General features: G+C 55.0%; 46 protein-coding genes and 1 tRNA gene (2 of these 47 cut by a window edge). 21 read left to right on the top strand and 26 right to left on the bottom strand.

Translation table 11 applies throughout. From position 1 onward, the window contains the following. From WFM49_RS12250 to WFM49_RS12210, 9 genes are all read left to right on the top strand, one after another. Window positions 1-519, top strand: partial view of a glycosyltransferase family 4 protein gene (locus WFM49_RS12250; protein ID WP_336973484.1) — the end only. The gene continues 1443 nt to the left of window position 1, outside the view; 519 of the gene's 1962 nt are visible here — the last part of the coding sequence; its start codon lies beyond the left edge, outside the window; the stop codon is at window positions 517-519. 21 nt (window positions 520-540) lie between these two features. Then, window positions 541-3312, top strand: coding sequence for a heparinase II/III domain-containing protein (locus WFM49_RS12245; RefSeq protein ID WP_336973482.1), 2772 nt, complete (start codon window positions 541-543; stop codon window positions 3310-3312). Window positions 3313-3437: 125 nt separating this feature from the next. Beyond that, a complete protein-coding gene (locus tag WFM49_RS12240) occupies window positions 3438-4268 on the top strand; it encodes a polysaccharide deacetylase (RefSeq protein WP_254500244.1) in 831 nt (276 codons plus the stop codon). 14 nt (window positions 4269-4282) lie between these two features. Continuing rightward, window positions 4283-5233, top strand: a complete 951-nt coding sequence (locus tag WFM49_RS12235) for a polysaccharide deacetylase (protein WP_336973478.1) — start codon at window positions 4283-4285, stop codon at window positions 5231-5233. 17 nt (window positions 5234-5250) lie between these two features. After that, window positions 5251-6567, top strand: a complete 1317-nt coding sequence (locus WFM49_RS12230) for a glycosyltransferase (protein ID WP_336973476.1) — start codon at window positions 5251-5253, stop codon at window positions 6565-6567. Further along, entirely contained in the window at window positions 6564-7649 is a 1086-nt protein-coding gene (locus tag WFM49_RS12225) for a CgeB family protein (RefSeq protein ID WP_021447224.1), read from the top strand. Before WFM49_RS12230 ends, WFM49_RS12225 begins: the two co-directional genes overlap by 4 nt. 15 nt (window positions 7650-7664) lie before the next feature. Further along, window positions 7665-9143, top strand: a complete 1479-nt coding sequence (locus tag WFM49_RS12220; protein ID WP_336973474.1) for a glycosyltransferase — start codon at window positions 7665-7667, stop codon at window positions 9141-9143. Further along, window positions 9130-9903, top strand: a complete 774-nt coding sequence (locus WFM49_RS12215) for an SDR family NAD(P)-dependent oxidoreductase (RefSeq protein WP_088451897.1) — start codon at window positions 9130-9132, stop codon at window positions 9901-9903. The genes WFM49_RS12220 and WFM49_RS12215 overlap by 14 nt, the downstream gene beginning before the upstream one ends. 190 nt (window positions 9904-10093) lie before the next feature. After that, complete coding sequence (locus WFM49_RS12210; RefSeq protein WP_336973471.1) at window positions 10094-11431, top strand: LTA synthase family protein; 1338 nt, start codon at window positions 10094-10096, stop codon at window positions 11429-11431. A gap of 39 nt (window positions 11432-11470) precedes the next feature. On the opposite strand, the gene WFM49_RS12205 is transcribed toward WFM49_RS12210, so the two are convergent. The 14 genes from WFM49_RS12205 to WFM49_RS12140 form a co-directional block, all read right to left on the bottom strand. After that, on the bottom strand, window positions 11471-12907 hold the full coding sequence (locus WFM49_RS12205) for a hypothetical protein (protein ID WP_336973469.1): 1437 nt from the start codon (window positions 12905-12907) through the stop codon (window positions 11471-11473). 297 nt (window positions 12908-13204) lie between these two features. Further along, the gene (pgi, locus tag WFM49_RS12200; protein ID WP_336973467.1) at window positions 13205-14776 is read right to left on the bottom strand and encodes a glucose-6-phosphate isomerase; all 1572 of its coding nucleotides are present in this window, start codon (window positions 14774-14776) and stop codon (window positions 13205-13207) included. 89 nt (window positions 14777-14865) lie between these two features. Continuing rightward, a complete protein-coding gene (locus tag WFM49_RS12195; protein ID WP_336973465.1) occupies window positions 14866-15873 on the bottom strand; it encodes an FAD:protein FMN transferase in 1008 nt (335 codons plus the stop codon). 32 nt (window positions 15874-15905) lie between these two features. Further along, window positions 15906-16421 carry a nitrous oxide reductase accessory protein NosL gene (locus tag WFM49_RS12190; protein WP_009463487.1) on the bottom strand — a complete coding sequence of 172 codons (516 nt, stop codon included), beginning with the start codon at window positions 16419-16421 and terminating at the stop codon, window positions 15906-15908. Beyond that, a complete protein-coding gene (locus WFM49_RS12185) occupies window positions 16418-17248 on the bottom strand; it encodes an ABC transporter permease (protein WP_088451903.1) in 831 nt (276 codons plus the stop codon). The genes WFM49_RS12190 and WFM49_RS12185 overlap by 4 nt, the downstream gene beginning before the upstream one ends. A 3-nt stretch (window positions 17249-17251) precedes the next feature. Further along, window positions 17252-18163, bottom strand: a complete 912-nt coding sequence (locus WFM49_RS12180) for an ABC transporter ATP-binding protein (protein WP_336973460.1) — start codon at window positions 18161-18163, stop codon at window positions 17252-17254. Next, window positions 18147-19487: a nitrous oxide reductase family maturation protein NosD gene (locus WFM49_RS12175; protein ID WP_336973457.1), complete on the bottom strand. Its 1341-nt coding sequence runs from the start codon at window positions 19485-19487 to the stop codon at window positions 18147-18149. Before WFM49_RS12175 ends, WFM49_RS12180 begins: the two co-directional genes overlap by 17 nt. Before the next feature lie 7 nt (window positions 19488-19494). Continuing rightward, complete coding sequence (gene nosZ, locus WFM49_RS12170; RefSeq protein WP_021447219.1) at window positions 19495-21399, bottom strand: TAT-dependent nitrous-oxide reductase; 1905 nt, start codon at window positions 21397-21399, stop codon at window positions 19495-19497. A gap of 62 nt (window positions 21400-21461) precedes the next feature. After that, window positions 21462-23723: a 4Fe-4S binding protein gene (locus WFM49_RS12165; RefSeq protein ID WP_336973454.1), complete on the bottom strand. Its 2262-nt coding sequence runs from the start codon at window positions 23721-23723 to the stop codon at window positions 21462-21464. A 171-nt stretch (window positions 23724-23894) separates the two neighbouring features. Continuing rightward, the gene (mnmH, locus tag WFM49_RS12160; RefSeq protein ID WP_336973452.1) at window positions 23895-24989 is read right to left on the bottom strand and encodes a tRNA 2-selenouridine(34) synthase MnmH; all 1095 of its coding nucleotides are present in this window, start codon (window positions 24987-24989) and stop codon (window positions 23895-23897) included. Further along, entirely contained in the window at window positions 24989-26023 is a 1035-nt protein-coding gene (selD, locus tag WFM49_RS12155) for a selenide, water dikinase SelD (RefSeq protein WP_060185422.1), read from the bottom strand. The genes mnmH and selD overlap by 1 nt, the downstream gene beginning before the upstream one ends. A 69-nt stretch (window positions 26024-26092) precedes the next feature. After that, complete coding sequence (locus tag WFM49_RS12150; RefSeq protein WP_250756219.1) at window positions 26093-27181, bottom strand: hypothetical protein; 1089 nt, start codon at window positions 27179-27181, stop codon at window positions 26093-26095. Window positions 27182-27356: 175 nt separating this feature from the next. After that, the gene (locus WFM49_RS12145; protein WP_009463473.1) at window positions 27357-29339 is read right to left on the bottom strand and encodes a ligand-gated channel protein; all 1983 of its coding nucleotides are present in this window, start codon (window positions 29337-29339) and stop codon (window positions 27357-27359) included. Between the two features lie 234 nt (window positions 29340-29573). After that, on the bottom strand, window positions 29574-31832 hold the full coding sequence (locus WFM49_RS12140) for a FepA family TonB-dependent siderophore receptor (protein WP_021447218.1): 2259 nt from the start codon (window positions 31830-31832) through the stop codon (window positions 29574-29576). Window positions 31833-32191: 359 nt separating this feature from the next. On the opposite strand from WFM49_RS12140, the gene WFM49_RS12135 reads away from it, so the two are divergent. The 4 genes from WFM49_RS12135 (at window position 32192) to WFM49_RS12120 (ending at window position 35265) form a co-directional block, all read left to right on the top strand. Then, complete coding sequence (locus WFM49_RS12135; RefSeq protein WP_336973447.1) at window positions 32192-33163, top strand: Bug family tripartite tricarboxylate transporter substrate binding protein; 972 nt, start codon at window positions 32192-32194, stop codon at window positions 33161-33163. Window positions 33164-33173: 10 nt separating this feature from the next. Next, window positions 33174-33785, top strand: coding sequence for a glutathione S-transferase family protein (locus WFM49_RS12130; RefSeq protein ID WP_009463467.1), 612 nt, complete (start codon window positions 33174-33176; stop codon window positions 33783-33785). Between the two features lie 30 nt (window positions 33786-33815). Next, window positions 33816-34598, top strand: coding sequence for an aldolase (locus WFM49_RS12125; protein WP_009463465.1), 783 nt, complete (start codon window positions 33816-33818; stop codon window positions 34596-34598). A 67-nt stretch (window positions 34599-34665) separates the two neighbouring features. Then, the gene (locus WFM49_RS12120; RefSeq protein WP_009463463.1) at window positions 34666-35265 is read left to right on the top strand and encodes a helix-turn-helix domain-containing protein; all 600 of its coding nucleotides are present in this window, start codon (window positions 34666-34668) and stop codon (window positions 35263-35265) included. 53 nt (window positions 35266-35318) lie between these two features. On the opposite strand, the gene WFM49_RS12115 is transcribed toward WFM49_RS12120, so the two are convergent. From WFM49_RS12115 to fdnG, 7 genes are all read right to left on the bottom strand, one after another. After that, window positions 35319-35414, bottom strand: a tRNA-Sec gene (locus tag WFM49_RS12115). 87 nt (window positions 35415-35501) lie between these two features. Continuing rightward, the gene (gene selB, locus WFM49_RS12110) at window positions 35502-37421 is read right to left on the bottom strand and encodes a selenocysteine-specific translation elongation factor (RefSeq protein ID WP_336973443.1); all 1920 of its coding nucleotides are present in this window, start codon (window positions 37419-37421) and stop codon (window positions 35502-35504) included. Further along, window positions 37418-38836, bottom strand: coding sequence for an L-seryl-tRNA(Sec) selenium transferase (gene selA, locus WFM49_RS12105; RefSeq protein ID WP_336973723.1), 1419 nt, complete (start codon window positions 38834-38836; stop codon window positions 37418-37420). The genes selB and selA overlap by 4 nt, the downstream gene beginning before the upstream one ends. Window positions 38837-38923: 87 nt before the next feature. After that, window positions 38924-39850, bottom strand: a complete 927-nt coding sequence (fdhE, locus tag WFM49_RS12100) for a formate dehydrogenase accessory protein FdhE (protein ID WP_250756216.1) — start codon at window positions 39848-39850, stop codon at window positions 38924-38926. A 77-nt stretch (window positions 39851-39927) separates the two neighbouring features. After that, window positions 39928-40581 (bottom strand): formate dehydrogenase subunit gamma, encoded by a 654-nt coding sequence (locus WFM49_RS12095; protein ID WP_336973441.1) that lies wholly within the window; start codon window positions 40579-40581, stop codon window positions 39928-39930. After that, window positions 40574-41491, bottom strand: coding sequence for a formate dehydrogenase subunit beta (fdxH, locus tag WFM49_RS12090; protein WP_021447214.1), 918 nt, complete (start codon window positions 41489-41491; stop codon window positions 40574-40576). Before fdxH ends, WFM49_RS12095 begins: the two co-directional genes overlap by 8 nt. 3 nt (window positions 41492-41494) lie before the next feature. After that, window positions 41495-44569: a formate dehydrogenase-N subunit alpha gene (gene fdnG / locus WFM49_RS12085; protein WP_254500260.1), complete on the bottom strand. Its 3075-nt coding sequence runs from the start codon at window positions 44567-44569 to the stop codon at window positions 41495-41497. Between the two features lie 560 nt (window positions 44570-45129). Here fdnG and WFM49_RS12080 point away from each other — a divergent pair. Then, a complete protein-coding gene (locus WFM49_RS12080; protein ID WP_009463451.1) occupies window positions 45130-45549 on the top strand; it encodes a helix-turn-helix domain-containing protein in 420 nt (139 codons plus the stop codon). 140 nt (window positions 45550-45689) lie between these two features. On the opposite strand, the gene WFM49_RS12075 is transcribed toward WFM49_RS12080, so the two are convergent. Together WFM49_RS12075 and WFM49_RS12070 are read right to left on the bottom strand one after the other, a co-directional pair. Next, window positions 45690-46640 (bottom strand): carbon-nitrogen hydrolase family protein, encoded by a 951-nt coding sequence (locus WFM49_RS12075; protein WP_021447211.1) that lies wholly within the window; start codon window positions 46638-46640, stop codon window positions 45690-45692. Between the two features lie 20 nt (window positions 46641-46660). After that, the gene (locus tag WFM49_RS12070) at window positions 46661-47983 is read right to left on the bottom strand and encodes an MFS transporter (RefSeq protein ID WP_009463449.1); all 1323 of its coding nucleotides are present in this window, start codon (window positions 47981-47983) and stop codon (window positions 46661-46663) included. Window positions 47984-48119: 136 nt separating this feature from the next. Here WFM49_RS12070 and WFM49_RS12065 point away from each other — a divergent pair, with 136 nt between their 5' ends. The 7 genes from WFM49_RS12065 (at window position 48120) to WFM49_RS12035 (ending at window position 55488) form a co-directional block, all read left to right on the top strand. Further along, window positions 48120-49019 (top strand): LysR family transcriptional regulator, encoded by a 900-nt coding sequence (locus WFM49_RS12065; RefSeq protein ID WP_336973435.1) that lies wholly within the window; start codon window positions 48120-48122, stop codon window positions 49017-49019. Window positions 49020-49085: 66 nt separating this feature from the next. Beyond that, window positions 49086-49769: a response regulator gene (locus WFM49_RS12060; protein WP_254500261.1), complete on the top strand. Its 684-nt coding sequence runs from the start codon at window positions 49086-49088 to the stop codon at window positions 49767-49769. 24 nt (window positions 49770-49793) lie between these two features. Next, window positions 49794-51200, top strand: a complete 1407-nt coding sequence (locus WFM49_RS12055; RefSeq protein ID WP_336973431.1) for a sensor histidine kinase — start codon at window positions 49794-49796, stop codon at window positions 51198-51200. 123 nt (window positions 51201-51323) lie between these two features. Further along, window positions 51324-52316 (top strand): Bug family tripartite tricarboxylate transporter substrate binding protein, encoded by a 993-nt coding sequence (locus tag WFM49_RS12050; RefSeq protein ID WP_021447208.1) that lies wholly within the window; start codon window positions 51324-51326, stop codon window positions 52314-52316. A 94-nt stretch (window positions 52317-52410) separates the two neighbouring features. Continuing rightward, on the top strand, window positions 52411-52848 hold the full coding sequence (locus WFM49_RS12045) for a tripartite tricarboxylate transporter TctB family protein (RefSeq protein ID WP_031232925.1): 438 nt from the start codon (window positions 52411-52413) through the stop codon (window positions 52846-52848). Beyond that, the gene (locus tag WFM49_RS12040) at window positions 52845-54368 is read left to right on the top strand and encodes a tripartite tricarboxylate transporter permease (protein WP_009463441.1); all 1524 of its coding nucleotides are present in this window, start codon (window positions 52845-52847) and stop codon (window positions 54366-54368) included. Before WFM49_RS12045 ends, WFM49_RS12040 begins: the two co-directional genes overlap by 4 nt. Window positions 54369-54447: 79 nt before the next feature. Next, window positions 54448-55488, top strand: coding sequence for an AbrB family transcriptional regulator (locus WFM49_RS12035; protein WP_021447207.1), 1041 nt, complete (start codon window positions 54448-54450; stop codon window positions 55486-55488). Window positions 55489-55576: 88 nt separating this feature from the next. Here WFM49_RS12035 and WFM49_RS12030 read toward each other — a convergent pair whose 3' ends face one another. The 3 genes from WFM49_RS12030 to WFM49_RS12020 all read right to left on the bottom strand — a co-directional run. Then, window positions 55577-56104 carry a pyridoxamine 5'-phosphate oxidase family protein gene (locus tag WFM49_RS12030; RefSeq protein ID WP_026483698.1) on the bottom strand — a complete coding sequence of 176 codons (528 nt, stop codon included), beginning with the start codon at window positions 56102-56104 and terminating at the stop codon, window positions 55577-55579. A 36-nt stretch (window positions 56105-56140) separates the two neighbouring features. Further along, entirely contained in the window at window positions 56141-56689 is a 549-nt protein-coding gene (gene sodC, locus WFM49_RS12025) for a superoxide dismutase family protein (RefSeq protein WP_009463437.1), read from the bottom strand. A gap of 275 nt (window positions 56690-56964) precedes the next feature. Next, on the bottom strand, window positions 56965-57671 hold the 3' portion of the coding sequence (locus tag WFM49_RS12020) for a class I SAM-dependent methyltransferase (protein WP_336973425.1). It continues 58 nt past the right edge of the window; the window shows 707 of its 765 coding nt (coding positions 59-765); its start codon lies beyond the right edge, outside the window; the stop codon is at window positions 56965-56967.

Below are 57671 nucleotides of genomic sequence, written 5' to 3'. Positions count from 1 at the left end.
TTGCTGGTGAAAGAAAATATTGACTTTAGGCTATTGCTGGTAGGAAATGAAAATGCATCTGGATCCGAGCGTGGGCCGATAACAGCAGAGATATTGAGAGTTGCCGCTGAGGAAGGGTTGACAGAAAAATTAATTATGCCTGGACGTATTCCACATGAACAAGTTGAGGCATATTATTCATTAATCGATATTGCGCCATTTCCAAGAAAGCCGCAGCCAGTTACAGAAATGGTATCTCCGATGAAGCCTTTGGAGGCTTTGGCGATGCAAAAAGCGATTCTGGTGTCTTCTGTCCAGGCCTTAAGGGAAATGGTGATTGAGAACAAAACAGGCTTGGTTTTTGAGAAGGGAAATATGGAAGATTTAGCGGAAAAATTGAAAATTCTAATTAATAACGATGAGCTTAGAAAAAAACTGGGAGTGAATGGTAGGGCTTGGGTAGAAGATCAAAGAACTTGGGCTAAAACTGCTGAAATTGCTCAAAATATCTTAACTAAATACCATAGGTTTGATTCTTAGTGTTTTTCTAACATAAAAGATATGATTAAATTTTTTTTGGAAAATGGCTTGTTTTTTGTTCAGCCAAAATTAGATGATCGGTGCCAGGTTGCTTATAGGCTTTATAAAGATGGGGTCATAGTAGAAAAAATTGGCTATACAAATGACAAAAAAACCTCTGTTTTTAAAACTTTAGCTTCAATTGGAAGTTGGCGTGTATTGCTATATATTAAAACTACAGAAAGGGTTGAAAAAAAATGGTCCAATGAGATTTCTATAGAAAAATCAGAAATGATTTTCGTAGATAATTTTGATGGTGACTATTTAGATGATCGTCTTTATGAAATTAGAAGGTTTAAAAATGTAGAAGCTGAAATTAAGCGTTATAAGAGGGAGGGTTTTATCGCGATGGGCCGCGAAGATCTTAGGGCTCATAAACTCTCTTTTCCAATTAATTGGCTTGCTGACCCTTATAACGATAGAAATTGGATGTATCAGCTTCAGGCTTGGCGTGTGATTGACCCATTTTTATTGCGATTTGAGCCGCAAGATGTGTCTTATATTTCCCAAGTCATTAATGACTGGGATACTGCTGTTAGCGTTGCTGGTCAGGCTGATGATTGGTTTTGGTACGACATGGCTACCGGTATTAGAGCTTTGAAACTCACCTATTTTGTGTTGCGGTGTAAAGCTTTGCGTGTGTCCCACGGCATCAATAACCTTGATAGCCTTGTTGAGAAGCACATACTGAATTTATCAGACCCCAAGAATCTGAACTATGGAAATCATGGTTTGTTTCAGATTCATGGTCTTATGTCTTTAGTGTGTTTGGTTAAACAGGCGGATTGGCTGAATCTTCAACAGATAAGGGATTATGCAATATCTAGTATGGAGCAGTTGCTAAAGAACCAACTAGGTGAATATGGTGTGCATACAGAGAATTCCCCGGAATACCATTTTTTTGTTTTAAAAAAAATAGTATTTTTAACTAATGCCCCTTGGTGGAAGGGTATCGATAAGTCTAAGATTGATAAAATAATAGACAGAGGTAATCTTGCAAAGCATTGGTTGGTAACTCCAGCACTGGAATGTGTTCCGGTAGGAGATTCGGGGACGGCAAAAAAGCTTATAAATAATCGGTTTATTTACGATTGGGGGCATAATTCTAACGGGCGCTATATTTCTGCTCTATTGGATGGCTATATTGTTGTTAGGTCAAAGCCGACAGTTAAGTTAGATAAGAGCTCTTTTCTTTTCTTTCAAGGATCATTTCATAGTGGTGTGCATAAGCACTCGGATTGTTTATCTTTTATTTGGCAGGAGGGGGGTAAGTACTTGCTAATTGATAGTGGTAAATATGGCTATAAAAGTGATAGATTCAGGGCTTATTTCACTAGCGCGTATGCCCATAATGCTTTAGTTGTCGATAAGAAGAGTTCTAGTCGAAGTCCTAAAGATGTATATGGCTCTGGGTTTTCGGATAAGCCTATTTATTGCTCTGGGTATTGGATATCGAAAGGTACAGTCGATCATAAACGGGATTCATATATTCATACTAGGGTGATATTATTTAAGCCCTCAGTTGAGGTTTATGTGATTGACTGTATATGGAACTACTCAGATGTTAAGAAAGACAGGAAAATTGAGCTATCGTGGAATTTAGATCCGAGATTTAAATTGGAAGCTTCTGAGAAATCTGTTTTCGCCAGAAGTGCCGATGGCCTGGATACGGTTTCAATAAAAAGTGTGGATGAGGGTGGTGATTTAAATTTCCAATGCAATGTTGGATTTGATGATGGGAAGAATCTTTTAGGCTGGGTGTCGCCTTCGTATTTGAATGTTCAGCCTACAGTTAATTCTATTTTTGAATCGAATATGAGTTCAAAGAAGGTTGTTGTTACTAGAATTGTAGCTAATCCTGATGCTAATGACTCTTCGATCGATATGGTAGGGTTTCATGAGGGCAATTTCTATTGCTCTAATGAGGAAATTTCTTTAGAAATTGGCTTTGATGCGAAAAAATTAGCTTTTTTTGAACCTAAAATTGCTAGTCATTATGATGGTTTGAGGTATTTTGTTTTCGATGGATTAAGTCATTCGTTTAAAAATAATAATTCCCATAGCTTATTTGTTTCTTTTCATGGTGCTATTAAACCGCCAGCTTTGGATGATGCAGGAACAGCTTTGCCTGTTTTTAGATTAAATAACTTATCTTTTAATGGTGCTCCTAACATTCTTTGTTTTTCAGATATGCTTTTGGAGTTTTATAGAGACAGCTCTGTTTACCTTGGGTGGTTTTTGGATACAAAAAGGGTTAAGCAAAGAGATTTGATTGAATACGTTGTTTCTTATTATGTTAAAAAATATTCTATAAAAAATATTTTATTTTATGGCAGTAGTGGCGGGGGGCATGTAGCTTTAGATATGGCGGCTAGATTTAATCAAACGGCAATGGTGTCAAATTGTCAGTTTGATCCGAGAAAACACTCTCAGTTTTCTGACTTGGAAAAAGCTGTTTTTGCTAATGGTGATGAATTTGAGGACTTTAGTCTTTTTTCTATGTTTAGTGCTGTTCGAGGACCTAAAGAATGTTTGAGTTATTGTAATTTGGATGATTACACAATTAGCCACCATGTAATGATGGAAGATATTCTTGAGTCTAAGTTTCCAAATGTGTTGAGGAAAATTCATTTTAGTGGAAATGATGTGGCGCTAAAAAAGTCTATTCGGAATCATAGTGTTGGTTTTCCTGATGGTCTTGACGCAAAAGCAGCTATCAGAAAATATTATCAAGATGCTGAGCTCGTCGTTTGATTTCTAATAATCGTTTCCTAATCCTTTCGGTTGATACCGAGGCTCTCCCCAGGCGTGCTGAGGATAGCCATATCCAGCGTCTGGTGTGGGGAGAGTATTCATCGGGATCCGCTGGCATCCGCGAAATGTGTGCCATCAGTGACGAGTTTGGTGTCAAACACGTATTTTTTGTGGACCTGTGTGCCACGCTTGAGCATCAAACACAGATGTTGGATGCTGTCCGCTGGCTGGATCAACAAGGTCAGGATGTTCAGCTACATGCCCATCCTGAAACCTTGCCCAAGTCTTTCTGGGTGGACCACGGTTTGGACCATCGTCCAGCTTTAATGAATGAGTACAAAGACCAAGCCCGCGCCGAATTTGTCTTCCGACACTTCGGCAAGCTGATCTCTGACGTCACTGGCAAACCCATCCTCGCCCACCGCGCAGGCTCGTTTCGCTGGAATGCCCTCACAATCCGTGCTTTGCAGGCCGTTGGCATTCCTTTGTCCTTCAACCAGTCCATGCGGGCCGCCTTGTTAAAGCGTTGCCCAACAGGCCAGCCTGATTGCTTGCCTTACGCCTGGTCGAACGGAACGATTGAAGTACCGGTCACAGAGCGTTTTAAGCCCGGTGGACCGGGGGGTAAACCAGATCGCTGGTCCAGCCTGACTTATCCGGAATCTTCTTATTTTCAATATGGTTCGCGGCCTACGACATTCTGGAAGGACCCCTTGTGGTCCTTGCCCAAGGTCTCAGTGGTGTTGATGCACTCCTGGTCCTTGTTGGATCTGGATGAAAACGGTCATTTCCAGTACACGAACGACCGCTTGCTGGAGGGTTACCGACTGTTCTTGCAACGTGTTGTTAAGGATTACGACGTGATCACCACAGCGGATTTTTTAGATCTGCAGGCGCGGGGTAAAATCCGTCTTTCGCGAACAGTTAACTTAGAGCAGGTAGAAACACAGGTATGAGGGATCGCTACGCAATGATTACGGTCGACACAGAGGCGCTGCCAAAGCGGGCCTCTGACGACCATGTTAATCGTCTGATCTGGGGGCGATTTCCAAAGGGTACGGCCGGGGTGGCCGAAATGTGCAAGATCGGTGACGAGTTCGGTGTCAAGCATGTGTTTTTTACGGACTTGTGCGGGGCTTACTCCCGCCTTGACGAGCTGAAAGAAGTGGTGCGTTGGCTGGATGAGCAAGGTCAAGATGTACAACTGCATACCCACCCGGAGTACTTGCCCGACAGCTTCTGGAAAGAGCATGGTTTGTCGAACCGTCCGCAGTACATGAACCAGTACACCGAGCAGTCCCGTGCGGAGTTTGTGTTCAGGCACTTTGCAGGCGTGATGTCCGGGGTAACAGGCAAGCCGGTTCTGGCTCATCGGGCGGGTTCATTCCGCTGGAATGCGGATACGATTCGTGCTTTGAAGGCAGTGGGTATTCCTCTGTCCTTCAATAATTCTGTATGCGCTGTCCACAATAATCAGTGCGTTTACAGCAAACCCACAAATAATCCTTTTGTTTGGTCCAACGGCGTGATCGAAGTGCCTACGACCGAGAAGCGGATTTTAGGTAAGGTAGGCAAGCCTGAATGGTGGGCTCGCCTTACTTACCCAGAGTCCAGCTATTTCCGCTTCCGCCCCTGGTGGGGGCAGTTGTTGTTGAATACGCTTAGCGGCAACCCTTCATTTGCGGTTTTCTTGCTGCATTCCTGGTCCTTGTTGTTCTGGGACGAGAACGGTCTGGGCGAGTATCGTGACGATAGCCGTATGGAGGGGTATCGCAAATTGCTGGCCCGTCTGACTAAGGACTATGACGTGATTACGACGGCAGAGTTTCTGGATTTGAAGGCTCGCGGAAAAATTGTTGTGCCTGATACGGTGGACTTGTCGCTGGCAGAGCTGCAAGTAGAACCGGACAATAAAATTTAGAAAAAGGCCTGAGGAAAATGCTCTTTAAGTTATGGCATGGGCTGTTGCGCGAGCCTTGGATGGCTCTGAGCCGGCGTTTGACCTTATTTACGGTGCGTCGGCAGACTCGACGCGGTCAGCGCCGTGAAACACCTTACGAGCCCGTGCCAGGACGGTTGCTGTATGTGCCAGCCAGTGCCTTGCCGTATCACATCAGTGGTTACACCACTCGGACTCATGAAATTATCCGCGCCATGCAAGCGGCAGGCGGGGATATCTGCGTGCTGACCCGCCCCGGCTATCCATGGGATCGTAAAGACAGACTGGTGGATGCCCAGCAGGATGAGACCTTGGTGGATGGGGTGCGTTACGCACATGCTCGCAATCCTTCCAACAAGCGCCCCGTCATGCAGTTCGCCATAGAAGCTGCCGCCTCCATTGCTCAGGAAGCCATCAAGCAGCGCGTTGCTGTCATTCATGCTGCCTCCAACCACGTCAATGCCTTGCCAGCCTTGATCGCCGCGCGCCAGTTAGGCATTCCGTTCCAATATGAAATGCGTGGCTTGTGGGAGCTGAGCCGAGCCTCCCGCATGCCGGAGTTCCGTGACTCGCAGGGCTTCAAGCAGGGTCTGGAGCTGGAAGGTCTGGTTGCCAGTCAGGCAGACCGGCTGTTTGTGATTTCCGAGCAGTTGGGGCAGTACGCTCGCGAGCACTGGAATGTTGACCCGGCACGCATGGGCCTGATGCCCAATTGCGTCGACCCCTCGCGCTTTACCCCTGGCGCTGCCCAGGATGTGCTGCCCAACACGATTGTTTATGCTGGCTCCCTGATTGTTTATGAAGGGCTGGATGTCTTGATCGACGCCGTGGCGGATCTGGTTGGCCGTGGCAAGGATGTCACCCTGACCATTATTGGGGATGGGGAGGCGCGCGCTCAGTTGCAGGCTCAGGTGCAAAGCCTGGGTATGGAAAAGCATGTGCTGTTTGCTGGTCGGGTCTCGCCTGAGGAGGCTCGCGCCTTGCAGGCCAAGGCTGCGCTGGTATGTATTCCTCGTCGTCCCTTTGAGGTGTGTCGTATTGTGCCTCCCATCAAGCTGGTTGAGGCGATGGCGATGGGCAAACCTGTTCTGGTGCCGGATCTGCCGGTGTTTCAAGACGAAGTTGGGCCATGTCGTTCGGTGCGTTTTTTTAAAGCAGGTGATGTGCAGGACTTGGCTCGTGTGCTGGATGAAACCTTTCAGGCAGGTCCGGAAGTGTTGGCCCAGGATGGTGCCTTGGCACGTGAAGAGGCCACGCAGCGTCGCAGTTGGGCTGACTTTGTGGTGCATGCTTTGCCGGCCGGGGCTAATTCATGATCGGTCGCGCAATCCGGGCTTTGGGGGCGCGCATCTATACGCACCCAACCGTCAGCGAAGACGGCAAGCCCGCGGGGCAGTTTGGGCAATTGAAAGTAGCCTTGGTGTCGGACTATTTCACGGCAGACTGCCTGTCAGCCGAATGCTCTATCCGTATTCTGAACCCGCGCAATTACGAGGAGGTCATCTCCTCCTGGAAGCCTGATCTGCTTTTTGTGGAGTCCGTGTTCCATGGGCTGGGTGGCGCGTGGCGCTACGAGCTGGCCAAGCAGTCGCGACTGATCCGTTTGCGTACGCCTCGCACGATTTACAAGCTGGTGCAGTTCGCTAAGGATCAGGGTGTGCCCACGGTGTTCTGGAACAAGGACGACGGGGCGTATTTCGAGCACTTCATTGATGTGGCCAAGGCCTTTGATTATGTGTTCACCACGGACAGTGATTGCCTGCCGCGCTATCGTGCTCGCTTGAATCCTGATGTGCCTGTGAACACCCTGAGCATGCCGTATCAGCCTGCGTTTCATAACTTCACGGGCTTTGATTTCACACGCAAGGAAGGGTGCTTTACGGGCAGTTATTACCGTCGCATCCTGAGTGAACGTAGGCGTTTTCTGGACATGATTTTCGGGGCCTGTGAGGATGCGCAGATGCAGCTTAATGCCTACGACAGAAATCACGACAGATTGTCCCGGCATATCGAATTCCGCTTTCCACGCTCGACGCATGTGCAGGTTCATGGTCAGGTTCCGCACCGCGAGACGGGGCGTATCTACAAAGAGCATGTGATGTGCCTGAACGTGAACTCGGTCACGGATTCTGACACCATGTGCTCGCGCCGCTTGCTGGAGATTCTAGCCAGTGGGGGCATTGCGGTGACTAATCCCGGTCGTGCGGTGGATCGTTATTTCCGTGATTTCTGCCACGTGGTGCATTCCCGCGAGCAGGCCACTGAGTTATTTGCACGTCTGCGCCAGGGCCCCACCGCGCAGGATTGCGAGCGTGCGGCGGCGGGGGCGGCGTATGTGCGTCAGTTCCACACCTGGGAGCATCGCCTCCAGGAGCTGGCTGATGTGGTCGGCTTCTAGGGTGCGCTTGTTTCCATGATTGTGAGCATTTTTGCGTACCTGATTCAGGCGCTGTTCTTGTTGGTTGTTGGGGCCTTTGCCCTGTACGTGGTTCTGGAACTGCGGGTACTGCTGATCTCGCGACGGGTGGAGCGTCGTAAGCTAAGCGAGCTGGTGCAGACGTCCGCCTCCTTGCAGCAGGATTGGTATCCCAAGGTCAGCGTTTTATTACCGATTTATAACGAGGCTGCTGTTGTCGAGCGTTTGATCGATGCGGCTTGTCGTCTGGATTATCCGGTGTCCGCGCTGGAAATTCTGGTGCTGGACGACTCAACAGACAAGACTGCGCTGTTGGCCCAGAACAAGGTGGATCAGTGTGCTCGGCAAGGTGTGCCCATTCGCCGCATTCAGCGTGCTGATCGTGCGGGCTACAAGGCCGGGAATCTGGTGCATGGCATTCAGCATTCCCAGGGCGAGTTTTTTGCGATCTTTGATGCGGACTTTTTACCGCCAGCCGACTTCCTGCAGAAAACCATTCCGCCTTTCAAGGACGCGAAGCTGGGTTTTTTGCAGACGGGTATTGGCTATGAAAACCGTGACCACTCTTTTCTGACCCGTTTTCAGGCCATGGAAATGGGCCACCAGCAATATGTGACGGTGGGGCTGAGCGAAGACGGGGATATGGCTTCCTTAAGTGGCAGTTCCTGTGTCTGGCGACGCGCTTGCGTGGAAGCCCTGGGTGGCTGGAATGCCTCTACCATTACCGAGGACGTGGACCTGGGTTATCGGGCCCAGTTTGGTGACTGGAAATACGCTTATTTGCGCGATGTGGTGTCCATGTCCACCTTGCCCGAGAACATCAGCGCCTTCCGTGTGCAGCGGGAGCGCTGGGGGCGGGGTCTGATTCATAGTGCCTTCAAGCATCTGGGGCAGATGTGGCAGCAGGACATGCCCTTGATGAAGCGCATGCATGCGTTTTCCATGATGTTTTCATCGGTCATGCTGGCGTCGATTTATGCCCTGATCTTGCTAAGCCTGCCGCTGAATTATTTGCTGAATTTTGATCATGTCGTCTTGCAGTGGGGCGCGCCGCTATTCTTTTTGCTGGTCGCTGTCTGGGCGTTGAATAATGCTTTCGGTGCCCGCAAGGGAGCACGTTTTGATGACAGGCCGGGCGTGTTGGGTACCTTGTGGCATACCTACTTGTATGTCGCCATGTTCCCACCCATGGCTTGGTATTATTTTGTCGGTGGTGTGCGAGCCGCCTTCAAGGTCTACGGGGAATTTAATCGTACCCCCAAAGGGGAGGGCGAGAAGGTGGCAAGACAGCCCCGCATCAATCTTTATTTGCTGATTGGTGAAGTGTTCACTTTCCTGTATTCGGCATTGGCCTTGTATGTGGCCATACGCATGGGCAATTACTTGTTGATTCCTTTGAATGCGACGGTTTGTGTAGGCTTTGGCATGGTTTTGTACTGGTCCTTCCAAGAAAGGAGAGCGCGTGGGCGTAGCTGAACCAGCAGAGCAGGAACGGATTCTGATTACCGGTGCCACCAGTGCCATTGGTGGCGAGCTGGCGCTTTACTACGCCAAACCCGGTACAGAACTGACTTTGCATGGTCGCAATGCTGCGATTCTGGAGCCTCTGGCCGAGCGCTGCCGTCAGGCGGGTGCGCAGGTACAGACGCATCAGCTGGATTTGCGTGATCTGGATGCCTTGCATGACTGGTTGTCGCAATGCGCAGCCTTTGATTTGGTCATCGTGAATGCGGGTATGAATATCCATGTAGGTCCCAATGGCGAGCCGGAGGCCTGGGAAGATACCGAGCTGCTGCTGGATATCAATGTGAAGGCCTCACTGCGAGTCGTGCAATCTGTGCTGCCCGCTATGCGGGCGAAAGGGCGCGGTCAGATCGCCTTGATGAGCTCCTTGGCCGCTTACTTTGGTCTGCCCACTACGCCGTCCTATAGCGCCAGCAAGGCGGCGGTCAAAGCTTATGGTGAAGGTCTGCGTGGTTGGCTGGCACCGGAAGGAATCAAGGTTAATGTGGTGATGCCAGGCTACGTTAGCTCGCCCATGTGCGATGCCATGCCGGGCCCCAAGCCATTCCTGTGGACCCCGCAAAGAGCAGCCAAGCGTATTGCCCGTGGCCTGAAAGCCAACAAAGCGCGTATCAGCTTTCCGTTCCCTTTGAACCTGGGTTGCTGGTTTCTCGCCGTGCTGCCCGCCCGGGTGTCTGTCTTTATTCTGAGCAAGATCGGTTATGACGCTTGAGCCCGGATTCTGGACTGCAATCCTGGCTGCCGTGTCGGGACTGGCCCTGACAGTCGGGCTGGAGCGTTTTCTGCAAACAGCAGCCAGCTTGCGTCGTCCTGCAGCGGCCTGGGCCTTGCACATAGGCCTGTACGGTTTGGCATATGTCGCCCTGGTTTTTTTGCTGGGACGGCCTATCTTTGCTACGGCCTTGCTGTGCGCCTTTTTCCTGCTGCTGGTTGTGGTCAGCAATGCCAAGTTCAAGGCTTTGCGTGAAGCCTTTGTATTTCAGGATTACGAGTATTTTACGGATGCGATTCGTCACCCTCGGCTCTACATTCCTTTTCTGGGTTGGGGGAAGTTCTTTCTGGCAGCAGCGGGTTTTATTGCCGCATTGACGATTGGCTTGTGGCTGGAAGCCGTGCCTGCCTTGCGGGCTGCCTGGTCAGCGCAATGGGGAGCCTTGACGCTGCTGGCTGTGCTGAGTCTGGGCTTGCTGCTTTTGGGCAATAGCGCGCGTTTGACTGTGCAGGTTGCGCCTGAGAAGGACCTTCAGTCCTTAGGATTGTTAGCCAGTTTTTGGCGCTATTGGCAACAAGGACGCCAGCTTCCGGCCTTGTCCTCTCCCTTTGCTGATATGGTCGTTCCGACTTTACCGACGGTTGAGTCTTTGGTGGATCAACCACATTTGGTTTCGGTGCAAAGCGAGTCTTTTTTTGATGCTCGAAGACTTTTTTATGGGATTCGACGGGACGTTCTGGCCGAGTTTGATTGCTTTAAAGCAGAGGCTGCTGTTGGCGGATATTTACGTGTTCCTGCCTGGGGAGCGAACACGGTACGCTCCGAGTTTTCTTTTTTAAGTGGTATTGAAAATGATACTCTTGGCGTGCATCGCTTCAATCCTTATAGAGCAGTATGCGCAGGCTGGCAGGTAGCAACCTTGGCCTCTTGGTTGAAAAGCCAAGGTTATCGCACGATTTGCATTCATCCTTACCCCGCCAGTTTCTATCAACGCGATCGCGTGTTTCCGCAATTTGGTTTTGATGAATTCATAGATATCAAAGCCTTTGGGGAGGTGGAACGCACAGGTCCCTATATCGGTGATCAGGCTGTGGCAGATAAAGTGGCCAGCGTGCTTGAACAGGCAAAAGGCCCGGTGTTTATCCATGTCATCACTATGGAAAATCACGGGCCGTTGCATCTTGAAAAAGTGGTGGACGGAGATGTTGAGGAGCTGTATCGCCAGCCTCCGCCAGAGCGCTGCGAGGATTTGACAATTTATCTGCGCCACCTCCGTAACGCCGATGCCATGCTCAAGCGGTTGCGTGGCGTCTTGAGCGCGGCAGGGCGGCCAGCTAGCCTGTGCTGGTATGGTGACCATGTGCCTATCATGCCTTCGGTATACGCGGCGCTAGGCACACCTTGTGGTGATGTGGATTACTTTATTTGGAACTCCACTGAGGAGCGGTCTGTGAAACAGCGGAAAAACTTGATGGTTTTCGAATTGGCTGAAGAATGGATGAGAGTTGTAGGTTTGCTATTTAATTGATTAATGAAAACTCCAGAAGAGTTATGTTTGTGATTAACTTTAGATAATAGGTAAATTGGAAAGGTAAGGATCAAAATTAGCAGTGATTTTTAATAGTAGCTCCCTTTGGAAACGCTCCTCATCTGGAAGCCCGTAAGCTGTTTCATACATTTTTCTGCTGTTTAACCCAGCAATATTCTTGAGTGCGGGATCGGCTTCGTTAAGCAGAGAGGCGGCCCACATACTCATTCTTTGCTCCCAGTAAATTAGATCTCCAAAATCATAGTTGAATAAATTTTGATTATTTAAGTTTATTCTGTCAAAAAAATCTTTGTAGGATTTTTCCACAAAGAGACGAAATTTTTCAGATGGGTTTTTTAAGCGGCTGGTTTTGTACAGATTGGTAGCGTACTTAAGGTTTTCGATTTTGCTTTCTCGGCTTGATCTTTTGTTAAACATGCCGCGTAATATTTCTCCTCCTAGCCCTCTAACAAATACATCGCTTGGGCCAGAAAACTCAGCTGTTTGTGCCGTAAGGTTTCCGTTTCCTATGAATCTGCCTCGATTGATATGACCGAAAGTCTTCAGCGCTTCGAATAATTCTGAATTTTCAGTTTTTTTAACGTCTAGAAAATAGCTGTCTGCGTAGATGTGTGTGCTTATGCTTTTTATAATTGAAATTTCGTCATTTGATAGATTTCTATCCCATGTCAAACATTTAAAATGAATTTTATGGCTATTCCAGGCTGCTATTATTGATCTGCAATCTACTCCTCCCGTTAGTCCTATAATGGGTCTTATTCCTGATGCTGAAAAATATTCAATTTGATTAAGTAAATACTCTTTGCTTTTTTCAAGCAGATTCTCAATGCTGCTTGGCTTTATTGGATTCCGAGGCCAAAATCTGGCAGCTTTGTTGTCTTTAAATGAATAGTAGTGATTTGCTGGTAAACCATATATATTTTTATACATGGTTAAATCGGCTGGTAGGAATTTTGTTCTTATTGTTAAAAAATCTTCTGATTTTATGAATTCTATCGTTTCTTGATCTCTATTTGTGTCTAGGATTTCTGCTAAAAGCGATGAGTGACTTGCTACTAAATTTGGTTGGGAGGTGGAATAGAATAGGCTACGAGATCCAATGGGATCTGTTAAGATTTTTTCAAGGTTGTTGGTTTTTTTATTATGAGTCAATATGGCAAATCTTCCAGATAGGCAGTCGATTGCATCCCAGTCATTTTCTTCTGCGAATCGTTTTAATATATTTTCTATACTTTCAGTTCCGTGCGCGCAAAAAATATCACCCAAAGTGAATACAAAATAATTTTGAAACTGGTGTTTCTTTATCTTTGTTTCATGGTGATGGGCAATGATAGCCTCTCCACATTGAGTAAAGTTCCAGGAGCTAAGAAAGTCGCAGGACGATAGATTTAATTTTTCTTTTTTGGCTTCTATTAGGAATCCAAATCTGTATTTTAGATCTAGCTTATTAAGCATTTTTACTCCATTTTGATTTGTTGGTGCGGATTTTTCTCGGTTACAGGTGTTGGTTTTTTGTAGAGTATTAAATGAAAATTTGTGGTTTTAGGAATGTTTCAAGTAACATGATTTCGTGAACGCTCAAAATTTCAAGGTGGTGAAAATTAGAGAGTAACTCATCTAATTTATATGCGGTTTTTACGTATTACTTGAAATCATAGGCTTAAAATTTTTTATTTTTCTATGTGAGTTATTTCCATATGTATTCGCTATATGGGTTTTTGCTTTAATGAGGATGTTTGGCGGTTAGTATGTTTAACTTTTGAACGCCTCTATCCAATGCCGAGTAGACGCATCATGCTCAGCAGAGGCTTTTTTCTCTCCCGACAGTTCCTGCAAAATCCCGTTCGCCAATACTTTCCCGTATTCCACCCCCCATTGATCGAAGGGATTGATCCCCCAGATCAAGGCCTGTACAAATATCTTGTGCTCGTACAAGGCCAGCAAGGCGCCTAGCGAGAAGGGGTTCAGGCGGGGCAATACGATCAGCGTGTTAGGGCGGCCGCCCGAGTGCACGCGATGGTGGGCCAGTTCGGCAGCCTGCTCGCCCAGACCTTGTTGTTCGCACTCGGCCAGGGCCTGCTCGTAGGTTTTGCCGCGCATCAAGGCTTCGCGCTGTGCCAGGCAGTTCGCCAGCAGCAGATTATGGTGCTCGGCCTGATTGTGATCTGCCTGCTGGCACACAATAAAGTCCACAGGAGCGCCATCGCTGCCCTGGTGTAGCCACTGATAGAAGGTGTGTTGTGCGTCTGTTCCGGCCAGTCCCCAGACAGCTGCGCCGGTAGCGATTCCAACCGGTTCACCGCTAGTGGTGACCGACTTGCCCAGCGACTCCATATCCAGTTGCTGAATGTAGGGCACCAGATTGCCCAGGCGGAAGTCGTAGGGGGAAATGTTCAGTGAGCCATAACCCAGCACACTGCGGTTGACCACGCCAGCCAGTGCCATTTGCACGGGCACGTTGGAGGCGATGGGGGCTTCCTGAAAATGCTGGTCCATGGCTGCAGCGCCTGACAACATCCCGGCCACCACGTCACTGCTAACCGCTAAAGCCGTGGTTAAGCTGACTGCCGACCACAGGGAGAAGCGGCCACCTACCCAATCCCAGAACTGGAAGACATTTTTTTGTGGAATCCCCCAGTTGGAGGCCGTTTCAGGGCGCGCGGTGACCGCAACGATTTGTTCGTAGGGGTTGGCAACGCCAGCGGCTTGCAGCCATTCCAGGGCCCGCTGTCCGTTCTTGAGAGTCTCGGTCGTGGTGAAGGATTTGGAGGCGATCACGATCAGGGTGTCGTGAGGGTCCATACCCGACAAGGCATGTTCCAGCGCATGGCCGTCGATATTGGCCAGAAAGCGTACGTTGCGCCAGCTGTGGCGATAGCCAAAGGCCGCCAGGGACAGGCGCACGCCCCAGTCGCTGCCACCAATACCAATATGGATTATGTTGCGCCAGCGGCGCTCGGAGTCGGCGACGCGCACGAATTCGTTCATGCGCTCGCGTTCCTTGGCAACTTCCGCCGTGGGGGCGGGGGCGCGCAGGGCGCTGTGCCAGGCGGCGCGTTGTTCGGTGCCGTTGACGATGCCGCCGTTTAGCAACTGTTTGCGTGCCGTGTCGAAATGGCGGGCTGCCAAAAGAGCGGCTCCGGCTGCCTGAAGTTCCGGTGAATGCCGCTGTCCACTCAAGTCTACTTGCAAGCCTGCTGCCTTCAAGCAATGCAGGTCCAACGCATATCGGTCGGACTGGTGTGCTGCCTCGCAAAACCCGGTCCATTCTGGCAGACCGGGTAAAGGGGCGGCAGAGGGAAGGGTTTCAGCGTTCAGGGGCATGGGGATTTGGCCTGCAGTAGACGAAACCGCCATTGTACGAGGCTTTATCGGGCTTGAGCGTCTGCCGGTAAGCGGGTTTGTCTTGGTGTTTACGAGTGCATCCGTACTAGCTGATCACCATCGTAGGGCAGCACCCATGCCTGCAAACCAGGATCGCCAGCCAGTACCCGAGCTATCTCTGGTGGCGACATCCAGGAAAAGGCTGTGGACAGGGCGTCGGCAATGGTGGCATTTCCAGCCACGACAGAGACACTGCGATACAAAGGGCGGGCCTGACCATTGGCGGGGTTGAACAGATGGGTGACGGAGCCATCCCGGCTAAGTGCTGTGCCTGCTCCTGACGAGGTGCTGACTGCCTGATTGTGTACATCCAGATTCAACAAGCTGGCTGGCTCTGCTTGATCGCCTGCCAGACCGACGCGCCAGGGACGATTTCCCGGAGCCGTGCCCAGGCTGCGTATCTCGCCCATATCGACCAAAGCGTGCTCCAGGCCTGCCTGTTTCAGCTGTTCAGTGATGCGATCGGTGATGTAGCCCTGAGCAATCCCGTTCAGGGTCAGGGCCATGCCGGGGTGTTGTAGCAGGACAGTGTCACCTTGAATGTGGATGGCCTGGTAGCCGACTTGCTGCAGCGTTTGGCTAATCTCGGCGGCATCAGGAATGGATGTTTGAGTGTTGCGTTGAGCCGCTTGGCTATACAGCTCCCAGAGTACCTGCACGGTTGGATCAAAGGCCCCGTTCGTTAATTCACTCAGGCGCTGTGATTCCAGCAGCAGCCGCGTCAGATCGCCGGGGGCTTGCTTCAGATAGCCATCGCGATTCAGGCGGCGCAAGGCGCTGTCTTGTTCATACAGACTGAATATTCGCTCCAGCCGTCGCACTTCGGATAGGGCCCGATCAATCAGGGTTTGTGCGAAAACCGGGTCGGGATGGTGGATATGCAGTTGTGCGTCCGCACCTAAAGCCACCCCTTGCCAGGAGCTGAGCGGGGTAGTGGCTGCTTGCATCGCTTTGACGGCCCAGGGCACGCAAGTCAGGGCGCTGGTCGCGGCCACGATACCGATAAAACGACGGCGGGAAACAGGAGTAGAAGTCATGGCAAATACCTGGGATCAGGAAGATAAGCGTTTCAAGGCAGCGCGACCGCACCAAAGATGTAGTTCTCCGGCATCTCGGCAAAGCGAACCACTTGGCCGCCATGCTGCTGCTGGAAGTCCTTGGCGGCCTGCTCCTGGCTAAAGGGCAGGGCATCGATGGTGCCCATGCCACCGGTGTAGCGGCTGTAGATCAGATACCAGGCATCTTGTGCCGGTATCCAGGCTTGGTCGGGGAACTGGCCGTCCTGATTGCGTTGGGCCATGTCTTGCACATAGGTGGCGGCAATGGCCTTGGATTCTTCAGGCAGCATGGTGTAGGCAAAGACCTCGCGTATGGTGGTGAACCAGAGCGGCGCTTCGCGTTCGCGCAGAAGGATTTGCCCTTTGGGGCCTTGATGCTCGAACAGGTACATGCCGCAGTAGTGGCCTACAGCCGTTTGCGGGATCTGGACGACGGGAGGCGGCGGGGCTTGCACCTGTTCCGGTTGGCCGCAGGCAGCCAGTATCAGACCCAGGCACAGCAACAGAAAAGTGCGCAGTTTTTTCATAGTGCTTTTCTTTTGAATACCAGGCTTGCCAGACCAAAAGGCACGGCGATCCACAGCAGCAGAACGCTCATCAACACACTGGCGGGCAGACGAGCCTGTTCGCTTAAACCGGCCATACCAGCAAACATGGCGACATTCTCGTAGCCGGTCAGATTCAGCAGGCGGTACACGTCGGTGGGGTTGAACAGCAGGATGATGTTCAGCCAGGAAGCGGTGATCATGGCACCTTGGTCAGCGACTAGAATACCCAGCAGAGCCATGTCATAAATCACCACGAAAAACAGCCAGATACCGATGGCCAGTCCGGCCGCAGTGGCACGCTCTCTGACCAGGGTGCTGATGAAATAGCCCATGGACAGGAAGCTGGCACCGAGCAAAACGCTGGCACCCATCATGGCCAGAAAGGGCGTCCAGACGCTGAAGTCCAGGCCGCCATGAGCCATTTGCAAGGTGACACCTGCCAAGCCGTAGCCCACCACCGTAGACAGGCTCAGGATCAGGGCATGGCCCAGGAATTTACCGACCAGAACCTGCCAGCGATGGACGGGGTAGCTCAGCAGCAAGGACATGGTGCCGCGCTCGATCTCGCCCACAATGGCGTCGTAGGACAGCAGCATGGCAATCAGCGGGATCAGGAAAATAGACAGGCTGGACAGGCTGACAACCGTGACTGTCAAAGGATCTACCTTGACGCTGCCGGTGGGGGCGCTGCCCAGAAAACCCAAGGACAAAGCCAGTGCGGCCAGCAAGAGGGTGACGGCCAGTACCCAACGATTGCGCAATCCGTCGCGCACTTCCTTTTGGATGATGATCAGGACAGGGTTCATGGCTTAGTAATCCTCGCGCTTCAAAAAGTGCGCATACAACTCGTCCAGACCGGGGGATTCCAGCTCCAGGTCGGTTAATCCTGAAATGGCGTGCGCTTCGCGCAGAATCTGGATTTTTTCGGCTTCGGTGCAATGACGTTCCAGGCGATTGGCACCGATGACATTCCAGTGCCGTGGAACAGAGTCGGGGATTTGCTCTACGGTCAGGCGAATACGTACCGGCAAGCCAGCGTGTTGTCGCAGTTCGGATAAGGTGCCATCGGCAATCTTGCGCCCTTGCTGCATCACGATGATGCGGTCCGCCAGACGTTCCATCTCCGCCAGAGCGTGGGTACTGAGCAGGATGGTGGCCCCGGCATCGCGCAGTTCTTGGACGATCTCGTAGAACAGCAGACGGGAGGCCGGGTCCAGTCCAGTGGTGGGCTCATCCAGTAACAGCACACGAGGTTTGCCCAACAGGGTTTGCGCCAGTGCCAAGCGTTGGCGCATGCCTTTGGAATAGGTGCCCACGCGCTTGTGAGCCGCTTGTGCAATGCCGACACGTGCCAGCAAGGCCTGGTTGTCACGGGTCGGCAGCCCTTTCAGACGAGCGTAAAAAGCCAGTGTTTCGGTGCCGGTCAAGGCGGGGTGCAGGGCGACGGTTTCGGGCAAGTAACCGATATGGGCCCGCAGTCGGGCAGCCTGGGACGAACCCGCGTCATGATCCAGCAACGTGACCTTGCCTTCGTCGGCGCGGATCAGGCCCAGAATCAGTTTGATGACAGTACTTTTGCCTGCGCCATTGTGGCCAGCCAGTACCGTGCATTGACCAGGGTAAAGCTCGAAGTTCACCGCGTTGGCGGCACGCTGCTGGCCATACAGCTTGCTGACATTGGCCAGCGCGACAGGGGTCGTGCAGTTATTGGATGGAGTCATGATTGGCCTTGTAGCGCTCCCAGACGGGATTGTCGGGCGCACGCATCAGCGGTGCGCTATCGATGATGCCGCCGGGCAAAATGGCGGGAAATTGGGTTTGCGCCCAGCGCACAATGGAAACGGCGGGGCTGTTCAAGAGCACGCGGGCCGAAGGGGCTCGCCACATCAGTTGTTCAATCAGGCCATTGGGGCGATAAGCGGTGTCGCCAATGCCGTCACCGTTCAGGTCAAAGGCGCTGTGATCGCTCCAGTAATTGCCCCGGTCCTTGCTGGACCACTCCAGGTAGCGGGTACCCACATACTTCACCTGATTCTGGTTCTGGATGAAGGCGTTTTCCGTGATCTCATTGCCTTCGGAACCGGCGGTGTAATGCACCCCGATCTGGGTGTTCTGAATCAGGTTGCCGGAGATCGTGTTGAAGTTGGCGTTGTAGAGAAAAACGCCTTTCTCGGCCCCGTCCACGATATTGTCGGTAATGGTCGATTGCTGGGCGGCGTTGAGCATCAAGCCTTGATGTGTGCTGTTGATGCTGATGTTTTCACGTACCGTCAGGAACTGCGAAAACATTAGGGCATAGGCAATGTCATTGCCTATGGAAACATTGCTGCTGACTTCGCTGTTATTGGTGTACATATAGTGCACCGCATAGCGAAGTTGGGTAAAGCGGTTATGGCTGAAGACGTTGTCGCGGCTGGTATTGGAAAAAATGCCGTCGCGACCCCAGGAAATATCGTTGTACAAGATGCGTGAGCCGGGGGAGTTCCAGACGGTCACGCCATTGCCGCGCTCATTCAGACGCAGCTCTTTATTGCCTACGATGGTGTTGTGTTGCACCAGCGCGTTGTGGGGCCCCCAGACATATACCCCCACCAGATTGTCGAGGATGTCGTTGTTTTCAATCAGGGCGTTATGGGCGGGTTTATCCAGGAATATGCCTGCATCCATATCCGGCAGGCTCAAGCCGGAATTACGCACGGTAATCTGACGTATCTGCACATCTTCCGCCTGCACCCACACCGTGCGGCCTTCACGTTCTCCCATCAATACGGCTTGCCGATTGTTGGGGCCTTGAAGCGTCAAGGGCTTGTTCACGATGATATTGCCCTGATACGTGCCGGGAGCCAGCATCAGGATGTCGCCGGGCAGGGCGGCATCGATAACGGCTTGCAGCGATGTATCGGCAGGCACTTCAATGGTGGCCGCTTGCGCCATCAGGCCACTGGCCGCCAGGGCCAGGACCGTAAGCGGCTTGAGGGCCAGCCTCAGCACCAGGGTTGGGCTGAGGCAGCGTGCACGGGCGGGGAGCAGGCAGAAAGGCGTCATGTCACCGTCAGGCTTTGGGTTTCACGTTCATCTGACCGGACATTTCCATGTGCAAGGCGTGGCAGAACCACTGGCAGTAGTACCAATGCACACCGGGGCGCGAAGCCGTGAAGGTGACCGAGCTGGTTTGTTGCGGACCAATTTCCATGGCCACGCCGTAGCCGGACAAGGTAAAGCCGTGGGTCAAGTCCTCGATCATCTCCATATTGGTGACGACGACGGTGACCTCATCGCCCTGGTTGACCTCGAAGCTGGGCACGGAGAACACGGGTGCCACAGCGGTCATGTAGACCCGCACCTTGTTGCCATCCCGAATGACTTTGGACGCACCTTCCAGGGTGACGCCGTCTTTTTCAGCCATTTTCCGTGCGCCGTCCCACCATGGGTCGTCACGAGTCCAGACGCGCTTGGGTCGTACTTTGTCAGCAGCAACCAGCAGCATGTCGTGTGGTTCGGCAAAGCTTGGGCCATCGTGAACCAGCTTCATGACGTCGCCCGAAATGTCGATCAGCTGATCGTTTTCTGGTTTGAGCGGGCCTACGTTCAGGAAACGGTCTTTGGAGAACTTGTTCAGCGAGACCAGCCATTTACCATCGGCCTCTTTGGTCTCGCCCATGGTGGTGTGGTTGTGGCCGGGCTGGTAGTGCACGTCCAGTTTCTGGATGATGGGGTCTACGTCCTTGCCCTGGTAAGCCTCAATGGCTTTGGCCATATTCCACTTCACGATCTGGCTGTCGATAAACAGCGTGGTGTAGGCATTGCCGCGGCCGTCATAGGCCGTGTGCAGTGGGCCAAGACCCAGTTGAGGCTCTGCCACTACGCAGTCGCGCGGTTTAATCTTGTCGGCGAACAAGTCGTCCAGGCGGCGCACGTCAATCATGGTGACGGTGGGCGAGAGCTTGCCGTTAAACACCACGTGGATGCCATCGGGGCTGGCATTGCAACCGTGCGGGGAGTTGGGCACAGGAATGTAGCGGGTGTAGCGCGAGCCTTTGCGGCCATCCAGCACTTTGACGCCCTGCATTTCTTTGAAGTCGCCTTTCTTGACGCCGTCTTCAATGGCCTTCAGGTTGAACACCACGGCCCAGTCCTGCTCGTTGGCGCTCATCTCGCCGACGTCCAGCCCCTTTTCGGAGTTGTAGCAGGTGGAGAAGGCGTATTTGCCCTGGTAGTCGGCGTCGCAGTTGTCCAGGTTGCCATCCACGATCACCTGCCAGGCAATTTCCATGGTGTCGCCATCAATGGCGGTAAAGACAGAGAAGTAGTTCTCTTTGGGGTTGCCGAAGATGGTGCCGTTATTGGGCAGGGGAACGATGTGTTCGCCGTTGCAGAACACATAGCCGGTGCGGGGGTAACGTTGGGGGCGCAGGCCGTGGATGCCGTCGGCATTGGGGATCTCGATGATCTTGTCGCACTTCATGACATCGCAGCGCACGCGAGCCACGCGGTTATTAGCCTTGTCGTTGATGTAGATGAAGCGTCCGTCGTAAGTCCCGTCGGTAAAGGACATATGGGGGTGGTGAGCATCGCCGTTAGGCAGGATGCCGCCCAAGGAGTCAGCAAAGGCCAGGGTTTCAGGCGTCAGGTTGGCGCGCATGATCTGGCGGCTTTCGTTGGTAATGCCCCAGCCCGTCGCGCTGCAAATGTTGAAAATCGGGATGCGCATCAGCTCGCGCATGGAGGGCAGGCCCATGATGCGGATTTCGCCGGACTGACCGCCGGAGTTGAAGGCGTAGTACTGGTCCAGTTCACCCGGCTCGATATGGGCGTTTTGCCCGTCCGGTGCTTTTTTCGTATCGGCCAGAGCATTGCCAATATGGGTGGCGCTGACGACTGCGGCACCTGACAAGGCGGCGGTGCCCAGAAAGGCGCGGCGACTCAAGCCGTGTTTATCCTGTGTGTTCTCGGACATGGTGTGATCTTCCTTTTGTGTGATGACGTGACCGACTTGGCGCTGGGGCGCGCCCAGCCGTCTCACGGCGTGGCTGGCGTGGAATCGGTACTGTCTACGCTGCGTGGACGCACGGTAGGGCGGGCAGCAGCATCGTCTTGCAGCGAGCTGGCAACGGCAACGGGGGCTGGTTTATCTCGCTTGCGCTTGGCGATCTTTTGAATCAGGTGCGGGCATTTTTTCTCGTGGTGATACAGCATCTGGCAGTTCAGGCACTGGATGCACTCGTTGGGGTTGATCGGGCCTTCTGGCTCGATGGCTTGGACGGGGCAGTCGGTTGCACAGCGCTGACAGGGGTTGCCACACATGGGGTAGCGACGCAGCCAGTCAAAGATGCGCAAGCGGGCGGGGATAGCCAGGGCAGCACCCAGGGCACAGAGGTAGCGGCAGTAAAAGCGCTCGATAAACAGGCTGGCAATCAGCAGCAAGACGGCAAAGATGGTGAAGGGCCAGTCGCGGATGAATTTCAGAATAATGGCGGTCTTGAAGGGTTCGACTTCCGCCATCTTTTCCGCCACGGCCATGTCGTACAGGGCAAAGCCAAACAGCAGAATGAAGATCACGTATTTGATGGACACCAGGCGCTTATGGGCGCTGTAGGCTACCTTGATTTGCGGAATGCGCAGGAAGCGGGCCAGCTTGTTGGCTAGTTCTTGCAGTGCTCCAAAGGGGCAGAGCCAGCCACAGAAGGCACCTCGGTTCCAGAAGATCAGGGAGATGGCGGTGGCGATCCACAGAATGAAGACCAGCGGATCCATCAGGAAGTATTCCCAGCGGAAATCGGTGCGCAGTGCGTGGGAGAAAGTCAGTACGTTCACCACGGACAACTGGGCCGAGGCGTACCAGCCAATCCAGACCAGGGAGAACAGCAGAAAGCCGATGCGAAAGCGCTGGTAGAACACTTCGTGCTTGGTTAGCGTGTCCTGAAAGAAGAAGACTCCACCCAAGATCAGCAAGGACAGCAGCAGCACGGCAATCTGCACTTTCTTGCCCGCCCAGATTTGCTTGTACAAAGGCTTGCCGGCGGTTTCCAGGTCATCGTGCTCTGCGGTATCGGGGGCCGCTGCAACTGCTGCTGAAGGGGGCGCTGTCAAATAGGCATCAGGAAGCTGGTAATTCAGGTTCAGCGTGACAAAGGCTTTATCCTTGACGCTCAGCACGCGCTGAACCAGCAGTTGCAGCCGCCAGGGCTGGACCGGATCAAAGGTGGCGGTAGCCGGAATCTTGAACAGGGCGGCTTCTTTGAAGTCAGGGGCATTGGCGGCTTTCACGCCGGGCAGACGCTGGTGGTCCAGATCGGTGAAGTGAAAGCTGTCCAGATCCTGGACGATCTCGATACGGTCAAAAATCCCGCCGCGTACATAGCCTGATCCTTTGAAGGAATACAGCCCGTTCCCGACGACCAGCATGGCTTGCTGACCGGGTTTCAGCTCTTGTTGCAGGTACGTGTAGTCAGATTCGCCCAGCAGGCTTTTTCCAATGCTGGGCACGCTGACCAGGGCGGCGTACAGATCAATAAAAGTGTCTTGTGGGTCGCCTTCCTGCGGATGGGCGGCGGCTTCCGTGCGACCACTGTCGATGAAAGCCTGGTTGATTTCGGCCACGCTGACGTGCAGGCGTTGGATGGCACCGCTTTGGAGCAACTCATCCCAGCTGGCAATGGTTTGATTGCTGCTGTCTATGCTGCGTTTGACTGCCGCCGGTGCTGTGGCGGGGGCGGCAGGCTGGCCTATGCCTTCTTGCCGGGCCACCAGTTGGGAAGAGCGCATGATGCTGTCACCGACCACCATCAAGGTCACGGTGGCACCACTGATAATGTCGACAGGTGGTGGTGCGCCGGGTTTGGGACGGTTCTTGATGTAATTCTGGCCCACATAGCCCTGAATGAAGGCTTCTACCCGCGATTCGGGGATGCCGATCAAGACAATGGGTTCATGGTGTTCCAGCAGCTTGGCAGCGACGATGCTGCCATCCATGCTCATGGCGACCAGGGTGTCGATGGGGAAGCTGGAGTAACCACGGGTGTTAACGATGTCGGTCGTCACATACACATATCCTAGCTGTTCCTGATCCTTAAAGACCTTGGCAACAGGTAAGGTGCCCGCGGGCTCGCTGGTGTGGGTGGCGGTGGGAAAGATCTCGTTAAGGGCAATGTCCGGCAAGAAATGGGCAATGCGCGAACTGGAGTGTGCCGTAGGACTGCTCAGACAGGCTGCCAGTACAAAAAGCAGGAGCCAGATAATACGGAACTGAACATGCCGGGCAACGCGATTGAGGGACGTCATTTCTTACCACCTGCAACAAGATTCTTGCGAGATGGTAGGGGTTACCCTTTGTTTACTCTTTGTGTCAGAGCAAGGACAGATTCTGACAAGAGTGGATATGGGTCGGCGTCAGTCAGCCCTTGATCTGTGAGGAACGATGGCAGGCTTTGCTGGCCGGGCTTTAGATGAGGGTCAGCCTTGCTGACGCAAATAATTCAGGACCGCGTCGGCATCACCCTGAAAAATGATCCGTTCCGCTTTTTGTTCGCGTTGATAGGCGTACATGGGGTCGTAGTATTGCGTCAGCAAACCACCGATCCAGTCCCGGTGACCCTCCAGCGCGCCGCTGCGCTCCTGCTCCTGCAAGGCCTCATCCATGATGGCGGCCAACTGCTGGTAGCGTTGATGGCCCAGGCGCTTGGTAATGCGGGCCAGGCTTTGACGCAGTTGTTCGGCAAAGAGCGCAAAGCCTGTTTGCGGGTCGTGCTGGGCAATGTACTCTGCGTGCAGGTTCTGGACATAATCGCGCACGATGCGCGTAATGCGGTTTTCCAGGCTATCTTCCAGCCAGATGATGGACCACTGCTGCATCCCCCGGTACAGGCCCAGTGGCAGGCTGCAACGGCCTATGGTTTGGCTTTCATCTTCCAGGACGAAGCGCTGGTGCCCTTGGGCCGTTTTTTTGAGCATGGCGATCGATAGCCTGTGCTCGAAGTCGATCTGGCTGGGTTGGCTGGTGGCGTGTTTGCCAAAGCTGGAACCACGATGATGTGCGTAGCCTTCCAGGTCCAGACTGTTATCAAGCTGCTGCAGGACATCGGTTTTGCCCGTGCCTGTCATGCCGCCCAGAACCTGAAAACGGGCGCTACCGACGGTTTGTTCCAGATTATTCAGCAAAAAGCCACGCATAGCCTTGTAGCCGCCCACTACGCGGGGATAGGGAATGCCTGCCTCTTCGCGCAGCCAGGTTTGTGTGATCTGGCTGCGCAGGCCACCTCGAAAGCAATACAGGTAGCCGTCGGGATGGTCTTGCGTAAATTGTGCCCAGGCCTGCAGGCGAGCTTGCTTGAGCTGGCCACTGACCAGCTTGTTACCCAAGGCAATGGCGGCATCCTGGCCATGTTGCTTGTAGCAGATCCCCACCAGGTGACGCTCCTCGTCGTTCATCAGTGGCAGGTTCAATGCGCCGGGAAAGGCGCCTTTACTGAATTCGATGGGAGCGCGAGCGTCCATCAAAGGCACATCGTTCAGGAACAGCTCGCGGTAGTGGTGGGTATCAGGACGCATCAAGCGATTTCGACGGCGTGGGTTTTGGCGGGGATGAATTCCCCGATGGCTTCCAGGGTCAGGCCCAGTTCTTGTGCTGTTGCCAGAAACTCGGCAGTGGCAGCAGGCTCTACGGCGATCAGCAAACCGCCGCTGGTTTGTGGGTCGCACAGAATGTTGATCTGATCCTGGCTGATAGGAGCGATGCGATGGCCATAGCTGTCGAAGTTACGTTGCGTGCCGCCGGGCACACAGCCTTCTTGCAGGTAGTATTCAATGCCGGGCAGCAGGGGCACACGGTCCAGATTCAGACGGGCGGTCAGGCCGCTGCCATCAGCCATTTCGATCAGGTGGCCCAGCAGACCAAAGCCAGTCACATCGGTCATGGCTTTAACACCGGGCAGTTGTGCAAAGCGGTTGCCGGGCTTGTTGAGCGTGCACATCCAGTCGCGGGCCAGGTTTTGATCTTCAGGACGAAGCTTGGCTTTTTTCTCGGCCGTGGTCAGCACGCCAATACCCAAAGGCTTGGTCAGATAGAGCTGGCAGCCTTCAGTTGCGGTGTCGTTGCGTTTTAACTGGCCTTTATCAACTACGCCAGTTACAGCCAGACCAAAAATAGGCTCGGGGGCATCAATGGAGTGACCACCGGCCAGGGTGATGCCAGCAGCATCGCAAGCAGCACGCCCACCACGCACGACCTCGCGGGCAACTTCAGGGGACAGGACATTGATGGGCCAGCCCAAAATGGCGATGGCCATGATCGGTTTACCACCCATGGCGTAGATGTCGCTGATGGCGTTGGTCGCAGCAATGCGCCCAAAGTCATACGGATCGTCCACGATGGGCATGAAAAAGTCGGTGGTCGAGACGACGCCCGTTTCCTCATTCAAACCGTACACAGCCGCATCATCACGTGATGTATTGCCTACCCACAGGTTCGGGTCCACGTTCTGGGCTCCGCTTCCCGCCAAGATAATGTCCAATACTTTGGGGGAAATCTTGCAGCCGCAACCGGCTCCATGACTGTATTGGGTCAGACGAATGGGAGTATCCATGAGCGCGTACCAAGAAAGAGGTTGAAGATGAAATGATACTAAATTGCCCCTATGCCCTGCAGGCTTTTGCTACGGAAAGGGCAGGGGTTGAACACGCTGGGCCAACTGGTCGGTGGCCACCCACTGTGCAAATTGCTCGCCCAGTCGCTGGCTTTGTTCGACGGAGTTTTGCCAGGCAATACGCCGGTCTGCGTCAGGTAGACGCTTGTAGTCGGAGCGATCGGGGATTTTGCGGTCTTTTAGCCGCTGATAAAAACGTTCGGTCGGGCACAGCAAAATCAGATTGTCCAGGCTGTGACGGCGGCGAGCCTTTTGCCAACGGGGCAGGTATTTGTCGAACCAGCTGGCGCTGATCTTTTGAGTGAAATGCGGAAACAAGGTCAAGCCTGGGCTATCCAGATCCAGAGCGCAGAAGTTGTAGTCGACTAGGCCTCCATCCCGGTATAGACCGGCAGGCCAGTTATGGGCGGCATTCACACCGTCAATCACGAGTGGAATAGCGGTGCTGGCGGCCAGGGTCTCGAACAAATTGTGCTGATCCAGTGCGGCGTAGCGAGCCAGGTCTTGATGTCTGCCGTGAATGGGCAAGGGGCTGCGGGTGTCGTGCACAATAACCCGTTCGAAGAACCAATGCGGGATAGCAGGGTGCACATAATTGCCGACCATGCAGCTGAGCAGGGCTGCACCAAGCTGTTTGGGGTTGCGGGAACCCGCCCAGCCCTTGCTGCGTGCCACGGTAATGGCGAAGCGATAGCGTGGATGGTTCAGGATCGCAGCCTGTGAGTCGGCGTCCCCCAGCAAGGTTTTCAGCATGGTCTGGGTAGACCGGGTAATGTCAGCTACCGTGGATTTGGGAAGAAAGGGGCTGTGTATATAAAGCTGCGCAAAGTCCGCAAAGGCTTTGTGCGGATCGCTCTGGGCCGCACAGGCAAAGCGCCAGGAAGCGATGGAGCTGCCAAACAACCATAACGGCTCGTCATGCGTGTTGAGCCAGTCGCCAAACAAATACTGATCCAGCCCGGTTAGCGCCAAAGCCTTGGGCCCACCCGCGCTGCCAATCAGCGTGCTGATGTCCTTGGCATGCAAGCCATTGCTTTGAATATGACGATAAGCACGAGGCCCGGCATAGATCGCGAGATCAGACTCGGTGGACGACAAGATCAGCTCCCGAATGAGGTGATTCTGTAGCCAGAAAGCTGGCTAACCAGGCTTTAGTCTAGCGCTGTTATGGCTGAAGGAAGAGCTTATCGGTCAGGTGAGGTAGACGAATGCAGTGGAGAAATAAAAATGGCCGGCTCTAGAGGCGCCGGCCATTTGAAGGGACTATAGGTGTTTAGAAACGCAAACCTACACCCAGCCAGTAGCGACGACCATCTTCGACGTAGCCGTAATCATCGTAGCGGATTTGCTTATCCAAAATATTGTAGATACCCGCGTACAGGTCTACGTTTTTGTTCAGTTTGTAGGTGCCACCCAGATCTACAAAGGTGTAGGACGGAGCTCGTGTTGTCGAGGAAGAGGCAGAGGTGACTGGTTCACTTTCTTTGCCACGGTAGTTCACGCGAGCCCATGTGTTGATTTTTTCTGTAGGGTGCCAATCCAGACTGACATTTGCCATGTGCTTGGGCATTTGATTCAGAGGCTGACCCTCGTTAGGACCGCTCTTTTGCTTGGAATGGGTGTAGGTGTAATTGGCCTTCAAGGTCCAGTCTTGAGCCAGATCCCAGCTGAAGTTGGTTTCAATACCACGGGTTACCGCCTTGTCCACGTTCTCGTAAGTAGTGGGGTCGGAACCAAACTGGTTAGGGCCGTCGGTACATTTGCTGGCCGGACATGCAACGCGAGTGATCTTGTCCTTGAAGTCGTTATTAAACAAAGTCACGCCAGCGGAGAAGCCCTCCAGACTGTCATACATGACGCCGAGTTCTTGCGACAGCGATTTTTCTGGCTTCAGGTCAGGGTTACCGTACATATTGCCACCACGGCTGACTTGGCCCCAACCAGGGATGGTTTGACGCAGGTCAGGTGCACGGAAGCCGGTGGATACACCGCCTTTGATAGTCCAGTTGTCTGTGGCAGACCACACGCCATAGATACGTGGACTGAAGTGTTTGCCGAAGTTCTCGTCGTGGTCGTAGCGCAGGCCGCCGGTCAGGGCGAAGCTGTTGGTCAGGCTCCACTCGTCTTCCATGAATAGCGACCATTGGGTGCGTTTGATACGGTTGATTCCAGTTGTGAGCTGGTTCCCAGTTTCGTCGTTCAGTTTTTGATGCTGGTAGGAGGCACCCAGCGTCAGCAGATGATCGCCCAGGGGGGCAACCCATGCAGTACGTGCATCGGTATTTTTGATACGCATGTCACGCGACTTGTTGTTGAAGTCTTCCTGTTGCACGTAGGTGTCAGAGGTTGCAAATCCCCAGTTGCCACTGTGAGTCAAAGAGACCTTTTCACCGCGGTAATCTGTCTCGGAACTGGCAGGGCAACCGGAGCGTCCGCAAGCAGTGCCGGGAGCAATTGGCTCAACGGTCTTGCCCAAGGTGGAATTGTATTTTTGACGCTTTGTGCTGCCTTCGAGCACAAAGCTGTGGTTTTCCGAAGGGGTCAGGCTCAGCTTGGCACCGACTTCAAAGGACTCACGCTTGCGATAACCGTTGTAGATATCGTCTTCTTTGCGATTGGTTTGTTGTCCATAGACTTGCAAGCCCAGCACGCCATCCTTGATCGGGCCACCCAGCATGAAATTGCCCTGGAAAATATCGCCCGAGCGGCTGTGCGATTGCAAGGTGCTATCCAGGCGAATGGAACCGCCCCATTCCTTGGGCACTTTGCGGGTAATGATGTTGATCACACCGCCCATGGCGTCGGAGCCATACAGCGAGGACATGGGGCCGCGCACCACTTCGATACGTTCAATTTCGGACAGGGGAGGGGTCCAGCCGCCTTCCACACCGGAGGAGTCCGAGTTGGTGCGGGTTTCTGTCGAGCTTTGGCGTTTGCCGTCGATCAGGATCAGTGTGTATTTGGAGCTCATGCCGCGAATGGTGATGTCGCGACGGTCACCACCGCCAGTCACAATGACGCCAGGCACATCTTGCAGAGCGTCGTAGGCATCACGGTAGAACTTGTTTTCCAGGTCTTCGCGGGTAATGACGGTAATCGACGCAGGAGCTTCTTTAATGTCTTGCTCAAAGCCCGAGGCGGTAACAACCACTGGGCTGAGTTGGACGGGTGTGCTTTCTTGAGCAACGGCACCACTAGCAGCAAAAGCGCCTGCCAGAACGAGCGGCAAGCGCTTTACGGTAAATAGAGATTTCATTGACGACTTCCAATTTGTGTCTGTTTTTAGCGTGTGCTGCGGTTGCGTTGCTCTTGGCGGCAGTATTTTCCTTACAGCGGAAATAATGATACCGATTCTCATTATCGGTTCAAGCGTGAAACCTTATAACTCGAATAGAAATGAGAGTAATTATTATGTTGGTTGTGAAAAAGCGACGTTATGGCGTGCCAGACCTCCAGACTTCGGAGCAAGCCCGGAGGTCGGCAAGATGCATTAGAAGCTGGCAGTCAACGTTGCGTAGTATTGGCGACCAGGTTCGTTATAGGTGTTGGCACCTTGGCCGCTACCCGAGTCTTCACGGTACAAGCGTTTGTCGAACAGGTTGTTCACGCCAAGACGGATGTTGGTGGACTTGGTGACCTGGTAAGCGCCGCTCAGACCGAAGATGGCATATGAACCACGTTCACGCAGACCATCACCTTTCACTTCCGAGTTATTGGACAGGTTGTGCGAGCGTGGCTTTTGTTTGCCATACAGCGTGGCGGTAGCCAGCAAGGACAGCTTGTCGTTGACGCGCCAGTCCAGCGTACTGTTCAGGGTGTAGCGGGGGATGACAGTCAAAGGCTGATTGGTTTCCTTGGACTTGTTGGTGATCATGTAAGTCAGGTTGTTGCTCAGGCTCAGCGTGTCACCGTTCTCGCCCAGGATCGGGATAGTCAGGTTGCCTTCCAGACCACGGATCACGGCCTTGCCGGAGTTCACCCACTGGAATGGGCGTACCAGCGAGCCTCCAATGTTTACTGCATCCGGAATGGTCTGGTCGCCCATATCGGCCACAATCTTGTTGCTGTAGTCGTTCTGGAAGTAAGTCAAACCGGCTGCCCAGCCCGCATTGTCGTAGGCCAGACCGATTTCCTTGTTGATGCTGCGCTCGGGCGACAGATTGTCGTTACCGAAGATGTAGCAAGGACCGCTTACGCGTTGACCAGTTACCGGGTCGTACGGGCAACCGTTGCCGCGTGTTTGATACAGGTAGTTGGGGTTGGACTGATACAGGTTAGGTGCTTTGAAAGCGCGGGCGATACCGCCTTTCAGGGTGATGCTGTCGGTGATGAAGTAGGAGGCGTTCAGGCTGGGGCTCCAGTTGTCACCGAACTTGCTGTGATGGTCGAACCGCACTCCTGGTGTCACGGTCAAGGCGTCGGTGAGCTCGATATTGCCTTCCACATAGGCGGCTGTTGTACGGGCCTTGCTTTTGGAATCCGTGTTTTTGTTGATGGTTTGGCCAGAGCGAGTGGCGTAGTCATCATCCAGGCTTTGATCGCGGTGCTCGAACCCGACCGTCATCAAGACGTGCTTGCTGGCGATCTGCAGGGGTGTGTTGTATTCGCCCGAGATGTTCAGGGAACGCAGTTCGGAAACCGAGCCAGCACCGGGGTTGGAGATGCTGCCCTCAACGGCACCGGCCAGGCCCTCATTCAAACGTGAGTTGGTCGTGCCTTCATATGCAAAGGTCAGGCGGGAGCGGCGGCCCTGGCCATAATCTCCATAGTGGCTGAGCGAGCCGGCGCGACGATACATGATGTTCGTTTCAGCCCCATCTTCGGCAAGTGATGCAATGGTTTGCGTGCTGCGGCTAAACAGACGCTCTCCTGAGTAGATATTGCCTTGGCGGCTGAATGAGCCTTCCAGCTCCAGACGGTGGTCCCGGTTGATATCTAGGCGCAGCAAGCCGTTAACGTCTTTATTGCGTACTCCCTCGCGGCCCGCGGGTGGCACGGTGGTCTCGTTCACCTCCATGCCGGAAGCCTTGGCGTTCAACGCGGGTTTGTCGGCATCTGTCTTGGCGATATTGCCGTAGACGCGGAAAGACAGCTTGTCGGCAATGGGGCCGGACAGGTTAAAGCCGGTACGACGTGTGGAGCCGTAGTCGCTGTCCTCAGGAATCAGACCGTAGGCGGTTACCGAGCCGGAGAAAGTATCGGTAGGCGCTTTTGTGATGATGTTCACGACACCACCGGCAGCACCGGAGCCATAGCGCGCAGCAGCCGGGCCACGCAGCACTTCAATGCGTTCGATGGCGTTGACGGGCACCCAGTTGCTGTCACCACGGGTATTACGTTCACCGTCGCGCCCCATGCGAATGGAGTCGCGCGAGCTGACAGGTTTGCCGTCAATCAGGATCAAGGTGTTTTCAGGGCCCATGCCGCGCAAGTCGATCTGGCGGCTATTGCCGTAGGAACCGGACGGGCTGTTACCGGTCAGGTTCACGCCGGGCATGGTGCGGATCAGTTCGGACAGATCGTTGGCGGGAGGGCGTTTTTCAATATCCTCGGCAGTAATCGTGGACACGCCTGGAGCCTGTTTGACGGCTTCTTCTGCCGAAGGCAAGACACGAATTTCTTCCAGCGAGGTGACCCCACCACGGACGTTGGAAGTTTGTGCCTGAGCACTGAAACTGGCTGCCAAAGCCGTGGCGAGCAGGCCCAATGCAAAGATCGGGCGGCGAGCCGGAGGCGCCAATAAGTTCATAATCACTTTCCTAATAAACGATAAGCAGAATGAGAATTGTTTGCAGTCAGGATTGTGTTTAAAAATGTGACGCCTGTCGAGAAAGCTGACGAATGTGTGGTTTTTGAAACACGGGCAGAGAAGAGGGGCATTGAAAATGATCTGGACAGGATTTGTTCTATAGGAAAAGTTATTGAGTTCTCCTATGAAAATCAGAGGAGAAAAATAGTCTGAACCTTGTAGATGTTCGTCTTGATGTATTCATTCAGCGCCGCAAATAAAACTTTTAGGACAATAATTTCTTTATTTGACACGATGGGTCATTTTTGATGAGAATGTGTCCTGAACAATTCAAACTTAAAAAGTTCAGGAGACATCCAGTGAAAAAGACGCTTGGTTTGATGATGGCCGGGTGGGCGGCCTTGACGATGATGGCGGGTCCGGTACAGGCAACAACGTTCCCGGCACAGCCCGTACGTTTGATCGTGCCCTTTGGTGCAGGGGGGATTACCGATCTGGTGGCGCGCCTCCTTGCCCAGCAGTTGGGCAAGGAGTTGGGCCAGACTGTCATTGTTGAAAACAAGGCAGGAGCCGGGGGCATGATCGCCGCTCAGGCTGCACAAAATGCGAAAGCGGACGGTTACACCGTGTTCATGGGGACAGTAGGCACACAGGTGGTCAACCCGCTGATTCTTTCCAAAATCAACTACGACCCGCAGGCCTTTGTGCCCATCGGCATGGTGACGGGGTCTCCGTATGTTCTGGCGGTTCGTTCGGATTTGGGTATGGAGAACTATGCCCAACTGGTTGCCCATGCCCGTCAGGAGCCAGGGCTCCTTAACTTCGGATCGGCAGGGATAGGGAGTGCTCCGCACTTGGGGGTAGAGCTTTTCAAGTTGACCGAGAAACTTGATGTGCGACATATCCCTTTCAAGAGTGGAGGGGAGGCTGTCAGTGCCGTTGTGGGCCGTCATGCCGACATGGTGATGGATGCCATTCCCGTGATCATGCCGCAGGTGAAGGCAGGCAAGCTTCAGGCCCTGGTTCTGGCTGATAGCCAACGCTCCCCAGCTGCTCCCGACGTGCCTTCCAGCGCAGAGCTGGGGGCTGCTGAGCTACGCATCAGTTCCTGGAACGTGCTGTTGGCCCCGCCGGGCACTCCACAGGTGGTGACTGCGGTATTGGAGACGGCATTGCAAAAGACACTGGCCAACCCGGAGTTCAAAACCCATCTGGAGCAGCAGGGCAGCCAGGTCTACACCGGCACCCAGGATGAATATCAAACCTTCATCGCGGCTGAGCGCAGCAAGTGGCAGCGTATTGTTCAGACCGCAGAAATCAGCCTTGAGTGAGGTAACGATAATGAACCACGCCGCTCTGGAGCTTATCGACACGGTGCATACCGGCAATGGCTGGAAGGTACGATTGTTGTGCGGTTATTTGGGTATAGCGCTACAGCGGCGCAGCCTGTCTATTGTGGAGGGGGATCTGGATACCGAGGTGTTCCGGCAAATCAACCCCTGGGGACAGGTTCCGGTATTGCGAACCCGGGAAGGGCCCTGGCTGGCAGAGTCGGCCGCTATTTTGTGGTACCTGGCGCAGGGCACAGACTTTCTGCCCGCGGACCCGCTTGCGCAGGCTCAAGTGCTGCAGTGGCTGTCTTTTGAGCAGACTCAGCATATGACCAATCTTGCGCAGCCCAGACTGTGGGTGGCGTTGCGGGGGACGATGACGGTGGATGATCCTGCGGTGCTGGCGTGGCGCGAACAGGGCGATAAAGCTCTGGCCCAGATGGAGGTGCATTTGCAGTTGCATCGCTATTTCGTTGGGGGCAGACCCAGCATCGCCGATGTGGCCTTGTTTCCCTATACCTGCATGGCAGAGCAGGGAGGGTACGACCTGCGCCCCTATCCATCAGTACGACATTGGCTCGAGTGTATGCAGGCCCTGGCGGGCTATGTCCCGCTGTTGTGAGCAGGATATTAATTTACAAAAGGAGTTGTTATGAGTGACACCATGAGCTTGTCCAAGTCCGTGCTGATTGAACAGGCGCAAAGCCAGATGCAGGCCCTCTTCGAAATCCCTGAGCGCAGTGTTCCCGAGAAGCTCGCACTGACTTGCCGTATTCTTTTTGATGGCGGCCATGACTCTGGTTTGGCTGGCCAGATCACAGCACGCGGCGAACAGGAAGGCACGTATTTTACGCAGCAGCTGGGGCTTGGGTTTGATGAAATTACGTCGACCAACGTCTTGCTGGTAGATGAAGATTTAACGGTTTTGAAGGGATATGGGATGCCTAATCCAGCAAACCGTTTTCATTCCTGGGTGTATCGTGCCCGGCCGGATGTGAACTGCATCATTCATACACATCCCTTGCACGTGGCCGCCCTGTCCATGCTGGAGGTGCCCTTGATCGTATCCCATATGGACAACTGCCCCTTGTATGAGGACTGCGCGTTCCTGAAAGATTGGCCGGGTGTCCCTGTGGGCAATGAAGAGGGACAGATCATTTCTGAGGCCTTGGGTGACAAGCGCGCTATTCTTTTATCGCACCATGGAATGTTGGTGGCGGCGGCCTCAGTAGAAGAAGCCTGCGTATTGGCGTTGCAATTTGAGCGCACAGCGCGCATGCAATTGTTGGCGATGTCAGCCGGAACGATCGAGCCTATTGCGCCGGAACTGGGCCGGGAGGCACATGACTGGATTCTGAGACCTCGCCGCTCCCAGATCGGCTTTGAATACTATGCCCGCAAAGCGCTGAAACGCCATACGGATGTTTTTGAGTAGAATAAGAGGCCGCTTTTTTATATGCGCTCCGAGGCTGACCTCGGGCGCTACACCTCTTGTTTAACCCATGACCCATCTTCCCTTTCGCTTGCGCGCCCTGCGTCGCCAACATGGCTTGTCGCTGGAGCAGTTGGCCCAGCGCACCGGTCTGACTAAAAGTTATCTGTCCAAGCTGGAGCGGGCAGTCAGTGCGCCGTCCATCTCTACCGTGGTCAAGCTGGCCCAGGCTTATGGCATGGGGGTGTCGCAGTTGATTGGAGAGGGGGAACTGGATCAAGACGAAAGTGTGTGTGTCGTGCGTCGACACGAACGCATGCCCTTGCCCAGTGTGGCAGGTCATAGCGCCTACCGTTACGAGAGCATGGCCGGGCGGCGGCGCTTTCGTTTGATGGACCCCTTTGTTATCTACCCTCCACACGAACAACAGCAGCCAGCGCCAACTTTCCCGCATGGGGGAGAAGAGTTCTTGTTTGTGATCCAAGGGCAAGTGCAAGTCACCATTGCAGAGCACAGCATGACCTTGGAGACGGGTGATTCCGTGTATTTTGATTCGGAGCTACCCCACAGCGTGCTTAGCCTGGGGGATCAACAGGCGCAGGTATTGGCGGTGACTTGCTCTGACTCGGGGCCAACAGCAGGGCGTCCAACGTCCGATACGCCGGTTTAGTCAGTGAATACGTGCCTCTGGCATGTGTGTGGGGAGATTTTCTGCCAGCAAAGTGGCGGAAAGCAGCAGGAGTCGAACCTACCTGGGAACGTCTGACGCCCCCAACCGGGTTTGAAGCCCGGCCGTGCCACCGGGCACGGATGCTTTCCTTCAAGAGGCCCTATCATACGTTAGGGCCGGTGACGCTTCAACGATCAGGGCGTTGCCTGTTCTGGTTCCCGCATGAAGCTCCGGGTTCAATCCGCCGCTGCCCAGGCTTCACCTCGTAATACATGGCGATCACGCACACGTCGTGTATAGCCGACGCGATCAAAGAACTCCAGAATCTGAATGGCCCGTTTGCGGCCCAGTCCCGTTGCGTCCCGGAACTGCGCGGCGCTGACGCCTTGGCCGCTGTGCAGCTCCTTGACGATATTGGCTAGCACCGCGATTTGGCGGCGGTGATAGAACAGGTCATGCACGATCTGAAACAGCTCGCCCTGGCGCACCAGTCTGCGCAGTACGTTGCGGGTCTGCTCTTCCGGGGCTTCGGTTTCTTTGGCCAGATCACGTGTCCATGGAGGATCGAAGCGGCCTGCCTCGATCAGGGGCAGCAGGGCGGTGGCCAGAGCTTGGTCTTCGGGGCTCAGGGTAACGCGGTGGCCTGGCGTATGCAGCCAGGCTCCTTGTTGGGCCAGGCGCTGTTCTGACAGCAGATATTCGGTCAGGAGCTGCCAGATTGCGTCGGGCATGGTGGGGGCGGCCATGCGTCGCAAGCGGCTGATGGACAGGCCCGGCTCGTCCGGATTGCGCTCGTGGAACTGCAGCATCACGCTTTCTATGTGCTGACACAGCGCTTCCAGGCGTGCATCGCTCAACAAGATAGGCTGACTTTGTGGGCGAGATCCGGTGTGCCAGCGGGCATTGGCGGGGGCGCTCAAGCCTTGTTGAGATCCTCCTGACAGACGCAGCAGTGTTGCTTCGTCCAGACCGTAAGGTGCTTGGGCCAGCAGGCCCTCCAACGGTCCGCCGCGCGTCCATTGTGCCAAGGCATCCAGCCAGGCAAGGCGTGTCGTAGAGCGTCGTTTGCGGTCCGGCGCATTTGGGTCCAGCACAATCCCGCCGCCGACGGTCTCGCTGGCCTGGGCGTTGCGCAAGATAAAGCGCTCGCCCGTCATGGAGCAGATCGGGCGGTCAAAGACCAACTGGACCTTGCCGGTCTGGCCGGGCTGCAAGGACTCGCCATCCAAAGGTACGGCATGGGCCGTCAGGTGCGCGGCACCCATGTGGATATGCCAGGGCGACCAGGTGCGTAGGGCGGGAATATCTTTGTCCAGCAGGCTCAGTTCCACATCGATACGAGTGGAGGAGATGAAGCAGCGGGCATCGGCCAGCCAGTCGCCACGCTCTATATCCTGCACATCAATCCCGCCCAGGTTCAGGGCACAACGCTGCCCGGCGCGGGCCTGGCGTGATGCCTGATTCTGGGCGTGAATGCTGCGCACTCGTACGGGTGTACCGCGTGGCATCAGGCGCAAGTCCATCGCCGGGCCATCAAGATCCAACACGCCATCGTGCACGGTGCCGGTCACGAGGGTGCCGTGACCTTGCAAGGTGAAGACACGGTCAATGGCCAGGCGGAAATAGCCTTTGCCATCCTGTTTGGTGGATTGCATGGCCTGTGCGTGCAGATGTTGGCGCAGTGCTTCCAGGCCGGGTTTGTCGGCGGACAGGGCATCAACAACGAAGATGGGGGCATTGTCCAGAAAGCTTCCTTGGACAAGTGCTTGCAGCTCGGCTTTGACGGATTCAATTCTGGCAGCATCAGCGCGATCCGCCTTGCTCAGGACGATGGCTCCCGCCTGCAAACCCAGCAATTGCAGTACGGCCAGATGCTCGCGGGTTTGCGGCATGACGCCGTCATCTGCGGCCACGATCAGCAGGCCAAAATCAATGCCGGTCGCACCCGCGACCATGGTGTGCACCAGACGTTCGTGACCGGGCACATCAATAAAGCCCAGGATCTGTCCGTCGGGCAAAGGCGTATAGGCATAGCCCAGCTGGATGGAGATGCCGCGCTTTTTTTCCTCTTCCAGACGATCGGTATCCACGCCGGTCAAGGCGCGGATCAAGGTGGTTTTGCCGTGATCGATATGTCCTGCGGTGCCAACAATCATGCTTGCTCGGGAATCAGTTGTGCGCTGAAGGCGGCCTCAAAGGGCTCTTCCAGGCAGCGCAAGTCCAGCCAAAAGGCATCTTGCGCAATGCGCCCGATGACGGGCTGGGGCAAAGTGCGCAGGCGTTTTTCCAGTTGAGTCAGATGGCGGCCCGGACGGCCTGTGCCTTGGTAGGCAAAGCGCAGTCCAAAGCTGGGCAGTACGTCTTCGGGCAACGCACCGCTGCCGATCTGGCTCAGCATGGCAGTGGGTTCTACAGCAAATTGTGTCCCCACCCATTGCTGCAAGACATGGGCCAAACGTAGTGCTTGGGCACGCATTTCAGCCGAAGGTCGAGTCAGCAGACGCAGGGTGGTCAGGTGCTCGGGCAGGCGCTCTGGCGAACGGTACAAGGCCAGCACAGGCTCCAGTGCGGCCAAGGTGATTTTACCCACGCGCAGAGCACGTTTGAGCGGGTTTTTCTTGATCTTGGCGATCAGGTCTGCACGGCCAACGATCAGACCGGCCTGGGGGCCACCCAGCAGCTTGTCGCCGCTGAAGGTCACGATATCGGCACCGGCTTCGATGGTCTTGCGCACGGTGGGCTCAGGCGGCAGGCCCCATTGGCTCAGGTCCACCAAGGTGCCACTGCCCAGATCCACGCTGGTGGGCAGGCCGTGTTTTTTGGCTATCTGTGCAACTTCTTCGACTGAAACGCTTTTGGTGAAGCCTTTGACGGCGTAGTTGCTGCAATGCACCTTCATCAACATGGCGCTGCGCTCGTTGATGGCGTTTTCGTAATCAGCTGCGTGGGTACGGTTGGTGGTGCCTACTTCATGCAGGCGAGCACCGGCACGCTTCATGATGTCGGGAATACGAAAGGCCCCGCCAATTTCAACCAGCTCGCCGCGTGACACCACGGTCTCACGGCGGGGGCTCAGGGTGCTGAGCATCAGCAGCACGGCAGCCGCATTATTGTTGACGACTGTAGCGGCTTCAGCGCCGGTCAGCTCGCAGAGCAAAGGGTTGATCAAGTCATCGCGGTCGCCTCGGCCGCCGGTTTCCAGGTCAAACTCCAGATTGGCGGGCGAGCGCATGGCCTGGACGACAGCCTGTATGGCTTCATCCGGTAGCATTGCTCGCCCAAGATTGGTGTGCAGCACGGTGCCGGTCAGATTGAAGACCGGGCGCAGCTGCAAGCGGGATTCTTCTTGCAGCTTGGCCTGCAGTGCATTGGCGAGCTGAGCGGGCTCCAGGTCCTGAGGGCTTAGTGCTCCCTTCAGCACGGCCTCCCGCAGTGCCTGCAAATGGGCACGAGTGCGTTGACTCAGGCGCGTGTGGCCGAACTGGCTTAGCAAGGGCTGGAACTCTGGCGAGCGCAGCAAGCGATCCAGGGAAGGGATGTGGGCGGGGGAGAGTTCAGGCGTTGGGCTCATCATTCAAAGGCAGGCGTTTGAGTCTATGGGCAAGGTCCGTCAGCTACGCCTTGTGCTCGGGGCAACAAGGCGTAGGGGAATCTTAGCTTAAGACTGGTGCCAAAGAAGCGGATTGCCGCTGGCGCGGGAATAGCCTTCTTCGCCCATCAGAACGTCCAGAGCCAGACTGGCCAGGTCGTCTGCAACTGGATCAAGACCCAGCTGCTTTTCCTGATAGAAGATTTTGCGGTAGGTGTGGCAGTTGTCGCAGGACTCGGCCTTGATCCCTTCCGGGCCATCTTCAATGGCGTGATACGCCACGCTTTTGGTACTCTCGCAGTGCGAGCAGGTCACGCGCACCAGATGCCATTCCACGCTGCAACGCGGGCAGCACATGTAGCGGCAACCATCTTCACGACCACCCACACGCACCACACTGGATACGGGAAGGCTGCCGCAGGACGGGCATACGCCAAAGGGGCTGGTTACAGACAGTTGGCCCTCGGTCAGCGAGCAGGCCAGATGCGTCCAGTAAACCTGCAAGGCGGCCATGACAAAAGGTGCCGCGGCACCGTCTTGCTCAGGCAATTGCTCGGCCAGAATCGCGTCAGCCAGATCTTCCAGTTTTTGTGGGTCAGACTCGGCTTTCTTGAGCAGGTCCTGACAGACTTCTTGGGCGGCTGCAGGCACGTCCGAAGTGTTGATCATGTGATTGAGCAGGCTGCTCAAAATGCTGAGCCACTGTGGATCGCGCTTCCAGCCCGATGCCAGCAGGGGCGGCATACCGTGTCTTTGCGCTGTTTCCAGCACCTCGGTGGGCAGTTCGGTCGGGGGCAGGGCATTGAGTTGTTTGTGCTGCCCATCTACCAGATGTGCCAGCAAGAGCAGGTAGGCACCAACGGGATTGCCGTCAGCCAATTGACGCAGACGTGCTGCCCGGTCAGCAAAGACGCTGGCTCGCACAGGCAGGCGCAGTCGGGGGATGGAGGTGTGGTCCAGACTTTCGATTTCGCCGCGCGGAAGGATGCGTTGCAAGACAGACTCCTGAAAACAAGGCTGCCATGCCCGAAATGGTGCATGGCAGCCGGGTTGCTTATGTACCAGAGCCCCGCTTATTCGGCAGGACGGCTGGGACCTTTTTCCATTTCTTCACGGAACCAGGCGCGGTGGTGCTTCCAGGCCCAGGCACGGGTAACCGTACCGCGGGTCATGGCTTTGACTGAACCTTTTACCCAGATACCGGCGTAGATGTGCACGATAATCGCGCAAATCATCAGCAGGGCGCAGACCGCGTGCAGCACGGAGGCCAGACGGATAGCCCAGATGGGGAAGAGGGCGGAAAAGTATTCGCGCCACATCACCACACCGGTTGCCAGCAGGCCGATCATGAAGATCACCAAAGCAAAAAACAGGATTTTTTGCCCGGCGTTGTAGCGGCCTACTTCGGGAATGCGCTCGTCCTTGGCATTGAGCACGTCCTTGAAGTGACGCAGCCAGGCCGCGTCACCCTTGGAGAACATATTGTGCCGTACCATGCGGGCCGCAAACAGGAAAAAGCACACAAACATCACCACACCAATGAACGGGTGCAGAATGCGTGTCCACGGACCGCCGCCAAACAGATTGGTCAGCCAGAACATTGACGGATGAAACAGCGCCAGCCCGGACAAGGCCAGGAGCACAAAGCTCATGGCAATGATCCAGTGATTAATGCGCTGACTGGTGGTGTAGCGCTGAATCAAGCCCTTGCGGTTGTGATCAGTCATGGTGAGCCTCCTGGATCTTGCGTGCGTCCTCGTCGGCGCGGCGCTCGTCTTCCTCGTCAGTCTCGTTAGGACCGGTTCGGATGTAGTGGAAGAAACCAATCAGGGCGGTCAGTGCCATGGCAGCAACCCCCAGCGGCTTGGCCACTCCCTTCCAGAGCGAGACCATCGGACTGATTTGCGGGTCCTTGGGCAGGTCGCTGTACAGCTCAGGCTTGTCGGCGTGGTGCAGCACGTACATGACGTGGGTGCCACCCACTCCAGCCGGGTCGTACAAGCCTGCGTTTTCAAAGCCGCGCGATTTCAGGTCTTCGATACGCTCTGCAGCGTGGTGCTGCATGTCTTCTTTGGTACCGAACACAATCGCGCCGGTAGGACAGGTCTTGGCACAGGCCGGTTCCTGTCCGACCGCCACACGGTCCGAACACAAGGTGCACTTGTAGGCTTTCTTGTCCTTTTCCGAAATGCGAGGTACATCGAAAGGACAGCCGGTAACGCAGTAGCCGCAGCCAATGCAGTTTTCCTCGTGAAAATCCACAATGCCGTTGGTGTACTGCACGATGGCGCCTGGCGAGGGACAGGCCTTCAGGCAGCCCGGGTCCTCGCAGTGCATGCAGCCGTCTTTGCGAATCAGCCATTCCAGATCGCCAGCGGGGTTTTCATACTCCGCAAAACGCATGATGGTCCAGGACTTGTCGGTCAGGTCGGCCGGGTTGTCATACACCCCGACGTTGTGACCGATTTCGTCGCGCGTATCGTTCCATTCCATGCAGGCGACCTGACAGGCCTTACAGCCAATGCACTTACTGGTGTCGATCAGCTTGGCCACTTCCCCGCCCACGGGCTCGCGCACGCTGGGCGATGGGGTGGTGGTTGCGGAGCGCCGTTTGATATCAAGTGATTGCAAGGCCATGGCTTACTCCTTAACCTTTTCAAGTTGAACCAGGAAGGCCTTGGTCTCCGGCGTTTGCGAGTTGCCATCGCCTACCGGCGGGGTCAGCGCATTGATCAGGAAACCAGGTCGGGCCAGACCCACAAATCCCCAGTGCAGCGGGATACCCACTTGGTGGACAACTTTGCCATCCACGTTCAGGGCTTTGATGCGCTTGGTCACCACCGCCACGGCCTTGATATAGCCACGGTTGGAGGACACCTTGACGCGGTCACCTTGCACAATGCCCACTTCCTTGGCCAGCTCCTCGCCAATTTCCACAAACTGTTCGGGCTGCACGATGGCGTTCAACTTCACGTGCTTGGTCCAGTAGTGGAAGTGCTCGGTCAGGCGGTAGGTGGTGCCCACATAGGGGAACTTGTCTACCGTACCCATGGCTGCCAGGTCGTCCTTGAAGATACGGGCTGCCGGGTTGGTCATGGCACGTGGTTCGTCAGGACTGAGCGGGTTGTAGCTCAGAGGGCTTTCAAAAGGCTCGTAGTGCTCGGGGAAGGGGCCTTCTGCCATGCCTTTACGGGCAAAGAAGCGGGCGACACCTTCAGGGTTCATGATGAACGGGCCCATGCCATCAGCCGGATTTTCATCGGCCTTGTAGTCAGGGATATCCGCACCACCCCAGCGCTTGCCATCCCAGTGAACCAGGCTGCGACGTGGGTCAAAGGGTTTGCCGGTCAGGTCACAGGAAGCACGGTTGTAGAGCACGCGGCGGTTTGCTGGCCAGGCCCAGGCCCAGTTCAGCGTCTGGCCGATTCCGGTTGGATCGCTATTGTCGCGGCGAGCCATCAGGTTGCCTTGCTGCGTCCAGGCACCGGCATAGATCCAGCAACCGCTTAGCGTGGTGCCGTCGTCGCGCAATTCGGCAAAGCCATCCAGCTGCTCGCCTGCCTTACGCGTGATCTTGCTTGGATCCTTGGGATCATGCAGATCCACCAGTGCGCGGCCCGAGTATTCCTTGGCCAGTTCAGCGGCGGTTGGATCATCCGGGTTGGAGTAGGGCCAGGACAGGTTCAGGATCGGATCAGGGAAGGCACCGCCTTCTTTCTGGTACAGCGAGCGGATACGCGTGAACAGCGTGCTCATGATCTCAATGTCGCTCTTGGCCTCGCCCGGAGGGTTGGCGGCCTTCCAGTGCCATTGCAACCAGCGACCCGAGTTCACCAGTGCGCCTTCTTCCTCGGCGAAACAGGTGGTGGGCAGACGGAAGACTTCGGTCTGGATGGAAGCGGAATCGACATCATTGTGCTCGCCATAGTTCTTCCAGAACTCTGACGTTTCCGTAACCAGCGGGTCCATGATGACCATGTACTTGAGCTTGGAGAAACCACGCAGCAGCTTGGCCTTGTACGGTGCCGCCGCCAGGGGGTTAAAGCCCTGACAGATGTAGCCCGTCATCTTGCCTTCGTCCATCAGCTCGAACACTTGCAGCATGTCGTAGAGCTTGTCCAGCTTGGGCAGATAGTCGTAGGCCCAGTTGTTCTCGGCCTGGGCGGCATCACCAAACCAGGCTTTCATCAGGCTGACGTGGAACTTCTTGTAGTTGCGCCAGTAGCTGAGCTGGTTGGGGCGTAGCGGCTGTTGGGCACGTGCGCCGATGTAGCCGTCAAACTCTTTCTCGGCCTGGTTGGGCAAAGTCAGATAGCCGGGCAGCAGGTTGGACATCAAACCCAGGTCAGTCAGACCCTGAATGTTGGAGTGTCCGCGCAGCGCGTTCATGCCACCGCCGGCAATACCAATATTGCCCAGCAGCAGCTGGACCATGGCGCCGGTACGGATGATCTGCGAACCAATACTGTGTTGCGTCCAGCCCAGCGCATACAGGATGGTGCCCGCGCGACCCGGTTCAGCGGTCGAGGCCAGCATTTCACAGACTTTCAGGAACTTGTCCTTGGGCGTGCCACAGACGCGTTCCACCATCTCGGGCGTGTAGCGCTCGTAGTGCTTGCGCAGCAGTTGGTAGACCGAGCGTGGGTGTTGCAAGGTGGGGTCCGTCTTGACGTAGCCGTCCTCGCCCAGCTCGTAGTCCCAGGAGGACTTGTCGTAGCTGCGTTTTTCTTCGTTGTAGCCCGAATACAGCCCCTGCTCGAAGTCAAAGTCTTCGCGCACGATAAAGGGCATATCGGTGTAGTTGCGCACGTATTCGTGCTGGATCTTGTCGTTGTCCAGCAGGTATTTGATGACGCCACCCAGGAAGGTGATGTCACTACCGGTACGTATAGGCGCGTAAAAGTCCGCTACGGATGCCGAACGCGTAAAGCGTGGATCCACAACGATCAGTTTTGCATTGTTGTGTGCTTTGGCCTCGGTCACCCATTTGAAACCACAGGGGTGCGCCTCGGCTGCGTTGCCGCCCATAATCAGCACAATATCCGCGTTCTTGATGTCGACCCAATGGTTCGTCATCGCTCCACGGCCAAACGTCGGGGCAAGACCTGCCACCGTCGGGCCGTGTCAGACACGTGCTTGGTTATCGAATGCCAGTACACCCATGCTGCGGATGACTTTATGGGTGACATAGCCCACTTCGTTACTACTTGCCGAAGCAGCCAGCATGCCGGTGGTCAGCCAACGGTTGACGACGGTGCCGTCTTCAGCGGTGGTCTGGAAGTTGGCGTCGCGGTCTTCTTTCATCAGCTTGGCAATACGCGTGAAAGCGTCTTCCCAGGAGATGCGTTCCCACTTGTCCGAGCCAGCGGCACGGTATTCAGGGTATTTGAGTCGGTTGGGGCTCTTGATGAAATCCACCAAGCCTGCGCCCTTGGGACAGAGTGTGCCGCGGTTCACGGGGTGGTCGGCATCGCCTTCAATGTGAACCACGCTGGGCTCGGCATTCATGGCGCCGTCACCACGGGAGTACAGCAGCACCCCACAGGCTACGGAACAGTAAGGACAGGTATTGCGCGTCTCTGTCATGCGGGTCAGTTTGTACTGCCTGACTTCCGCCATGGCGGGGGTGGGCGCAGCGCCCAGCAAGACCATGCTGGAACTGGCCAGCGAGGCCCCCGTCACTTTGAAGAACTGACGCCGATTCATGTTCACCATGCGGCTCTCCAATAGGATTGTGTTTTCGTGTTTGAAATCGTCAGGGGAGGCGCCTTGTGAGCTCTGCCCCTGTTTTATAGTTGAACAGTATAAGCGTTGAACTTATGGGCTACTGCCAAGAGGGCGTGTCTAATTGATCAAGGACAATCTTGATTCTATTGAGGTTTTCACGCCGGAGCCGCAAGTGTAGTCGGTGATGCGGGTATTCACCTACTATTTGCAAGGGATTTTTTCAATTTAGCGGGCTTGTTTGAAGTATTCGATCTGAAAGCTGCCGGGCAGTTCGAACTCCACGTGATGCAAAATTTGGGGTTCACAAAGTATTCATGCGTGAGTTGTAGTCGCAGATACGAATGTAAATATGCCCAATGCTGTGTTTTGAAAGCGCGCCTCTGACGTGTTCAGGGGCTTTTTTTATGGTCTGTTTGGATGTGTGTCTTGATCAGGATCAGCCGATAGGGCGGTCAGGGAGCACTTTCAGAATTATCTGACAGACCGGGATGGAACGGGACGGTAAGTTCAGGGTTCTCCGTTCTCTTACATCCTTAGGTTTGTCAGCCATGATGAATACATACTTGTTGACCACTGAAGATACTGATCCTCGTACCTTGCCCGAGCAGGCCGTGCTGTATGCCCATCTGTTGACACGAGATGCCATGAATGATGAGTGCGTGCGCAAGTTGATGGCCGCACCGCGTTTTGTGCGTTCGGACAAGGGGATTCCGTATGTGGTGCTCAAGGATATGCGAACGCATCGTTGGACCCTGATTCGTGCCTGGCGCGAGTATCTGGAAATCAAGCGCGAGCGTTTGGCCAGTCGCTTGGGAATCAGTGTGGCGGAATACAACGTGATTGAGAAAGGTCTTGTTCCATTGAGCCTGACGATGTTGGCTCTGTTGGCGCAGGGAATGGGTCTGGACGAGACGCAGTTGCAGATGTCTCCGTATCAGCCCGTGCTGGAACCTTTGGCTTTGAGCTAGTGCCAAGGGATCAAAAACAAAGCTACGACAGGAAAGAGCAGGTGCAGGCAGCAGCTTGTGCCAGGCTCGAAAGCAGTTCCGGCCCCATCACGTTTATCGCGTGATGGGGCTGGTTTTTTAAGTGCAGGATTTGGCTGGTTTTACTCGGCCGAGTCTTCGGTTTGCAGTTTCACTACCTGCTTGGCTCGGGTGTCGACATGCAGAGAGAAGATGTCGGGGCGCGAGTAGTGGCCGTAGACGTCAAAGTCCAGATTGGCCTGTTTGAGCAGGTCCATATCCAGTTCGGCGTACAGCTCGGTTTCTTCATCAAACACCGGGCCGGCCAGCACTTCGCCGGTGGGGCTGACGATCATGCTGCCGCCGTGCATCACGTAGCTGTCCGGAGCAAATTCGCCGGGCAGAGCAAATTCTTTCTGGAAGGACTCGGGGTAATTGTTCAGGCGGATGGCCTGGCAGGCGGACAGCACGAACACACGGCCTTCAACGGCGATGTGAATCATGGACGAGGCCCAGGTGGGGCGGTCGTCTGCCGTGGGGGCGCAGTACAGTTCGGTGCCTTGGGCATACATGGTCTGACGCAGGGTGGGCATGTAGTTTTCCCAGCAGATCACGTTGCCGATACGACCCATGGGAGTATCGACAGTGCCCATGGTGGAGCCATCGCCAAAGCCCCAGACCAGACGTTCCTGGCCGGTAGGCATCAGCTTGCGGTGGATGCCCACCACGCCTTTGCCGGGAGCCAGTGTCAGAGCGGTGCAGTACAGGGTGCGACCCATTTTTTCGATTACGCCCATGACGGTGTACACACCGGTTTGGGTGACTGCATCGGCCAGTGCTTCCAGTTCAGGGCCACCCAGGGTGACAGCGCCTTCCACATACATCTGGTACAGGGCACGGCCTTCGGGGCGGCGGTTGCCGATGACGCTGCCAAAGCTGATGCCTTTGGGATACCCGCCCAGAAAGGCTTCGGGAAAGACAGCCAGGGTGGCGCCATTGGCAGCCACACGCTGCAAGATGGCGGCGGCTTTTTCTACACTGCTGGCAGAGTCAAACGGGATGGATGCCGCTTGTATAACTGCAACTTTGCTCATAACTAGGTCTCCTTTAAAGGTCAGCCTGCGGACAAGTCCACGTTTTTGGTTTCAGGCAGGCGGGTATACAGGATCAGGAAGCACACCAGGGATACCGCAGCCAGGTACCAGGCCGGTACGTTGGGGTTACCTGTGTACTGGATCAGGGCAGCAGCAATGAAGGGGCCAGGGCCAGCCAGCAGTGCTGACGAGACGTTGTGGCCCAGTGCGGCGCCGGTCGAGCGAATCGAGGCGGGGAACACTTCCACCAGCAGCACCACGTTCATGACGGCAGAGATGGCTACCAGGAAAGCCATGATGATCAGGCCCAGCAGGATCAGCGCGGGTTTGCCGGAGTTCATCATGATGAAGATCGGGTAGGCCATGATGGTCAGACCCGCAGCGGCAAACAGCGCCAGTTTGCGACGACCGTAGTGGTCCGAGAAGCGGCCAACCAGCGGGTGCAAGATGCAATACACCACCAACGAGGCACTGCACAGCCACAGGGCCGAGGTCTTGCTCATGCCCAGGATGGAAACCAGGTGGTTATTGGCGTAGGTGATGAAGTAGTACAGCGACACCAGGAACAGGGCGGAGAACGCAAAGGACAGAACAAAGGCGTTGAACTTGTCCTTGGACGAGACGCGCTCCAGCGTGTTGTTGGCTTTCTTTTCCTGCAGTTCGTGGTAGACGGGGGTGTCGTTCAGTTTGCGGCGGATAAAGACCGCAATGAAGGTCATCACAATCGACAGCACGAAGGGCACACGCCAGCCCCAGCTGTAGACCTGGGCTTCGGTCAGCGTGGCGTTGATGGCGGCAGCCGTGGCCGTACCCATCAGGAAAGCGATACCGGCGGTAAAGGTCACCACGCTGGCGGCCGAGGCACGACGGTTGGAGGGGGCGCTTTCCACCAGGAAAATACCGGCAGCGGACCACTCGCCACCCACCATCATGCCTTGCAGGAAGCGCAGCACAACCAGCAAGATAGGAGCCGTAATGCCGATGGTGTCATAGCCAGGCAGCAGGCCAATCAGAGTAGTGAACACACCCATGCCAAAGACGGTAATCATCAGCACGGTCTTGCGGCCAAAGCGGTCGCCAATGGGGCCCAGAATCAGGGCGCCAAAGGGGCGCGAAACAAAGCCCACGGCAAACACGGCCAGGGACGAGAGCAGGGAAACGCCAGCGGCGTCGGATGGAAAGTAGATGCTGCCGATAATGGCTGCAAAGTAGCCATAAATCGCGAAGTCAAACCATTCCATAAAGTTGCCAATACCAACGGCAACAACTTGTTTTTTACTTAAGCCCGGCTGGCCTGGGGGGGCCGATTTGGCATGCGAAGGGGCGACGGTAGCAGTGCCCATAAAGATCTCCTCGAGCAGGGCAGGTGAATACCTGACCCTTATTGTGGTTGTGGCTGATTTTTAGTCTAATCAAGCCAAATAATTATTCAAACTAATTAGAAAAATGGCTTCCATTAATATTGCTAATATTAGGCGGATGGATCTGAACTTGCTGCTGGTGTTCCAGTGCTTGATGAACGAGCGCAGCGTGACTAAGGCCGCCAATGCCCTATTTCTGACCCAGGGCGCGGTCAGCGCGTCCTTGCGCAAGTTGCGGGTGGTATTCAATGACGAGCTGTTTACCCGTGGTTCGCACGGAATGACGCCTACGCATCGGGCCTTGGAGATTGCCCCGCAGATATCCGAGGCCCTGAAAAGCATCTCGGCGCTGGTCACATCCGAGCAGGAGTTCGATCCAGCTCGCTCCAGCCGGGTTTTTCGCATCGCTTTGTCCGACGATCTGGAAAATATGCTGGCCAAACGCATGATTCGCATGGCTGACGAGCAGGGCTGGACGATCAGTTTTTCCTTCTACCAAACCAATAGCTATTTGTGGCCGCAAAGCATGGTGGAGCATGGGACGGATCTGGCGATCTGCTCCAGCCCCAAATTTCTGAGCACCATGCACAAGTCGCAAGTGCTGTTTTCCGCTTCCTATATCTGCATTTACGATAAGCAGTCCATTGCGTTTTCAACCCCCATCAGCAAGCAGGAGTATCTGCATGCTCATCATGGGCGGGTGTCCTTTGACGGCTTGCGCGGCTTTGTCGATGAACTCTTTGATGCCGAGCGACTGCAGCGCAAGGTCAAGGCCTCGTTCACGCATTTTTCCGGGGCAATCAACGCCATTATTGGCAGCCCCTTGGTGCTGACCATGCCCGATTACGCCGCCCGTTCCTTTGTGGAATGCAATAGTCGATTAGCCGTCTCGCCGGTGCCATTGCGGGTGCCATCTTTTGTGGTGTCCATGATTTGGGACATCAACAAGGAACATGATGAAGAAAGCCGCTGGTTGCGGCATTTTGTGCTGGAGCTGACCGAGTCTGTCAGCCAGTGACGTGCTGCTGATACGATCCGGCGGCGTACTATTGCCCCTGTTCTGTTTTCTTTTCTACTATCCGCCATGCGAATTTTATTGATTGAAGACGAGCCTGATTTGGCCCTGTGGCTGACACGCAGCATGCAAAAGAAAGGGTTTGCAGTCGAGTGGTCCAACGACGGGATGGTGGCCTACCATCGTTTGCAGATCGAGGAATTTGATGCGCTCGTCCTGGACCTGGGCTTGCCGGGCATGGACGGACGTGCCTTGCTGGCACGTCTGCGTTCGGAGGATAACCGGACTCCCGTGTTGATCTTGACGGCTCGCGACTCCTTGCAGGAGCGAGTGGAAGCCCTGGAGTGTGGGGCGGACGATTTTTTGCCCAAACCTTTTCGTATTGAAGAGCTGGTGGCGCGCGTTAATGCCCTGATTCGTCGTAGCCGGGGCAAGGACAAACCGCGTATGGCGTGTGGCAGCCTGGTCTATGACTTGTCCACGCAGCGCTTTACGCTGGATTCGACGCTTCTGTCCGTGTCACCGCGCGAGGCCGAGGTGCTGCGTATTCTGGTGCAGCGTAGCGGAGAGCCAGTGAACAAGCAGTTCATCCTGGATCGGCTCAATGACAAGGATGAGGATGAAATCAATATCGAAGCTATCGAGGTATTGGTGCATCGCTTGCGCAAGAAACTGCAGTCCTCGGATGTCCATATCGTCACTTTGCGCGGCGTAGGTTATTGCCTGGAGCCTGTAAGCGATGACGAGCCTTAGCGTATTGCCTTATTGGGGGCAAATATGGCCTTAAGCAGTTTGCGTCGTACTTTGTTGTTCATGCTGATTCCTGCGGCCTTGCTGACCTCGGGCGTGTCCCTGTTTGTTTCCAGCATGACCTTGAAAGATCAGGTCAACGCCGCGTTTGACCGGGCTTTGGCCGGTGCCTTGAAATCCATGTCGTCCAATGTCTTGACCATCAGTGGCGGGCTGGCGATGGAGCAGTCTTACTACATGATGGAGTTCATGGAGTACACCATCAGCAGTCAGGTGTATTTCAGAGTGGCCACTGAAGACGGTTTGTCGGAAATTGGCTTTACCGGTATGCCGCTTCCAGCGCGGCGTCTGCTCAGTAATCAGCCCGTTTTTTATGACGCTGAATATTTGGGAGAGCCCTTGCGCATCGCGGCAGTGGCGCTGGAATCGGATGGGCGCCTGCAGACTTATCAAGACAGCCGAATCCTGATTCAGGCAGGTGAAAACCTGAGCGAGCGCCATGCTTTCATACGCAAAGTCATTATCCAGAATCTGATTCAGGACGTGGCGGTGCTCAGCCTTTTCATTATTCTGATTCTGGTTGGCACCTTGCTGGCGCTACGCCCTTTGCGCAAGTTGAGCGCCGAGGTACGGCATCGTTCCCCCGACAACCTGGAGCCGATCAGCGAGGCCAGCCTGCCGCGAGAGGTCCGGCCTTTGGTACAGACCATCAATTTGCATATGGATCGTTATGCACGCAAATCACGCGAGCAACAGCAGTTTCTGGACGATGCCTCGCACCAGTTGAAAACCCCCTTGGCTGTTTTGCTGACCCAGGTGGATTTTGCCCTGTCTCTGGCCAAGACCGATGAGATGAAGGAGGTGCTGGAGGCAATTCAATTACGCTTGAACAACACGGCTCAGATGACGCATCAAATGGTGGCCTTGTCCAGGGTTCGCGATGCTGCTGACCAGCTACGCACCCGCGCGGCCTTGGGCACAGTCGACTTGTGCCAGCAAGCCGGGCTGGTGGTGGATGAGCTCTGGAGCCTGGCGAGGTCCAAGCGTCAGGACCTGGGCCTGGACGCGCCCTCCCCCCCTGTTCTGGTAGCCGGGGAGGCTTGGCTCTTGCAACAGGCTTTAAGCAATATGGTCAGCAATGCCATCAAGTACTGCCCACGTGCTGCATGCATTACGGTAACGGTGCGCAAGGAAGGGCCGGTGTGCAGCATTCAGGTTGAAGACGATGGTCCGGGTATGAGTGCTGATGATATGGCCAAGGCAGGCCATCGTTTCAGGCGCGGCGAGGCGGGGAAGGCCTTGCAGGGCTCCGGTTTGGGGCTGGCGATCGTACAGGCTATTGCACAGATTCATGGCGCCCGCATGAGCTTGCGGACAGGACCGCAGCAGCGTGGTTTGATCGTGCGTTTGGAGTTTGATTCGCTTGAACACTGATTGGATTTTCAGGGTATACCCTTGAAAATCGTGTTTTTTGGCGAAATTGAAAGGTAGGCGAAAGCTTCTCTCCGGTAAGGTCGCATCCATTACAACGACTAAGATCCTCCTGGAGGCGAATCAATGACTATCCACATGAAACTACGGGTGCTACTGGCCAGCAGTATTCTGGGCTTGAGCAGCCTGAGTGGCGTACAGGCTCAGCAACCCTCCAAGCCTGAGTGTATTGCTCCAGCACAGCCAGGCGGCGGGTTTGACCTGACCTGTCGTGTGGCCGTGAACGGTTTTCTGGAAACCAAGCTGCTGGAAAATCCCATGCGCACCGTCTATATGCCCGGCGGTGTAGGGGCGGTGGCCTATAACCATATCGTGGCGCAGCGTCCGGGCGACGGCAATGCGATTGCTGCTTTCTCGGGTGGCTCCCTGCTGAATCTGGCACAGGGCAAATTTGGCAAATATTCGGTAGAGGACGTGCGCTGGCTGGCGTCGATTGGCAGTGATTATGGCGTGACCATTGTGCGTGCGGACTCGCCTTATCAGGACCTGAAATCCCTGATGGAGGCCTTCAAGGCCGACCCGACCAAGATTGTTCTGGGCGCGGGTGGTTCCGTGGGTGGGCAGGACTGGATGAAGGCTGCGCTGACGGCCCGTGCCGCAGATGTGGATTTCCGCAAAATGCGCTTTGTTGCCTTTGAGGGCGGTGGCGAGGCGATGACGGCCCTGCGCGGTGGTCATATTCAGGCCTATATGGGCGATGCAGCCGAAGCTCACACCATGCTGGAGGGTGGGGCGCCTATTCGTATTCTGGCTGTCTTTAACGACAAGCGACTGGACGGTGCACTGGCCGAGATTCCCACGGCCAAAGAGCAGGGCTTTGATATTGAGTGGCCTATTATTCGCGGCTTTTATGTGGGCCCCAAAGTCTCTGACGAGCAATATCAGTGGTGGGTTCAGGCGTTCGAGCAGCTGATGAAAACGCCCGAGTTTGCTCGCATGCAAACTCAGCAGGGCCTGTTTCCCTTCAATATGAGCGGCCAGGAACTGGATGCTTACGTAAAACAACAAGTACTTCAGTATCGAGAATTGGCTGACTCGTTTGGCCTGATCAAGAAGTAAGTTTTTACGGTACTCCCGGCCAGTTTGTGCCGGGAGTGCCGCCTGTCTGCCCCGTCGTCCATGGCGGGTGAATCCGGAGATTCCAATCATGACGCTGAATGATCGCGTACTAGGCGTGGGCGCGCTGGTGCTCGCTGCCTTGATCACCGCTTTTGGCTACGACCTAGAGCCCCCATTTTCCTATGAACCTGTTGGGCCCAAGGCCTTTCCCTTATTGCTGGCCTTGATCATTGCTTTATGCGGGCTGCGCCTGACTATCAAAGGTGGTGGTACTGTGCCTGCCAACCCCAATGGAGCCAATGGCCGCATCTTGATGATGGTGGCTTATCTGGCGGCCTATGCCTGGCTGTTTCAGTGGCTGGGTTTCATCATTGCCACCACGCTGATGGCTACTTTGGTAGGCCGTCTGTTTGGCGGTAGCTGGAAGCAGGCCCTGATTGGCGGGCTGGCGATGGGAGTGGGGCTGTTTCTGCTATTTGATTTGGGCCTGGATGTGGTTCTGCCCTACGGCATCCTGGGAGAGTGGTTATGAGCTCGATTCTTGATTATTTGAGCGTAGGCTTTGGTGTTGCTTTTTCTGCCCAGAATCTGCTGGTCGCCGCGATTGGCGCTTTTATCGGCACCATTGTGGGCGTGTTGCCTGGGCTGGGGCCGATTAATGGTGTAGCCATGCTTGTGCCCATTGCCTTTGCCATGAAGCTGCCCCCGGAGTCTGCTCTGATCCTGCTGGCTGCTGTGTATGTGGGTGCGGAGTATGGTGGTCGTATTACCTCCATTCTGATCAATGTGCCCGGTGAAGCGGCAGCGGTCATGACGACGCTGGATGGTTATCCGCTGGCGCGCAAAGGTTTGGCCAGCGTGGCTTTGTCCTTGTCGGCTTTTTCCTCGTTCATCGGGTCCACCATTGCCATCTGCGGCATTGTGCTGCTGGCTCCCATGCTGGCGGGCTGGGCGGTTGCCTTTGGCCCGGCCGAGTATTTTGTGCTGATGGTGTTTGCCTTTTGTGCGCTGACCAGTTTGTTGGGGGATGAGCCAGTCAAAGGTATCCTGGCCGCCATGCTGGGCCTGTTCATTTCTACGGTGGGAGTGGACGCCAACTCGGGGGTATATCGGTACAGCTTTGATATTCCGAACCTGGCTGATGGCATTGATTTTGTTGTTGTCGTGATTGGTTTGTTTGCTGTGGCAGAGATGTTGCAGATGCTGGAAAACCTGTTGGGTGGCGTGTCGATCGAAGTACCTAAAAGCAAGCGCAAGCTCTTTAACCTGAAAGAGCTGGGCATGACCTGGTGGAGCACCGTGCGTGGTGGCGTGATGGGTTTTTTCATCGGTATCCTGCCCGGTGCCGGGGCCAGTGTGGCCTCTGCAGTAGCCTACGCCAATGAGAAAAAATATATCGAAGGCAAAGATCCCAATGCCATGTTTGGCCAGGGCGATATGCGTGGCCTGGCTGCGCCAGAGGCGGCCAATAACAGTGCTGCAACCGGCTCCTTTATTCCCATGCTGACACTGGGCGTGCCAGGCTCTGGAACAACGGCGGTCATGATGGGTGCCCTGACGCTGTACAACATCACGCCGGGGCCGGTACTGTTTGAGTCGCAGCCACAGATTGTGTGGGGCTTGATCGCCTCCTTGATGGTCGCCAACGTCATGCTGTTCTTGATGAACGTGCCCATGGTGCGGGTCTTTGCCTCCATGCTGGCTATTCCTCCGCGCCTGTTGGTGCCTGGTATTTTGGCGATCAGCTATATCGGGGTCTATGCCATCAATGGCACGAGCTTTGATCTGCTGCTGGTCGTTGGTATCGGCGTTCTGGGCTACTTCCTGCGCAAGATGAACGTGCCCATGGCACCGATGGTGCTGGGAGTGGTTCTGGGCAATATGATGGAGCAGAATCTGCGTCGCGCGCTGTCCATCACGAACGGTGAAATCGGTATTCTGTTCGAGAGCAAAGTTTCAATTGCCTTGTGGATCGCGGCCGTTTTGGTTAGTGTAGGTCCGATCGTGCTGCGTCGTATTGCAGGGCGCAAGCAACTGCACGACGAGACATAAATAGGGAGACCCCACCGCTTCGGTGGGGCTTTTATCCGGAGAAAGTGCCAGGCTGCGGCCTGGCCTTGTTGTTTTTGTTATGGCTATCTGGTTTCGAATTGCCCTGGGTTTTGGGGTAGCCCTGCTTGGTGCCCTGGTGGCCAGTTGGCTAAGTATGCCTTTGCCCTGGATGTTGGGTGCCCTGATCTTGACGGCAGCTACCAAAATGGCAGGCAGTCCGGGGGCCTGCATGCCGCTGGCGCGCAACGCAGGTCAATGGGTTATTGGGACATCCCTGGGGCTGTATTTCACTCCGGCCATGGTGCATCTGATTGGCAGTAATGCTCTGTTTATAGTGATGGGCATGGTGTTTGCGCTGGTCTTGTGCTGCATAGGTACATTCATGCTGACCCGTTATGCCGGTACGGATCTGCGTACTGCCTGGTTTGCCAGTGCAGTAGGAGGAGCCAGCGAGATGACGGGGCTGGCGGAGCGTTATGGCGCACGTCCGGATCTGGTCGCCTCTGCACATGGTTTGCGGGTGCTGATGGTCGTAGTGATTATTCCCTTCGCGTTCGAGGCTTTGGGCTTTTCGGGGGAGCAGGCGGGAGCTGTCGTACGGCCTGATTTTTTGAACCTTCCTGGCCTGGCTCTGCTGGTGCTGTTAAGCAGTGTGGCCGGCTTCCTCTTTCAAATCTTGCGTTTGCCCAACCCTTGGGTGCTAGGCCCTTTGTTGGTGGTGGCCATTCTTACGTATAACGACATTATTTTGTCGGGCCTGCCGATACAAATTTCCAACTTGGGGCAGCTGTGCATTGGCTGGGCTCTGGGCGACAAGTTCGGGCCGGACTTTTTCCGTCGTGCTCCCAGGTATTTGGGGGTAGCTGCCATCAGTAACCTGATCAATCTGTGCTTGGCGTTTGCCTTCGCCTATGGCCTGTATAGGCTTTCCGATATTGCCTATCCCACGTTGGTGCTTGGCGTCAGCCCAGGCGGCATTGCAGAGATGGCGATTACCGCCAAAGTGCTGCAACTGGGAGCGCCGATGGTGACCTCCTTTCAGGTGGCGCGCATGGTTTGCGTGTTGGTGTTGACCGGACCTTTATATACCCGTCTTGCCCGCCACTTGAAACTGAGTTGAGGGCTGTTCGTATCAGCCTGATGAAAAAAGCCCGGTGTCTGACCGGGCTTTTTTTTTGCATCAAGAAAGGGTGGCTTGCGGCAGAGGGTTAGCGGCCTGGCGTGACTTTGCCATGCTCGCCGATCTCGGTCAGGCGCTCGCCCATCAGGGTGGCTTTCAGCATTTTTCCGGCTTGTGCCAGCTTGCCTTCGCGCACGCTCCAGTACTCCGCACTATCAATATGCACGCACACCAGCGCCAGATCGGGGTCGGTAATACCCTCGGCAAACCAGGCTTCAGTCATGGTGTTCCAGAAGCGTTCTTTCTGGTTCATGGAGTCGACCACGCGGGCCATACCGGACACCGACACATAGGTGTCGCTTTTAGGATCGGCATAGCTGACGTTCACATGCGGATTGGCGGTCAGATTACTGACCGGGTCACTGCTGCGCGACATGAAGAACCATAGCTTGTCATGCTCATAGTCCTCTTGGGTCGACCCCATTTTTGCCTTCTGGGTTGTCATGGGCCAGGCATGAAGTTCGCCATTGGCCGCATGGGTGACGAACATCGCAAAGCGGATGTCCTTGATAATCTCTTGCAGATGTTCAAAGGAAGATTCAATTGTTTCGTTCATGGCATCTCCTTGAGAAGGTTGAAGAGTTAAGACTGCTTACTTAATCACCCCGCAAGCAAAGCGTCCGCCACCGCCGCCCAGGGGCGCGGGGTGGTCGGAGTGGTTGTCACCGCCTTCGTGAATCATCAGGGAGCGGCCCTTGATCTGATCCAAGGACTTCAGGCGTGGGGCCAGAACGGGTGTGCTGGCGGTACCGTCAGCCTGTACATACAGGGCGGGCAGGTCGCCCAAGTGGCCGTTGCCCCATGGGAAGCCGTGCTTGCCGGTTTTTGCAGGATCCAGGTGGCCGCCCGCTGCTCCGGCAGGCGTTACCTTGCCGTCTTTTTCGCTGGGGGCGCAGCTGGCGTTCTCATGCACATGGAAGCCATGTACACCGGGTTTCAGGTTTTTCAGGTCTGGCGTGAAAACCAAACCATGCTCTGTCTGACGGACGCTAACCTGGCCGATCTGTTCGCCAGCACCGCTTTCGGTAGCCATATTCATGGGAATGATGACATCGGCCAGCGAGGGGGCGGATAAAGCAAGGGTGGCGCCTGCGGTGGCCAAGACCATTGCGCATCGCGCTTTGAAGGAAGAAAAACGCATAAGGCTGATTCCTTTGCTGAAATAAAACAGAAGGTTAGATCAGCCTAGCATTGCAGCCGCGCCATACAGTTAAGAGACGTTTCTCTTTGTCAGTAAAGTCGGCTCGGAAAAGAGATCAACCGTGGGCGGTACGCTGGTGGTTCCGAACGTGTCGACAAGCTGTGTCTTGGATTCCGTCATGCTGAAAAATATTTTGACGATTAGATGCCAGTTCCAAGCCGTTGCCCTGACTTCGTGCCAAAGCGATACAGTATGAAGAAAAAGGCCAGCCGGAATCAGTACTCTGCTTCCACCTCTTCCACGGACAGCAGCTCCTGGTGGTCGAAGTACAGATGGGAGCTGATTACGGGCGAGGACTCGTCGGCCTGTGCGCTTAGTTCCAGACAATCGCCGGACAGATAAAGATCAGTCAGCAGAGCGGGTTTGCCATTCATCCAGATTTTCCCGCTGACATCCTGATACCGCTGCTTGAGCTGCAAGCGATAGTCCGTCCCGTCCAGACCTTCCCATTCCCATTCGCCTGCCACCTGCGCGGGCACAATCCATTTGTAGATTTTGATGCCGCCTACATGCAGGATCTCGTCGGCTTCCCAGTCTCCCATATCAAAGGCGTGCGACACAATGCGCGCACCGGGTCGCAGCTCCTGCAACAAGCGTGGGCGCAGGATGGCATTGATGGTGTCCATCAAGTACAGCGTCACGATGGTGGCCTGGCTGAAGTCTGCGGTAAACAGATCCTCTTCCACAAAGTCCACCAGATACTCCACGCCGGCATGGCCGGCTTGCTCCATGGCATCGGCAACGCGCAGCGGGTCCAGTTCGACGCCTATGCTGGTGCAGTGGTATTTTTTGGCGGCCGCAATGACAATGCGCCCATCGCCACAGCCCAGGTCATACAAGACGTCCTTGCGCCCGGTTTGAGCCAGTTGCAGCATGGTGTCGATGACGCGGTCGTCGCTGGGGACGAAGGGTACGTCCAGAA

The sequence above is a fragment of the Alcaligenes sp. PF14 genome (genome assembly GCF_037150615.1).
GTDB classification, from domain to species: domain Bacteria; phylum Pseudomonadota; class Gammaproteobacteria; order Burkholderiales; family Burkholderiaceae_B; genus Alcaligenes; species Alcaligenes phenolicus.
This window is presented reverse-complemented; position numbering and strand designations above follow the sequence as displayed.

What these genes read in the sequence shown, in the direction of transcription:
- WFM49_RS12180 (WP_336973460.1), bottom strand. Translation starts at nt 18,163, where the DNA reads ATGACTCCATCCAATAACTGCACGACCCCTGTCGCGCTGGCCAATGTC.
- mnmH (WP_336973452.1), bottom strand. Translation starts at nt 24,989, where the DNA reads ATGCGTCCTGATACCCACCACTACCGCGAGCTGTTCCTGAACGATGTG.
- fdxH (WP_021447214.1), bottom strand. Translation starts at nt 41,491, where the DNA reads ATGGCCTTGCAATCACTTGATATCAAACGGCGCTCCGCAACCACCACC.
- WFM49_RS12125 (WP_009463465.1), top strand. Translation starts at nt 33,816, where the DNA reads ATGAGTGACACCATGAGCTTGTCCAAGTCCGTGCTGATTGAACAGGCG.
- WFM49_RS12240 (WP_254500244.1), top strand. Translation starts at nt 3,438, where the DNA reads ATGTGTGCCATCAGTGACGAGTTTGGTGTCAAACACGTATTTTTTGTG.
- WFM49_RS12175 (WP_336973457.1), bottom strand. Translation starts at nt 19,487, where the DNA reads ATGACGCCTTTCTGCCTGCTCCCCGCCCGTGCACGCTGCCTCAGCCCA.
- WFM49_RS12070 (WP_009463449.1), bottom strand. Translation starts at nt 47,983, where the DNA reads ATGGGCACTGCTACCGTCGCCCCTTCGCATGCCAAATCGGCCCCCCCA.
- WFM49_RS12065 (WP_336973435.1), top strand. Translation starts at nt 48,120, where the DNA reads ATGGATCTGAACTTGCTGCTGGTGTTCCAGTGCTTGATGAACGAGCGC.
- WFM49_RS12190 (WP_009463487.1), bottom strand. Translation starts at nt 16,421, where the DNA reads ATGAAAAAACTGCGCACTTTTCTGTTGCTGTGCCTGGGTCTGATACTG.
- WFM49_RS12055 (WP_336973431.1), top strand. Translation starts at nt 49,794, where the DNA reads ATGGCCTTAAGCAGTTTGCGTCGTACTTTGTTGTTCATGCTGATTCCT.
- WFM49_RS12140 (WP_021447218.1), bottom strand. Translation starts at nt 31,832, where the DNA reads ATGAACTTATTGGCGCCTCCGGCTCGCCGCCCGATCTTTGCATTGGGC.
- WFM49_RS12030 (WP_026483698.1), bottom strand. Translation starts at nt 56,104, where the DNA reads ATGAACGAAACAATTGAATCTTCCTTTGAACATCTGCAAGAGATTATC.
- WFM49_RS12230 (WP_336973476.1), top strand. Translation starts at nt 5,251, where the DNA reads ATGCTCTTTAAGTTATGGCATGGGCTGTTGCGCGAGCCTTGGATGGCT.
- WFM49_RS12145 (WP_009463473.1), bottom strand. Translation starts at nt 29,339, where the DNA reads ATGAAATCTCTATTTACCGTAAAGCGCTTGCCGCTCGTTCTGGCAGGC.
- WFM49_RS12120 (WP_009463463.1), top strand. Translation starts at nt 34,666, where the DNA reads ATGACCCATCTTCCCTTTCGCTTGCGCGCCCTGCGTCGCCAACATGGC.
- pgi (WP_336973467.1), bottom strand. Translation starts at nt 14,776, where the DNA reads ATGCCCCTGAACGCTGAAACCCTTCCCTCTGCCGCCCCTTTACCCGGT.
- selA (WP_336973723.1), bottom strand. Translation starts at nt 38,836, where the DNA reads ATGAGCCCAACGCCTGAACTCTCCCCCGCCCACATCCCTTCCCTGGAT.
- WFM49_RS12035 (WP_021447207.1), top strand. Translation starts at nt 54,448, where the DNA reads ATGGCTATCTGGTTTCGAATTGCCCTGGGTTTTGGGGTAGCCCTGCTT.
- sodC (WP_009463437.1), bottom strand. Translation starts at nt 56,689, where the DNA reads ATGCGTTTTTCTTCCTTCAAAGCGCGATGCGCAATGGTCTTGGCCACC.
- WFM49_RS12245 (WP_336973482.1), top strand. Translation starts at nt 541, where the DNA reads ATGATTAAATTTTTTTTGGAAAATGGCTTGTTTTTTGTTCAGCCAAAA.
- WFM49_RS12130 (WP_009463467.1), top strand. Translation starts at nt 33,174, where the DNA reads ATGAACCACGCCGCTCTGGAGCTTATCGACACGGTGCATACCGGCAAT.
- WFM49_RS12040 (WP_009463441.1), top strand. Translation starts at nt 52,845, where the DNA reads ATGAGCTCGATTCTTGATTATTTGAGCGTAGGCTTTGGTGTTGCTTTT.
- nosZ (WP_021447219.1), bottom strand. Translation starts at nt 21,399, where the DNA reads ATGTCCGAGAACACACAGGATAAACACGGCTTGAGTCGCCGCGCCTTT.
- WFM49_RS12060 (WP_254500261.1), top strand. Translation starts at nt 49,086, where the DNA reads ATGCGAATTTTATTGATTGAAGACGAGCCTGATTTGGCCCTGTGGCTG.
- WFM49_RS12080 (WP_009463451.1), top strand. Translation starts at nt 45,130, where the DNA reads ATGATGAATACATACTTGTTGACCACTGAAGATACTGATCCTCGTACC.
- WFM49_RS12075 (WP_021447211.1), bottom strand. Translation starts at nt 46,640, where the DNA reads ATGAGCAAAGTTGCAGTTATACAAGCGGCATCCATCCCGTTTGACTCT.
- WFM49_RS12195 (WP_336973465.1), bottom strand. Translation starts at nt 15,873, where the DNA reads ATGACTTCTACTCCTGTTTCCCGCCGTCGTTTTATCGGTATCGTGGCC.
- WFM49_RS12205 (WP_336973469.1), bottom strand. Translation starts at nt 12,907, where the DNA reads ATGCTTAATAAGCTAGATCTAAAATACAGATTTGGATTCCTAATAGAA.
- WFM49_RS12095 (WP_336973441.1), bottom strand. Translation starts at nt 40,581, where the DNA reads ATGACTGATCACAACCGCAAGGGCTTGATTCAGCGCTACACCACCAGT.
- WFM49_RS12220 (WP_336973474.1), top strand. Translation starts at nt 7,665, where the DNA reads ATGATTGTGAGCATTTTTGCGTACCTGATTCAGGCGCTGTTCTTGTTG.
- WFM49_RS12225 (WP_021447224.1), top strand. Translation starts at nt 6,564, where the DNA reads ATGATCGGTCGCGCAATCCGGGCTTTGGGGGCGCGCATCTATACGCAC.
- selD (WP_060185422.1), bottom strand. Translation starts at nt 26,023, where the DNA reads ATGGATACTCCCATTCGTCTGACCCAATACAGTCATGGAGCCGGTTGC.
- selB (WP_336973443.1), bottom strand. Translation starts at nt 37,421, where the DNA reads ATGATTGTTGGCACCGCAGGACATATCGATCACGGCAAAACCACCTTG.
- WFM49_RS12165 (WP_336973454.1), bottom strand. Translation starts at nt 23,723, where the DNA reads ATGACGTCCCTCAATCGCGTTGCCCGGCATGTTCAGTTCCGTATTATC.
- WFM49_RS12185 (WP_088451903.1), bottom strand. Translation starts at nt 17,248, where the DNA reads ATGAACCCTGTCCTGATCATCATCCAAAAGGAAGTGCGCGACGGATTG.
- WFM49_RS12235 (WP_336973478.1), top strand. Translation starts at nt 4,283, where the DNA reads ATGATTACGGTCGACACAGAGGCGCTGCCAAAGCGGGCCTCTGACGAC.
- WFM49_RS12050 (WP_021447208.1), top strand. Translation starts at nt 51,324, where the DNA reads ATGACTATCCACATGAAACTACGGGTGCTACTGGCCAGCAGTATTCTG.